This is a genomic window from Thioalkalivibrio sp. ALMg3, assembly GCF_000381225.1.
GTDB classification, from domain to species: domain Bacteria; phylum Pseudomonadota; class Gammaproteobacteria; order Ectothiorhodospirales; family Ectothiorhodospiraceae; genus Thioalkalivibrio; species Thioalkalivibrio versutus.
On sequence record NZ_KB906230.1, the window covers coordinates 1 to 57,384 of the forward strand.

The 57,384-nt window shown below is 67.1% G+C and carries 52 protein-coding genes and 1 pseudogene (1 of these 53 only partly in view); 32 read left to right on the forward strand and 21 right to left on the reverse strand.

Annotation, left to right across the window (positions count from 1 at the left end; all coding sequences use genetic code 11):
• From F622_RS0111020 to F622_RS0111130, 22 genes are all read left to right on the forward strand, one after another.
• Positions 1–465 (forward strand): NAD-dependent epimerase/dehydratase family protein (locus F622_RS0111020; protein ID WP_019571974.1); only part of this gene is annotated, 465 nt, incomplete at its 5' end.
• 173 nt (positions 466–638) lie between these two features.
• Positions 639–1,313 carry a type 1 glutamine amidotransferase domain-containing protein gene (locus tag F622_RS0111025; RefSeq protein WP_018168587.1) on the forward strand — a complete coding sequence of 225 codons (675 nt, stop codon included), beginning with the start codon at positions 639–641 and terminating at the stop codon, positions 1,311–1,313.
• Positions 1,314–1,402: 89 nt separating this feature from the next.
• Positions 1,403–2,155: a TetR/AcrR family transcriptional regulator gene (locus F622_RS0111030; protein WP_018168588.1), complete on the forward strand. Its 753-nt coding sequence runs from the start codon at positions 1,403–1,405 to the stop codon at positions 2,153–2,155.
• A gap of 81 nt (positions 2,156–2,236) precedes the next feature.
• A complete protein-coding gene (locus F622_RS0111035; protein ID WP_018168589.1) occupies positions 2,237–3,346 on the forward strand; it encodes an efflux RND transporter periplasmic adaptor subunit in 1,110 nt (369 codons plus the stop codon).
• A 15-nt stretch (positions 3,347–3,361) separates the two neighbouring features.
• The gene (locus F622_RS0111040) at positions 3,362–6,460 is read left to right on the forward strand and encodes an efflux RND transporter permease subunit (protein WP_018177019.1); all 3,099 of its coding nucleotides are present in this window, start codon (positions 3,362–3,364) and stop codon (positions 6,458–6,460) included.
• 317 nt (positions 6,461–6,777) lie between these two features.
• Entirely contained in the window at positions 6,778–8,202 is a 1,425-nt protein-coding gene (locus F622_RS0111045; RefSeq protein ID WP_018168591.1) for a form I ribulose bisphosphate carboxylase large subunit, read from the forward strand.
• A 68-nt stretch (positions 8,203–8,270) separates the two neighbouring features.
• Positions 8,271–8,603: a ribulose bisphosphate carboxylase small subunit gene (locus F622_RS0111050; protein ID WP_018168592.1), complete on the forward strand. Its 333-nt coding sequence runs from the start codon at positions 8,271–8,273 to the stop codon at positions 8,601–8,603.
• Positions 8,604–8,764: 161 nt separating this feature from the next.
• Positions 8,765–11,713, forward strand: a complete 2,949-nt coding sequence (locus tag F622_RS0111055; RefSeq protein WP_026331573.1) for a CsoS2 family carboxysome shell protein — start codon at positions 8,765–8,767, stop codon at positions 11,711–11,713.
• 165 nt (positions 11,714–11,878) lie between these two features.
• Positions 11,879–13,288 carry a carboxysome shell carbonic anhydrase gene (locus F622_RS0111065; RefSeq protein ID WP_019571976.1) on the forward strand — a complete coding sequence of 470 codons (1,410 nt, stop codon included), beginning with the start codon at positions 11,879–11,881 and terminating at the stop codon, positions 13,286–13,288.
• A 17-nt stretch (positions 13,289–13,305) separates the two neighbouring features.
• Positions 13,306–13,557 carry a carboxysome peptide A gene (locus tag F622_RS0111070; RefSeq protein WP_017940626.1) on the forward strand — a complete coding sequence of 84 codons (252 nt, stop codon included), beginning with the start codon at positions 13,306–13,308 and terminating at the stop codon, positions 13,555–13,557.
• Positions 13,558–13,561: 4 nt separating this feature from the next.
• A complete protein-coding gene (locus F622_RS0111075) occupies positions 13,562–13,894 on the forward strand; it encodes a carboxysome peptide B (protein ID WP_019571977.1) in 333 nt (110 codons plus the stop codon).
• 45 nt (positions 13,895–13,939) lie between these two features.
• A complete protein-coding gene (locus tag F622_RS0111080; RefSeq protein WP_012982275.1) occupies positions 13,940–14,239 on the forward strand; it encodes a BMC domain-containing protein in 300 nt (99 codons plus the stop codon).
• 31 nt (positions 14,240–14,270) lie between these two features.
• Complete coding sequence (locus F622_RS0111085) at positions 14,271–14,564, forward strand: BMC domain-containing protein (RefSeq protein WP_012982276.1); 294 nt, start codon at positions 14,271–14,273, stop codon at positions 14,562–14,564.
• Between the two features lie 66 nt (positions 14,565–14,630).
• Complete coding sequence (locus tag F622_RS0111090) at positions 14,631–14,945, forward strand: BMC domain-containing protein (RefSeq protein WP_026289304.1); 315 nt, start codon at positions 14,631–14,633, stop codon at positions 14,943–14,945.
• Between the two features lie 10 nt (positions 14,946–14,955).
• The gene (locus F622_RS0111095) at positions 14,956–15,378 is read left to right on the forward strand and encodes a bacterioferritin (protein ID WP_018168598.1); all 423 of its coding nucleotides are present in this window, start codon (positions 14,956–14,958) and stop codon (positions 15,376–15,378) included.
• 35 nt (positions 15,379–15,413) lie between these two features.
• Entirely contained in the window at positions 15,414–15,695 is a 282-nt protein-coding gene (locus F622_RS0111100; RefSeq protein ID WP_018168599.1) for a 4a-hydroxytetrahydrobiopterin dehydratase, read from the forward strand.
• Positions 15,696–15,754: 59 nt separating this feature from the next.
• The gene (parA, locus tag F622_RS0111105; RefSeq protein ID WP_018168600.1) at positions 15,755–16,390 is read left to right on the forward strand and encodes a ParA family partition ATPase; all 636 of its coding nucleotides are present in this window, start codon (positions 15,755–15,757) and stop codon (positions 16,388–16,390) included.
• Positions 16,387–16,779, forward strand: a complete 393-nt coding sequence (locus tag F622_RS0111110) for a hypothetical protein (protein ID WP_018168601.1) — start codon at positions 16,387–16,389, stop codon at positions 16,777–16,779. The genes parA and F622_RS0111110 overlap by 4 nt, the downstream gene beginning before the upstream one ends.
• Positions 16,780–16,840: 61 nt before the next feature.
• On the forward strand, positions 16,841–17,644 hold the full coding sequence (locus tag F622_RS0111115; protein WP_018144344.1) for a CbbQ/NirQ/NorQ/GpvN family protein: 804 nt from the start codon (positions 16,841–16,843) through the stop codon (positions 17,642–17,644).
• 18 nt (positions 17,645–17,662) lie between these two features.
• A complete protein-coding gene (locus F622_RS0111120) occupies positions 17,663–19,984 on the forward strand; it encodes a nitric oxide reductase activation protein NorD (RefSeq protein WP_018168602.1) in 2,322 nt (773 codons plus the stop codon).
• A gap of 74 nt (positions 19,985–20,058) precedes the next feature.
• A complete protein-coding gene (locus F622_RS0111125) occupies positions 20,059–21,036 on the forward strand; it encodes a LysR family transcriptional regulator (protein ID WP_018168603.1) in 978 nt (325 codons plus the stop codon).
• Between the two features lie 153 nt (positions 21,037–21,189).
• The gene (locus F622_RS0111130) at positions 21,190–21,756 is read left to right on the forward strand and encodes an SgcJ/EcaC family oxidoreductase (protein ID WP_018168604.1); all 567 of its coding nucleotides are present in this window, start codon (positions 21,190–21,192) and stop codon (positions 21,754–21,756) included.
• A 67-nt stretch (positions 21,757–21,823) separates the two neighbouring features.
• Here F622_RS0111130 and F622_RS0111135 read toward each other — a convergent pair whose 3' ends face one another.
• The 3 genes from F622_RS0111135 to treY are packed head-to-tail and all read right to left on the reverse strand — an operon-like array spanning position 21,824 to position 28,156.
• The gene (locus tag F622_RS0111135) at positions 21,824–23,647 is read right to left on the reverse strand and encodes a glycoside hydrolase family 15 protein (RefSeq protein ID WP_019571978.1); all 1,824 of its coding nucleotides are present in this window, start codon (positions 23,645–23,647) and stop codon (positions 21,824–21,826) included.
• A 4-nt stretch (positions 23,648–23,651) separates the two neighbouring features.
• Complete coding sequence (gene treZ, locus F622_RS0111140; RefSeq protein ID WP_019571979.1) at positions 23,652–25,436, reverse strand: malto-oligosyltrehalose trehalohydrolase; 1,785 nt, start codon at positions 25,434–25,436, stop codon at positions 23,652–23,654.
• The gene (treY, locus tag F622_RS0111145; protein ID WP_018168607.1) at positions 25,433–28,156 is read right to left on the reverse strand and encodes a malto-oligosyltrehalose synthase; all 2,724 of its coding nucleotides are present in this window, start codon (positions 28,154–28,156) and stop codon (positions 25,433–25,435) included. Before treY ends, treZ begins: the two co-directional genes overlap by 4 nt.
• A 211-nt stretch (positions 28,157–28,367) precedes the next feature.
• Here treY and F622_RS0111150 point away from each other — a divergent pair, with 211 nt between their 5' ends.
• Together F622_RS0111150 and F622_RS0111155 are read left to right on the forward strand one after the other, a co-directional pair.
• On the forward strand, positions 28,368–28,844 hold the full coding sequence (locus F622_RS0111150; protein WP_018168608.1) for a hypothetical protein: 477 nt from the start codon (positions 28,368–28,370) through the stop codon (positions 28,842–28,844).
• A 97-nt stretch (positions 28,845–28,941) separates the two neighbouring features.
• Entirely contained in the window at positions 28,942–29,256 is a 315-nt protein-coding gene (locus tag F622_RS0111155) for a hypothetical protein (RefSeq protein ID WP_018168609.1), read from the forward strand.
• Positions 29,257–29,586: 330 nt separating this feature from the next.
• On the opposite strand, the gene ettA is transcribed toward F622_RS0111155, so the two are convergent.
• Positions 29,587–31,254, reverse strand: coding sequence for an energy-dependent translational throttle protein EttA (gene ettA / locus F622_RS0111160; protein ID WP_018168610.1), 1,668 nt, complete (start codon positions 31,252–31,254; stop codon positions 29,587–29,589).
• Positions 31,255–31,621: 367 nt separating this feature from the next.
• On the opposite strand from ettA, the gene F622_RS0111165 reads away from it, so the two are divergent.
• Positions 31,622–32,269 carry a biliverdin-producing heme oxygenase gene (locus F622_RS0111165; protein ID WP_019563272.1) on the forward strand — a complete coding sequence of 216 codons (648 nt, stop codon included), beginning with the start codon at positions 31,622–31,624 and terminating at the stop codon, positions 32,267–32,269.
• 40 nt (positions 32,270–32,309) lie between these two features.
• Positions 32,310–34,337: a sensor domain-containing diguanylate cyclase gene (locus F622_RS0111170; protein WP_026331574.1), complete on the forward strand. Its 2,028-nt coding sequence runs from the start codon at positions 32,310–32,312 to the stop codon at positions 34,335–34,337.
• A 218-nt stretch (positions 34,338–34,555) separates the two neighbouring features.
• Here F622_RS0111170 and F622_RS0111175 read toward each other — a convergent pair whose 3' ends face one another.
• Positions 34,556–37,264 carry a cation-transporting P-type ATPase gene (locus F622_RS0111175; protein ID WP_019571981.1) on the reverse strand — a complete coding sequence of 903 codons (2,709 nt, stop codon included), beginning with the start codon at positions 37,262–37,264 and terminating at the stop codon, positions 34,556–34,558.
• 156 nt (positions 37,265–37,420) lie between these two features.
• Here F622_RS0111175 and F622_RS0111180 point away from each other — a divergent pair, with 156 nt between their 5' ends.
• Complete coding sequence (locus tag F622_RS0111180; RefSeq protein ID WP_019571982.1) at positions 37,421–38,323, forward strand: alpha/beta hydrolase; 903 nt, start codon at positions 37,421–37,423, stop codon at positions 38,321–38,323.
• Between the two features lie 88 nt (positions 38,324–38,411).
• Here F622_RS0111180 and F622_RS0111185 read toward each other — a convergent pair whose 3' ends face one another.
• The 15 genes from F622_RS0111185 to F622_RS0111255 all read right to left on the reverse strand — a co-directional run bounded on the left by F622_RS0111185 (position 38,412) and on the right by F622_RS0111255 (position 53,033).
• Positions 38,412–40,130 carry a complex I subunit 5 family protein gene (locus F622_RS0111185; protein WP_019571983.1) on the reverse strand — a complete coding sequence of 573 codons (1,719 nt, stop codon included), beginning with the start codon at positions 40,128–40,130 and terminating at the stop codon, positions 38,412–38,414.
• Entirely contained in the window at positions 40,127–41,647 is a 1,521-nt protein-coding gene (locus F622_RS0111190; RefSeq protein WP_019571984.1) for a complex I subunit 5 family protein, read from the reverse strand. The genes F622_RS0111185 and F622_RS0111190 overlap by 4 nt, the downstream gene beginning before the upstream one ends.
• The gene (locus tag F622_RS0111195) at positions 41,647–43,131 is read right to left on the reverse strand and encodes a complex I subunit 5 family protein (RefSeq protein ID WP_019571985.1); all 1,485 of its coding nucleotides are present in this window, start codon (positions 43,129–43,131) and stop codon (positions 41,647–41,649) included. The genes F622_RS0111190 and F622_RS0111195 overlap by 1 nt, the downstream gene beginning before the upstream one ends.
• A complete protein-coding gene (locus tag F622_RS0111200) occupies positions 43,128–43,550 on the reverse strand; it encodes a cation:proton antiporter subunit C (protein ID WP_018649842.1) in 423 nt (140 codons plus the stop codon). The genes F622_RS0111195 and F622_RS0111200 overlap by 4 nt, the downstream gene beginning before the upstream one ends.
• A complete protein-coding gene (locus F622_RS0111205) occupies positions 43,547–44,542 on the reverse strand; it encodes a hydrogenase subunit MbhD domain-containing protein (protein WP_019571986.1) in 996 nt (331 codons plus the stop codon). The genes F622_RS0111200 and F622_RS0111205 overlap by 4 nt, the downstream gene beginning before the upstream one ends.
• A complete protein-coding gene (locus F622_RS0111210) occupies positions 44,539–44,835 on the reverse strand; it encodes a monovalent cation/H(+) antiporter subunit G (RefSeq protein ID WP_019571987.1) in 297 nt (98 codons plus the stop codon). Before F622_RS0111210 ends, F622_RS0111205 begins: the two co-directional genes overlap by 4 nt.
• Positions 44,825–45,151, reverse strand: coding sequence for a monovalent cation/H+ antiporter complex subunit F (locus tag F622_RS0111215; protein ID WP_019571988.1), 327 nt, complete (start codon positions 45,149–45,151; stop codon positions 44,825–44,827). The genes F622_RS0111210 and F622_RS0111215 overlap by 11 nt, the downstream gene beginning before the upstream one ends.
• Entirely contained in the window at positions 45,148–45,711 is a 564-nt protein-coding gene (locus tag F622_RS0111220) for a Na+/H+ antiporter subunit E (RefSeq protein ID WP_019571989.1), read from the reverse strand. The genes F622_RS0111215 and F622_RS0111220 overlap by 4 nt, the downstream gene beginning before the upstream one ends.
• Positions 45,712–45,754: 43 nt before the next feature.
• Positions 45,755–46,324 (reverse strand): invasion associated locus B family protein, encoded by a 570-nt coding sequence (locus F622_RS0111225; RefSeq protein ID WP_019571990.1) that lies wholly within the window; start codon positions 46,322–46,324, stop codon positions 45,755–45,757.
• Positions 46,325–46,444: 120 nt separating this feature from the next.
• On the reverse strand, positions 46,445–47,950 hold the full coding sequence (locus tag F622_RS0111230) for a glycosyltransferase family 39 protein (protein ID WP_019571991.1): 1,506 nt from the start codon (positions 47,948–47,950) through the stop codon (positions 46,445–46,447).
• Positions 47,947–48,627 carry an HAD-IB family hydrolase gene (locus F622_RS0111235; RefSeq protein WP_019571992.1) on the reverse strand — a complete coding sequence of 227 codons (681 nt, stop codon included), beginning with the start codon at positions 48,625–48,627 and terminating at the stop codon, positions 47,947–47,949. The genes F622_RS0111230 and F622_RS0111235 overlap by 4 nt, the downstream gene beginning before the upstream one ends.
• Before the next feature lie 286 nt (positions 48,628–48,913).
• Entirely contained in the window at positions 48,914–49,666 is a 753-nt protein-coding gene (locus F622_RS0111240) for an SDR family oxidoreductase (RefSeq protein ID WP_019571993.1), read from the reverse strand.
• A 5-nt stretch (positions 49,667–49,671) separates the two neighbouring features.
• Entirely contained in the window at positions 49,672–50,970 is a 1,299-nt protein-coding gene (locus F622_RS0111245) for an FAD-binding oxidoreductase (RefSeq protein ID WP_019571994.1), read from the reverse strand.
• A 213-nt stretch (positions 50,971–51,183) separates the two neighbouring features.
• On the reverse strand, positions 51,184–52,158 hold the full coding sequence (locus F622_RS0111250) for a lysylphosphatidylglycerol synthase transmembrane domain-containing protein (RefSeq protein WP_019571995.1): 975 nt from the start codon (positions 52,156–52,158) through the stop codon (positions 51,184–51,186).
• Positions 52,155–53,033 (reverse strand): decaprenyl-phosphate phosphoribosyltransferase, encoded by an 879-nt coding sequence (locus F622_RS0111255; RefSeq protein ID WP_018177044.1) that lies wholly within the window; start codon positions 53,031–53,033, stop codon positions 52,155–52,157. Before F622_RS0111255 ends, F622_RS0111250 begins: the two co-directional genes overlap by 4 nt.
• Positions 53,034–53,156: 123 nt before the next feature.
• On the opposite strand from F622_RS0111255, the gene F622_RS0111260 reads away from it, so the two are divergent.
• The 4 genes from F622_RS0111260 to F622_RS0111275 are packed head-to-tail and all read left to right on the forward strand — an operon-like array spanning position 53,157 to position 56,056.
• Positions 53,157–53,663 (forward strand): hypothetical protein, encoded by a 507-nt coding sequence (locus tag F622_RS0111260; protein WP_018177045.1) that lies wholly within the window; start codon positions 53,157–53,159, stop codon positions 53,661–53,663.
• Positions 53,664–53,702: 39 nt separating this feature from the next.
• Complete coding sequence (locus tag F622_RS0111265) at positions 53,703–54,593, forward strand: EamA family transporter (RefSeq protein ID WP_018177046.1); 891 nt, start codon at positions 53,703–53,705, stop codon at positions 54,591–54,593.
• Between the two features lie 56 nt (positions 54,594–54,649).
• Positions 54,650–55,039 (forward strand): hypothetical protein, encoded by a 390-nt coding sequence (locus tag F622_RS0111270; RefSeq protein ID WP_018177047.1) that lies wholly within the window; start codon positions 54,650–54,652, stop codon positions 55,037–55,039.
• 33 nt (positions 55,040–55,072) lie between these two features.
• Positions 55,073–56,056, forward strand: coding sequence for an arsenic resistance protein (locus F622_RS0111275; RefSeq protein ID WP_019571996.1), 984 nt, complete (start codon positions 55,073–55,075; stop codon positions 56,054–56,056).
• Between the two features lie 241 nt (positions 56,057–56,297).
• Here the strand turns inward: F622_RS0111275 and fdxA are convergent, their stop codons facing one another.
• Positions 56,298–56,621: a ferredoxin FdxA gene (fdxA, locus tag F622_RS0111280; protein ID WP_018168634.1), complete on the reverse strand. Its 324-nt coding sequence runs from the start codon at positions 56,619–56,621 to the stop codon at positions 56,298–56,300.
• 166 nt (positions 56,622–56,787) lie between these two features.
• Between fdxA and F622_RS14305 the strand changes: the two are divergent.
• A pseudogene (locus F622_RS14305) lies at positions 56,788–57,384 on the forward strand (TolC family protein); it runs 32 nt beyond the window's last position.

Genomic DNA, 57,384 nt, shown 5'->3' on the forward strand with positions numbered 1-57,384 from the left:
GTCTACGGCCCCTGGGGCCGCCCGGACATGGCGCTGTTCATGTTCACCAAGAAGATCCTGGCGGGCGAGCCGATCGACGTCTTCAACTACGGCCACCACCGGCGCGACTTCACCTACATCGACGACATCGTCGAGGGCGTGATCCGCACCCTGGATCACGTGGCCCCGCGCAACCCCGACTGGAACGGGGCCGAGCCCGACTCGGCCACCAGCGCAGCCCCCTACCGCCTGTACAACATCGGCAACCACGAGCCGGTGGAGCTGATGCGCTACATCGAGGTGCTCGAAGAGTGCCTGGGCAAGAAGGCCGAGAAGAACCTCCTGCCGCTGCAGCCGGGGGATGTGCCGGACACCTATGCCGATGTCGAGGCCCTGCGTCAGGACGTGGGCTATGCCCCCGCGACCGCGGTGGAAGATGGCATCGCCCGCTTCGTCGAGTGGTATCGCGAGTACTACCGCGTCTGATGCCCAGCCCGCGGCTATCCGGCCGCGCGGTTCTTCGGGTCTCTCGTTTGCTTGATCCTTCCGCGTCTGTTTTTCGCCGTCAGACTCGCTGCTCGTTCACCCAAGCCTTGCACACCAGGAACCTGTAGCCGGCCGGCGAGTCCACCGGAGACATGGATGCAAGGAGACAAGGGATGAGCCAGACGATTCTGATGGTAGTAACCAGTCACGGCGAGATCGCTCCAGGCCAGGCGACGGGCGTATGGTTCGACGAGTTCGCCGAGCCTTATGATCGCTTTCGCAAGGCGGGTTTCGAGGTCAAGGTGGCCAGTCCGAAGGGCGGCCCCGTGCCGCTGGATCCGAAAAGCCTGGAGGCCAGTCATGCGGGCCCCGCGGCGGTGGCCGCGCAGGAGGCCCTGGATGACACCATCGCGCTGACTGAGCACACGAACCATGGGGCCTATGCCGCGATCTTCTTTCCCGGCGGTCACGGCACCATGTTCGATCTGCCGGACAACCCGCATGTCCAGCGGCTGGTCGCGGAATTCATGGACAACGACAAGGTGGTTGGCGCCGTCTGTCACGGGCCGGCCTGTCTGGTCGGTGCGATGCTGGCGGATGGCACTTCCGCGGTGAAGGGGCGCAAGGTGGCGGCCTTCACCAACAGCGAGGAGAAGGCGGTCCAGCTGGACACTGCGATGCCGTTCCTGCTGCAGGACAAGCTGCAGGAGCTCGGCGGCGAGGTGGATACCGCCGACGACTGGGCCGATCACGTGGTGGTGGACGGCAAGCTGGTGACCGGGCAAAACCCGCAGTCCAGCAAGAGTGTCGCCGACGCGATCGTGCGGCTGTTGCGCGAGACGGGCTGAATACTCGAATCGGGGGGCCGGGGCATGCTGTCCCCGGCCTTTTTCGGGACCTAACTCGAATCGGGTTCAAAAAACGTAGTGGGTTCGATATGCTGAGCGCCATGACTACCGGGGATCGCAAACGCCGCGAGCGCGAGACGCGCGAGGCGCTGTTCATCGAGCGGGCGCACGAGCGCATCCGCGAGGAGGGCCTGCTGGCCCTGCAGATGTCGAAGCTGGCGGCGGACTGCGAGTATGCGACCGGTACGCTGTACCAGCACTTCGAGTCGAAAGAGGATCTGCTGGCGGCGGTCGCGGCACGCACCACGCTGCAACGGGCGGCGCTTTTCCGGGCCATCCCCGAGCTCTCCCTGGGCACGCGCTCGCGCATGCTGGCGATCGTGCTGACCGACATCGATTTTGCCGCGCAAAACCCCGACTACTATCGCCTGACCCAGTACCTGGTGACCGAGGTGGTCTGGGCGAATGTGTCGGCTCCGCGCCGCATGGCATTGCTGGAGGCCGGGAAGCCGATCAGCGAGGCGGTGCATGCGGTGGTGGCCGAGGCGCGTGACCGCGGCGACCTGCCGCCGGCCCGCGAGATCTCCGAAGACGAGATGGGGCTGGGCCCCTGGGCGCTGAACGTGGGGATGCAGAGCCTTGCCAATGCGCAGGGGTTGCTGGATGCCTACGACATCCATCGGCCCTATGACCACCTCATCCGGCATTTCCATGCCCTGATGACCGGCTGGCGCTGGGAGCCGCGGCTGGATCCGGACGAGCCCACGGTGGTTCGGGCGGAGACGGCGCGCGTGCGTGCCGCCCTGCGCGATGCAGGTCTCTGCGACCCGGGCGCTGTTTAGAGTCCGGCGACGGGCGAGTCTGTTGAACTCATTTCATGATGCCGGTGGGAATGCCCCCGCCGGTGTCTCCAGGAGACCCTGATGAAGCGTTTTATCCTCATGCTGGTGGCGGTGGCCATCGTGCTCGGCGGTATTTTCGGCTTCAAGGCCTTTGTCGATCAGCAGATCGCAGAGTACTTCGAAGATATGCCGGAGCCCGTGGTGACCATCAACGCCGCAGAGGTGTCGACGGACTCCTGGACTCCGCAGGTGCGTGCGATCGGTAGCCTGGAGGCCGTGCAGGGCGCGACCCTGAGCTTCGAGGCGCAGGGCATTGTCCAGGCGATCCACTTCGAGAACGGGGCGCGGGTCGAGGCCGGCGATCCGCTGGTGGACCTGGATACCACCCTGGACGAGGCCGAGCTCGACAACCTGCGGGCCGGCGAGCGCCTGGCGCGCCGCGAGCTGGAGCGCGCCAGGGGCCTGATCGAGCGCAACGACATCTCGGATTCGGAATTTCAGCGCCGGGTCGCCGAGGCCGAGCAGGCCCAGGCCTCGGTGAAGGCGCAGGAGGCGCGCATCCGGCAGAAGAGCCTGCGCGCGCCGTTCGCGGGCGAGCTGGGTATCCGCGAGGTGAGCGTCGGGCAGTTCGTCGGGCCCGGGGATCCGATCGTGGTGCTGGAGGCGTTGCAGCCGCTGTATGTGAATTTCACCCTGCCGGAGCGCCGCCTGGGCGAGATCGCCCTGGGTCAGGACGTCCGTGTGGAGGTGGATGCCTTTGGCGAAGAGTTCACCGGCGAGGTCACGGCCATCGAGCCGCGGGTCCGCGCGGCCTCGCGCATGTTCCGCGTGCAGGCCCTGCTGGAAAACGAACAGGGTCGCCTGCGTGCGGGGCAGTTCGCCCGGGTGACGCTGGATCGCGGGGAGTCCGAGGAGGCGGTGGTCGCGCCGCAGACCGCGATCCGCTTTGCGCCCTGGGGGCAATCGGTATTCGTGATCGCGGAGGACGACGAAGGCCAGCTGCGGGTGGAACAACGCCTGATCGAGACCGGCGCGCGCCGCGGTGATCTGGTGCAGGTCCTTGACGGGCTGGAGCCGGGTGAGCGTATCGCGGCCAGTGGCCTGCTCAAGCTGCAAAACGACTCCCCGGTCGAGATCACCGAGGATGCCCAGCCCGATGCCGAGCGCGACCCGCGCCCGGCGAACCGCTAGAGCGGGGTCGCTGGCATGCGCTTTACCGATATCTTCATCCAGAAGCCGGTGCTCGCCACGGTGGTGAGTCTGTTCATCCTGTTGTTCGGGGTGCGCGCGGTATTTGACCTGAACGTGCGCCAGTTCCCCGAGGTGCAGAACGCGGTGGTGACCGTCAGCACCGCGTATATCGGCGCGGATGCCGATCTGGTGCAGGGCTTCATCACCACGCCGATGGAGCGCGAGGTGGCCGAGGCCGAGGGGATCGATTACCTCGTCTCCACCAGCCGCGCGGGGATCAGCATCGTCGAGGCCCATCTGGAGCTGGACTACGATCCCAACGTGGCCCTGACGCAGATCGCGGCCCAGGTGGACAAGATTCGCAGCGACCTGCCGGCGGAGGCCGAGGACTCGGTGGTGGATCTGTCCGTGGGGCAGGACGTGGCCGCAATGTACATGTCGTTCTACTCCGAACGGCTGTCCAACAACCAGACCACCGATTACCTGATCCGCGAGGTGCAGCCGGAACTGGCGACCATCAACGGCGTGCAGCGAGCCGAGATCCTGGGTGCCCAGAGCTTTGCGATGCGCGCCTGGCTGGATGCCGATCGCATGGCCGCCTTCGGTGTGACCGGGCGCGACGTGCGCGAGGCCCTGGAGCGCAACAATGTGCTGTCCGCCGTGGGCCAGACGCGGGGTTCCATGGTTGGGCTGGACCTGACGGCGGATACCGATCTGAGTCGTCCGGAGGAGTTCGAGCAGTTGATCCTGTTCGAGACCGACGGCGACCTGGTGCGCCTGGGCGACGTGGCCGAGGTGGAGCTGGGCTCGGAGAATTACGACACCTCGGTGCGCTTCAATGGCGAGGCGGCCACCTTCGTCGGTATCGAGATGGCGCCGGATGCCAACGCCCTGGACGTGATTGCCGAGGTCCGCGACGTATTCGACGAGCGCATCCTGCCGCGCCTGCCCTCGGGGCTGGAAGGCGAGATCGTCTACGACTCCACGGACTACATCCAGAGTGCGATCGACGAGGTGCTGGTGACCATCGGCCTGGCGCTGGGGATCGTGCTGGTGGTGATCTACCTGTTCCTCGGCTCGTTGCGCAGCGTGATTATCCCGGCCGTAGCGGTGCCGCTGTCGCTGGTCGGCACCTTCATGCTGATGCTGCTGATGGGGTTCTCGCTGAACCTGTTGACCCTGCTGGCGATGGTGCTGGCGATCGGCATCGTGGTGGATGACGCCATCATCATGCTGGAGAACATCTCCCGCCATATCGAGGAGGGGATGTCGCGCATGGACGCGGCGATCCAGGGGGCGCGCGAACTCGCCTGGCCGATCGTGGCGATGTCGACCACCCTGGTGGCGGTGTTCCTGCCGCTGGGCTTCATCGGCGGGCTGACCGGGACGCTCTTCATCGAGTTCGCGTTCACCCTGGCGGCGACCGTCGTGATCTCGGGCATTGTCGCGATCACGTTGTCGCCGATGATGTGCTCGAAGATCCTGCGCGATGGCGCCACCGAGAAGCGCGGACGGATCGAAGGCTGGCTGGATGCACGCTTCGACTCCCTCCAGCAACGCTATCGTCGGCGCCTGCATGGGGCGCTGAATGACCGCTTCACCATCGCGGTGTTCGGTGCCATCGTGCTGGTGTCGTGCTACTTCCTGTTCGTCACCTCGCAGAGCGAGCTGGAGCCGCCGGAGGACCAGGGCTTCGCGTTCTCCATCATGGAGGGCGACGCCTACATGGGCCTGGACTGGCTGGAACGCAACACCGAGTTGACCGACCGCTTCTTCGACGAAATCCCGGAGCTCGATAACATCTTTATCGTGAACGGTTTTGGCGGAGGCCCGGGCATCGCCGGTGCCGGCAACCAGGCCCTGGGCGGTTTCGTCCTCGCACCCTGGGATCAGCGTGATCGGGATACCGAGACCATCCTGCAGGAGGAGCTGCAGCCACGCCTGGACCGCATCCCGGCGCTGGAGGTGTTCGCGATCCAGCCGCCGCAGCTGCCCACTCCGGGCGACGGTGCACCGGTCAGTGTGGTCCTCGGCTCCACCGGTTCGTTCGAGGAGCTGGAGCAGTTCGCCAGCGAGATCATGCAGCGGGCGATGGCGACCGGGCGCTTCATCTTCATGGACTCCGATCTCGACTTCGATCAGCCGCAGGTGGATCTCAAGATCGACCGCGAACGCGCCGCCCAGCTCGGGATCGACATGGCCACGCTCAATGCCGATCTGGCAACCATGTTGTCTGGCGGGTTTGCCGGGCGCTTCGCGATGGAGAACCGCAGCTATCGCGTGATCCCCCAGGTGCAGCGCAGCGAGCGCCTGAATCCGGAGCAGCTGGAAGAGCTGTTCACGCGTACCCGCGACGGCGAGCCGATCCCGTTGTCCAGCATCGTGACACTGGAAGAAACGGTGACCCCGCGCTCGCTCAAGCGCTTCCAGCAGCTCAATGCCGTGACCCTGTCGGGCGTGCCGCGGCCGGGCGTGACCCTGGGCGAGGCCCTGGACATCGTCGACGAGATTGCCGCCGATGTGCTCCCACCGGATGTCAGCGTCGACTATGCCGGACAGTCGCGTCAGCTGAAGGCCGAGGGCAGTGAGCTGGTGGTCACCTTCTTCTTTGCCCTGTTGGTGATCTTCCTGGTCCTGGCTGCTCAGTTCGAGTCATTCCGCGACCCGTTGATCATTCTGACCACGGTGCCGATGTCGATCGCCGGGGCACTGATCTTCATCAGCCTTGGGGTGACTTCGCTGAATATCTATACCCAGGTGGGGCTGCTGACCCTGATCGGCCTGATCGCCAAGCACGGCATTCTGATCGTGGAGTTTGCCAACCAGCTGCAACGCCAGGGCCGGACGCTGCGCGAAGCCATCGAGGAGGCGTCTGCCCTGCGCCTGCGGCCGATCCTGATGACCACCACCGCGACCGTGGTGGCGATGGTGCCCTTGCTGATGGCCGCCGGGGCCGGTGCCGGCTCGCGTTTCGCGATGGGCCTGGTGATCGCGAGCGGCATGGCGATCGGGACACTGTTCACCCTGTTCGTGGTGCCCGCCATCTATCTCTACCTGGCGCGGGATCACCATGCCGCCGGTGACGGAGAGCCCGCCACTGCCGCCACGTCCTGATACCCGGGGTCGTTGCTGCGTGACGGGGCGTTCCCGGCGGCCCGTCACAGGGCCTGTGCGGCGGGTCGCGCCGAAGGCATGCAACGGCTACGGTCTTCGACTACAATCGACGTCCGCAATGGGTCGCGGTCGGCGTTTCGGCGCCTGACTGCATCCTTGCGAACCCGAACCCCTGCCGGTCAGCGGCCCTCCCGCTGCCCGGCTTTTATATAAACGATTGTCTATCGGTCGCATCTAGATTATTTATTTGTTATTAGTGATTGCCCTCCCTAATCTAGGCGACCATCACGATTAACCAACGCGTAGGAGAAGGCCACATGTCTGCCGCCAAGAAGTACTCCGCGGGCGTCAAGGATTACCGCGAAACATACTGGATGCCCGAATACACGCCGCTGGATACTGACCTGCTGGCGTGTTTCAAGATTACCCCGCAGCCCGGTATCGACCGCGAAGAAGCTGCCGCCGCTGTGGCAGCCGAGTCCTCCACCGGTACCTGGACCACGGTGTGGACCGACCTCCTGACCGACATGGATTACTACAAGGGTCGGGCGTACATGATCGAGGACGTCCCGGGTGACGACGAGTCCTTCTACGCGTTCATCGCCTACCCGATCGACCTGTTCGAAGAAGGCTCCATGGTGAACGTGTTCACCTCCCTGGTCGGTAACGTGTTCGGCTTCAAGGCCGTGCGTATGCTGCGCCTGGAAGACGTGCGCTTCCCGATCGCCTACGTGAAGACCTGTGGCGGTCCGCCCATGGGTATCCAGGTCGAGCGTGATCGCCTGAACAAGTACGGCCGCCCGATGCTGGGTTGCACCATCAAGCCGAAGCTGGGTCTGTCCGCGAAGAACTACGGCCGTGCCGTCTACGAGTGCCTGCGTGGCGGTCTCGACTTCACCAAGGACGACGAAAACGTCAACTCCCAGCCGTTCATGCGCTGGCGTGACCGCTTCGATTTCGTCCAGGAAGCGACCGAAAAGGCCGAAGCCGAGACCGGCGAGCGCAAGGGTCACTACCTGAACGTCACCGCGCCGACCCCGGAAGAAATGTACAAGCGTGCCGAGTACGCCAAGGAAATTGGCGCACCGATCATCATGCACGACTACATCACCGGCGGTTTCTGTGCCAACACCGGCCTGGCCAACTGGTGCCGCGACAACGGCATGCTGCTGCACATCCACCGTGCCATGCACGCGGTTATCGACCGTCATCCGAAGCACGGTATCCACTTCCGTGTGCTCGCCAAGATCCTGCGTCTGTCCGGCGGCGACCACCTCCACACCGGCACCGTGGTCGGCAAGCTGGAAGGCGACCGCGCCGCGACGCTTGGCTGGATCGATCTGCTGCGTGAATCCTTCATCCCGGAAGACCGCTCGCGCGGCATCTTCTTCGATCAGGACTGGGGTTCCATGCCGGGCGTGTTCGCCGTGGCCTCCGGTGGTATCCACGTCTGGCACATGCCGGCCCTGGTCTCCATCTTCGGCGACGACTCCGTGCTGCAGTTCGGTGGCGGCACCCTGGGCCACCCGTGGGGCAATGCTCCGGGCGCGACCGCCAACCGCGTGGCCGTCGAGGCCTGCGTCCAGGCGCGCAACGAGGGTCGCGAGATCGAGAAGGAAGGCAAGGAGATCCTGACCCAGGCCGCCCAGCACAGTCCCGAACTGAAGATCGCCATGGAAACGTGGAAGGAAATCAAGTTCGAGTTCGACACCACCGACAAGCTGGACGTCCAACACAAGTGATCGTCCGTGTGCGGGCGGCCTGAGTGGCTGCCCGCACCTTCAGAGAACAAGCGCATAGGATTAACGACATGTCCGATATTCAGAACTTCAAGCCGGTGCAGAAGTACGAGACCTTCTCCTACCTGCCCGAGATGAACGCCGATCAGGTTCGCCGTCAGATCGAATACGCCATTGCCCAGGGCTGGAATCCGGCGGTCGAGTACAGCGAAAAAGAACACGCCATGTCCAACTACTGGTACATGTGGAAGCTCCCGATGTTCGGCGAGCAGTCCGTCGAGACCGTGCTGAGCGAGATCGAGCAGTGCCGCCGTGCCAACCCCGGCATGATGGTTCGCTTCCTCGCCTACGATAACTACGCCCAGAGTCAGGGCACGGCCTTCGTGGTCGATCGCGGTCGCTAATTAGGGCCCGGTACCTGCCGGGTCCGCCTTCGGGCCCGGCAGTTCAGTAAAGCGTTATTTACCGTTGCTGCCGCCAACTGTAAGGAAGTGCCATGAGTAATCCGACATCTGCGTCTGAAGGTCTCTCGGGGCGTGAACGTGCCCTGGAACGGCGCAAAGCCATGTCTCGCAATGGCAAGGCTGCCGTGAAGTCGACCGACCAAACCAAAGGGAGCAGCCGCTCCGCTGGGGCTGCGCGAGATGCGCGCCAGGCGAAGGCGGACCCTGCCCCGGCACCCCAGGCGCGGGAGCCGGAGATGCACTCCAGTGAATCCTCGTCGCAGGTCTCCGTCGAGACCCGCGACACCACCCCCGAGCGCCGCCCGGAACCGGGCGCGCACACGGGTGTCTCGAATGGGCGCCAGGCCGCCCTTGAGCGCCGCCAGAAGATGGCGCGCCAGGGCAAGAAGGCTGTGGGCCGAACCAACACGCGTGCGCAGGCCGCGGGTGGCATGGCCCCCGCCGGCGCCGAACGTTCGCGCCAGCTGGAAGCCCTGGCCCAGTCGCAGAACGTCGAGGTCGATTGCTCGAACATGAGCGGTCGCGAGATCTGCCGCCTGCGGCGTCAGGCGCTTTCCACGGAAGGCAAGAAGGCCGTTGCGCCGGAACCGCGCCGTGGGGATCGCATCAAGGGATCGGAACCGGTGGCTGCCGCGACCCAGGAATCCAAGAAGGATTGCGGCTGCGGCTGCAAGGGCGAGAAGGCCGAGCGCGATGCGTCGGTAAACAGCGCCCCGAGCCGCGACGCCGCGGTGGTCGAAAGCGGCTTGGACCAGCTGTGCCACAAGGTCGAGTCCGGGGGCGAAGCCGCCGGTCCGCATCCGATGATCTCGGAGGTTCGCGCGATCTGCATGGCGCGCCGGGATGCCATGGCGCAGAGCGGCAAGAAGGCCCAGCGTCGGCGTTTTAACGGCGGTCAGGCCCGCGGCACCATGCCGCAGGAAGGCGCCTGGAAGGCCGCCAAGCGCCAAGGGATGTCCGCCCGCGAAGTCGCTCGGCAGCGCCGTGAAGAACTGTGCAAGCTGGGCCGTGGCTCCTCCGAGCCGGGGCGTCCCTGTGGCCGGCCACGCCCCGTCGAGGGCGATGTGCCGCCGAAGGTTGAAGAGGGCACCACGCTCGCCGGCAGCCACGTCAGTGGCACGCAAGTCGAGCGGAGCTCCGGCGTTACCGGCACCGAGGCGGGCAGCTGCTCGTCGGTCACCGGGACCGAATACCTTGGGGTGGAACATTACGAGCGTTACTGTGGCGTGTCCCCCGCAGGTAATCCGCCTAAGGTGGGCGCTTCGCACACGGCGCACGGCCAGTCCGTCAGTGGCACCGAAGTAGGGCGGTCGAACCGTGTGACCGGCGACGAGCGTGGGTCCTGCGAGACGATCACCGGCACCGAATATCTCAGTACCGAACAATACGAAGGCTTCTGCGGCACGCGTCCGCAGGCCGGGCCGGCCCGAACCAGCGTGATGGTCACCCGTCAAGGGGAAGGCGTATCGGGCACTTCGGTCGGGCGTAGCCCGAGCGTTACCGGCGACGAAGCCGGCTCTTGCCGCGATGTGACCGGTACTGAGTACCTGAACACCGCGGCCAGCGAGGTTCCCTGTAACACGGGAAAGTCGAACGGGGCGCCGGCGAAGGTTGGCGTAATGCATACGCTTCGCGGTCGTGAGCTGACCGGTTCCGAAGTCGGGCGCTCCGTGAACGTAACCGGCAACGAATATGGCAGCTGCAAACCGGTGACCGGGACCGAGTATCTCGGCACCGAGCAGTTCCAGGGCTTTTGCGGTACTCGCCCGGAGCCGGCCCCGGCCAAGGTCCAGGAGTCGCACACCATGGAAGACCAGAGCGTGACGGGTGTGGCCGTGGGGCGTAGCCGGCATGTAACTGGCGACGAGCGCGGCTCCTGTGCCTCGCTGACCGGTACGCCGTACTACAACAAGTCCGACTTTGGTGAACTGTGCGAGCGCCCGGACGCCGGGGGCGTCCCCAAGGTCGGTGTAATGCACACCCTGCGGGGTCGCGAGGTTTCCGGTACCCAGGTGGATCATTCGATCCACGTGACGGGTGACGAATATGGTGGTTGCAAGCCGATCACCGGCACGGAATATGCCGGCTCCGAGCACTATGACGCCTTTTGTGGCGGTCATCGCCCGGAAGCCAGCCCGGAGAAAGTGACTGTGGGCCGTACCTGGAATCAGCAAATTGTGTCCGGCTCGGCGATCGGGCGTTCCTCGCGCGTCACCGGTGACGAATATGGCGCCTGCAAGCCGGTGAGCGGCACGGCCTATATCGGTCCGGATCAGTACGACCAGTTCTGCGACACGCAGGATTCGAGTGCGGCCGGTACGCGGGTGGCCGAACGTCATTCCACGCCGGGGCATTCGGTGTCCGGCAGCCAGCCGGGTTACGACAAGCGCGTCACCGGTACCGAACGGGGCGCCTGTCAGGACGTGTCCGGTTCCCCGTATGTGGGCGGTAACGAATTTGCCAAGAGCTGCGCCAGTGCCGCGAGCAGTCTCCATCCGCGTCTGCGCCCGGAAGGGATGGGCATGCAGGCCGCGCCGGCCCAGCCAGTGGCGCAAGCCGCTTCTCGCCCGATGCCCAACGCCGGGTTCAGTGTGGACACCCCGGCGCGGGTCGCCGCAGAGCGTCGGGAGCGCGTGACGGGGACCGCCTACGGCAGTAGCGGGAGCGTGACCGGGTCCATCAACAAGGCGATGGGTCTGGTGTCCGGCACCGAAGAGTTCCGGTATGGCGCCAGCAAGCAAGCAGCGGTCGTCGAGCCTGTGGAAGAAGGCGAGAAGGTCGGTGCCAACCGGGTGACCGTGAACGGCAGCAGCAATGGCGTCTCCATTACCGGCGACGACTGGGGGCGCGGTGACCACGTGACCGGGACCGAGGGCCTCTCGACGCGCCGAAACCAGACGCAGAAGGGCAATCCGCGTGGTGAAGGCCGCAGCGCGTATATCAATCGGGAACTCGAGCGCAAGGAAGTGCCCCCGAGCAGGATCACGGGTTCCTCCGGGAACAGCGACGCCGGTTCTCTGGTGACGCTGTCCGGCGGGGCGCGCGGTTAAGGACAGGCGAGGACTCTGAAGAACGTCATGGTGCGTGGTCGCCGCAAAAACAGCTCCATGGGCTCGCGCTTCGCGAAGTCCCGGATTGCGGCTGCGCGCGCAGCGGCGCCGAGCACTGCGGTCCCGGTGTCCGCGGTGCCGGCCTGCAGCTCGTCGTCTCCGGACATGACGCGTGAACTGACCGCGGGGCATGCGTTGGCGGATGTCCCGATGAACGAACGGCTGCACGCCTTCGAGCAGGGGTTCCGCGAGCGCTTTGCGCAGCTGGTTCCGGTGCTCAAGGAAGTGCATGCGCTGCAGCACGAGCGCGACTTCGAGGCGCGGGCGCAGGCGATCGTCGAGGAGCGCCTGGGGTACCAGCTGCCGCAGAAGGCGCTGGAGGATGCCTGGATCAACGATCTGGATACGCGCGAACTGTATCTGCACGGGACGTTCGAGCTGTTCGATCAGGTGGTCAACGAATACTGGGCGGGACGGGATGACCTGGTGGCCGAAGCGGATAGCGCGATTGCGTATTTCCTCGACTGCGACTTCCACGAAGTGGACATCTCGCCCTGCTCGGACGGGCGCCTGCTGGGCCTGCGGCGCTTCATCCTGCGCCTGCCCGATCTCGCGGTACGGGTGAAGAGCTACGCCGGGGCGCAGTTCGACATCGAGGAAGATGTGCGTCACTGGACCAAGCGCGAACTGCTGCGCTTTCGTGAGGGCCGGCCGACCACGGCCGATGTCCCCAGTCGCTATCTGAAGATTGCGGCGTACCACTACAGTGGCGCGGATCCGTTGCACCAGGGCTGCGCGGCGCACGGCAACAGCGAGCGCGATGCGGCGGACGGTGCCTTGCACCAGCTGCGCGCGTTTCGTCAGGCCATCGAGAACACCTACTGCTGTGGGGCCTCGGTCGACACGCTGCTGATCGGGGTGGATACCGATACGGATGCGATCAAGATCCACATCCCGGACGCGGACACACGGATGAGCCTGTATCGCTTCGTGGAAAGCGCGGAGTTGTACCGGGCGACGCAGGGGCTGGACGAACAGACCGCATCGCTGCGGGTGTATCAGGCGATCCAGGACACGATTCACCAGCAGGGCTGGGGGCGCGGTAACGGCGCGCCGCATGAAGGGATGCTGCGCCTGATCTCGCGGCTGCTGCTGAGCAATATTTCGCAGCTGGATTATGTGGCGCGCTATCACGGAGGCCATTACGCCGATGTCGGCCACCGCGAGCGTGTGATTATCGTCGGCCAGGAAATCGAGGAGATGCAGGTTCGCAACTTCGCATACTTCGCTCACCTAGAGACGATGGAAGAGGGCGCCGAGGGGATGGATGTCGGCGTGAACAAGATTTTTCGCAAGCTGAATGTCGAGCGCGGCCTGCCAATTCCGGTGGTGGTGCATTACCGCTACGACCGCAAGGTGCCGGGATCGCGGGAGCGGGTCGAGGCGCGTTGTCGCCGAATTCGCAACACGATCATGGATCGCTATCGCGACCTGGCTGAAAAGGGCCTGATCGGCTGCCACATGGTGATCCGCGACAAACGCAGCGGAAGCCGTCTGGAACCACTGGCCGCCTGACGCACACGGGAACGGGAATGAAGATCTGCAAGGTTGAGAAGACGCTGGTTTCGACCAACCGCATCCGCGATCTGGGGCACCGGCCGTTGCTGGTGGTTCAGGAAAAGGCGGGTGGGCCGCGCACCGTGGCGGTCGATGCGGTCGGGTGCGTGCCCGGGGACTGGGTCATCGTAGTGGGCAGCTCGGCGGCGCGCGAAGCGGCCGGTGACAAGTCCTACCCGAGTGACGCGACGATCGTCGGGATCATTGATTACTGGGAGGAGCAGTAGCTCCATGGAAATCATGCAGGTGCAGGATGAGCTGGTGGTGACCCGTCGCGTCGACGGGTTGAGCACTATTTCCCTGCGCGTGCTGGTCGACCAGAAGGGTGCGCTGAGTGTGGCCGTGGATCCGGTCGGGGCGCATCCGGGTAACTGGGTATTCACCATCAGCGGGTCGGCCGCGCGGCTCGCGTTGGACGACAAAACTATCCAGACCGATCTCACGATCGGCGGCATCATCGACCACTGGGACGATGGTGGTAAGAAGACGGAAGGGTCGAAGGACGTGGCAGGACAAGACCAGACCGATGCACAGCGCTCTGCTGGTTCCCGCAAGGCGGCGTGAGCGTCATTTTTGTTTTAAAAAACCGTAAATCCAGGAGAGAAGACAATGGCAACTGAACGTTTTGGTGTGGCGCTGGGCATGATCGAGACCCGTGGTCTGGTACCGGCGATTGAAGCGGCCGATGCAATGACCAAGGCCTCCGAAGTGCGTCTGATCGGTCGCCAGTTCGTCGGTGGCGGCTACGTGACCGTGCTGGTCCGTGGCGAAACCGGTGCCGTGAACGCCGCTGTGCGTGCCGGTGCGGATTCCTGCGAGCGTGTCGGTGACGGCCTCGTGGCCGCGCACATCATCGCCCGCGTGCATTCCGAAGTGGAAAGCATCCTGCCCGAGCAGGTTGAAAAGTAAATCATCAGTAACGCTTGATAGGAGTTGAGTAATGGCTAGCGAAAACTTTGGTGTGGCCCTCGGCATGATCGAGACCCGTGGTCTGGTGCCGGCGATCGAGGCCGCGGACGCAATGACCAAGGCCTCCGAGGTGCGTCTGATCGGGCGTCAGTTCGTGGGTGGTGGTTACGTGACCGTCCTGGTCCGTGGCGAAACCGGTGCCGTGAACGCCGCTGTGCGTGCCGGTGCGGATTCCTGCGAGCGTGTCGGTGACGGCCTGGTGGCTGCGCACATCATTGCTCGCGTCCATTCCGAGGTGGAAAACATCCTCCCGGAAAAGCCGTAACTCACGGCGGCCGAACCCCGTCGGGCCCGGATCGGGCCCGACGGCTTTTTCATGAAGAGGTAGATGATGGCTAACGAAATTTCTGGTGTGGCCCTTGGCATGATCGAGACCCGTGGTCTGGTCCCGGCGATCGAAGCCGCGGATGCGATGACCAAGGCCGCCGAAGTGCGCCTGATCGGTCGTGAATTTGTCGGTGGCGGTTACGTGACCGTCCTGGTCCGTGGTGAAACCGGTGCCGTGAACGCCGCTGTGCGTGCGGGCGCGGATTCTTGCGAGCGTGTGGGTGACGGCCTGGTGGCTGCGCACATCATTGCTCGCGTGCATTCGGAAGTGGAAGGGATCCTGCCGACGGCACCGACTGCCGGCGGTTCGGCCAGCTGAGGCGACATCCATGTCCGATCCACGGATCGTGGGGTACCTGAACCGGGCGGTGGCACACGAGCTGTCGGCGGTGCAGCAATACCTGGCCCAGGCGCGGTTGACCGCGATGTGGGGGATGACTGACGTAAGCGACTGCCTGCGTCGGGACGCCCAGGAAGAGCTGGATCATGCGGATCGCTTCATGACTCGCATGTTCCACTACGGGGTGGCGCCGAACGGTAGCCAGCTGGCGCCGGTGCGGCTTGGTCGCTCCATGGCCGAGCTTTTGGCGCACTCGCGCGAGCTGGAGATGGAGGCGATTCGTCTGTACGACGAAGCAGCCGTCTATTGCCGGCGCGTCGGTGCGGTGGATGATGCGGCGCTGTTCGAGAGCATCCTTGAGGATGAACTGGAACACGTGCGCGAGATCGATGCCCAAGGCAGCACCGCGTGACGAGCGCGGACGCGGCAACACAAGCGGAGTAGGCAATGGCGGATACCGATCTCGTGGTTCCGGCCGGGTGGGAACCCGGCAAGGGGACCTCGGCGTCCATGAGCAAACAGTTCACGTTCGACCGCTACGGCATCACGCGGAAGTTTCTAGACCACGTGGCCGAGCTGTCGGAGCAGGATGGTTATCATCCGAACATCAGCTTCGGCACGACCTACGTGAACATCACGATCGACGCCCGTGATGGCGAACAGCTTGGGGAAGGCGACAAGGCCTTTGCCCTTGAAGTCGACCGCCTGGCCGATGCCACCACCGGCTGAGCCGGGGGATTCTTGATGGGCCGGGTTGAGCCCGGTCCCCTTCCGCAGGAGGCTGTTGCGTGGGTTCGAGGGTAATCGCGGTAGTCAATCAGAAGGGCGGCACTGGCAAGACCACCCTGACCATGAACCTGGCCGCGGGGCTGGCCCGGCGGGGCCGCACGCTGGTGGTCGACGCTGACCCTCAGGGTTCGGCCGGTCAATGGGCCCGCATGGCCTCCGAGGATCGTCCGTTTGCGGCGTCGGTGTTTGCGGTTGCCGGGCCCCTCGACCGCGAGTTGAAGGCCCTGCGCAAGGACTACGACCACATCGTGGTGGATTGCCCGCCGACGCTCGAGGGCGGGGCCGTCACCGGTGCCCTGGCGGCCGCGGACGAGGTCCTGATCCCGGTGCTTCCGTCGCCGGTGGATCTGTGGGGTAGCGTCCGTATGGGGCGCGGGCTCGAAGAGGCCAAGCTCAGGAATCCCGCCCTGCGCCCCTACATCGTGATTAATCAGCTCGAAGTCCGCAGTGCGCTGTCGCGTGCGATGAAACACGCACTGATGGAGATCGACATCCCCGCCCTGGAGCAGTCGCTCCGCCGGCGGGCCATATATCGGCGTTCTGCGCTGGAAGGCTGTTCCGTCTTTGATCTGGGCAAGCCGGGCGAGGCGGCGGCGGCGGAGATCGAAGCCATCATCGAGGAGGTGTCGCAATGAGCAATCTGCAAGACAAGCTGGCAGCCGGCGTGCGCAGTGCGCGCGAGGACCAGGACAAGGACAAGAGCCCGGACAACACGGCCACGGCCGACGCGCCGGCCGCGGCACAGAAGGACACGAGCCAGGAGCCGGCGAGCAGCAGCCCGCGGGCTGCCGCGAGTACCAAGGCGGCCGCCACCAAGAAGGCGGCGACCACGACCCGCAAGGCTCCGGCCCGCAAGGCGGCCACGGCGCGCAAGAAGCCGGCAGCGACGAGGAAGACGGGGACGACCGCCCAGTCGACCCAGGCCAAGGCAACCCCGGGCCGGAAAAAGCCGGCTGCAAAGAAGGAGCCGAAGGCGAACAAGGGCGGCAACGCGTTGCATCCGGATCGGGTTTGGCCTGACTGACGCCGATGCGTGCCGGTGGCCGGGGCTTGCGCCCCGGCCTTTCTGATTGAGGAGTCGAAACATGCAGGACGAACTACGCGATCACCTGATCACCGAGGAGCCTTACTATCAGTCCACGGCGGATGAGGTGGAGCTGTACGAGGCTGCCTATTCGGTGCGCATGCCGATGATGCTCAAGGGCCCCACGGGTTGCGGCAAGACGCGCTTTGTCGAGCACATGGCCTGGAAGCTGCGCAAGCCGCTGATTACCGTCTCGTGTAATGAGGACATGACCGCCTCGGATCTGGTGGGGCGCTATCTGCTGGATGCCAACGGCACGCGCTGGCAGGACGGCCCGCTGACCCAGGCGGCACGCCACGGGGCGATCTGCTACCTCGACGAGATCGTCGAGGCGCGCCAGGATACGACCGTCGTGATCCACCCGCTGACCGACAATCGTCGCATGCTCCCGCTGGAGAAGAAGGGCGAGATGGTCGAGGCGCATCCGGATTTTCAGGTGGTGATCTCGTACAACCCGGGCTATCAGAGCCTGATGAAGGATCTGAAGGAGTCGACCAAGCAGCGCTTCGGCGCGCTGGACTTCAACTACCCGGATCACGCAACCGAAACGCGGATTGTGGTCCACGAAGGCGGGGTCAACGAGGACATGGCCAGCAAGCTGGTCAGCGTCGCGGAGCGCGCGCGCAATCTGAAGGGCCACGGGCTGGACGAGGGGATCTCGACCCGCATGCTGGTGTACGCCGCGTCGCTGATTGCGAAGGGAGTCGCGCCGCTGGCCGCCTGCCGCATGGCCCTGGTGCGTCCGATCACGGACGATCCGGACATGCGCGACGCCCTCGACTCCGCCGTCACGACGTTCTTCTAGGCGCGTGCGCCGGACACGATGAGCATCCATCTGGAGGAATACCAGGACCTCCTCGAGGACCTCGGGGGGCAGGCCGCCGAGGTACTCGAGGCCTCGTGGCAGGAAGCGACGCGGGCCTTCAGTACGGGTGGTCTGAAGCGCTACTACCTGGAAGGCGCACGCAGCCTGCACTCCCTGGGGCGAGGTTCGGAGATGGTCGTGGCCTTCGTCCAGGAGGCGCCGGATCTGGCGCAGGAGCTGGGCGAGGATGCGGTCGGAGAGCTGGTGAGCTCGGCGATCAAGATGTACTCCAAGACGAGTGGGGCGGTCATTACCCTGCTGATCTCCACCAGCCCGATTGCGGCGCGACGCCTGGGCGACCTGCGCCTGTTCGGGGGATATCTGCGCCTGGTCGACAACCTGCTGGGGCAGGCGCCACGCGGCGTTCGGCCGATGCTGGAACGCCTCGACGAGTTGCTTTCGCAACTGACGCTGGGCGGGTTGCGCCGTTGGGCGACCTGGGGCGCGCAGGCCCACCGTACCGACCTCGAGGAACAGATCGCTTATTTTGGTCTGGAATCGCCCGAGTCCCGTTCAGTATTCCAGAAGGAGCGACGCGGCACGCTGTTCGTGGATGTGCAGCGGCGCATCAACCTCTACCTGCGTTCGCTCTGGGCGCGCGATTTCTTCATGCGGCCGACGAGTGGCGACTTCGAGTCGCGCGAGGGCTACAAGCCCTATATCGAGGGCTTCACGATCTTCCTGCCGGATGCCTTCGACGACTGGGAAGGCCTGACCGGGCTCGATCTCTACCGTGCGGCGGCGGCCCATGCCGCGGCCCATGTGGTCTACACGCGGGAAATGCAGCCAGAGGAGGCGCCGCGCGGCGTGACCGGCGTGCTGACCGAGTTGTTCGAGGATGCCCGCGTGGAGGCCCTGGCAAGCCAGGGTTTCCCGGGTTTGCGCAACCTCTGGACACCCCTGCATACCGCGACCCCGGACGACGGTGAAGCGCCGCAGGCCCTGCTGGCCCGCACCGCACGGGCCCTGCTGGACCCGGACTACCGCGACGACCATCCGTTCGTGACCAGGGCCCGTGCGGCGCTGGCCGAACGGACGGAGGATCTCGAGGCCCCCGGCCTGGCGCGCGCCCTGGCCGAGGCCCTGGCGCCGGAATTTCCGGAACAGGGCTACATGAACCCGCGGCAGGTCGCGCCGGATGTGCTCTACCGTGACGACAATCGCTACATGTGGGCGTTCGGGCGCGAGGAAGACGACTTCGAGACGCTGATGGCCAGCGGTTCGAACCAGGAACGCGTCTACGTGACCCCCATGGAGATGATCAACACCCTCGATGTCCCTGGCGCTGGGGACGATGCCCAGATGATCATGGTGCTGGCGACCGAATGGTTCCGGGACGGCGAAGAGGAAAGCATCAACCAGCAGGAGGGCAAGGAGCCGATCTCGCTGCCCTACCACTACCACGAGTGGGACTACCAGATGCAGCTGGAACGGCCGCACTGGGTCACCCTGCTGGAGCGGCGTCCGCAGAAGGGCGACGTGGCCGAGATCGACGCGATTAACGAAAAGCACAAGCCGCTGATCTCGCGCCTGAAGTTCCTGATCGAGGCGATGCAACCGCAGGGCGTCCAGCGCCTGCGCAAGCAGGCCGAGGGCGACGAGCTGGACTTGAACGCGCTGGTCGATGCACAGATCGATCTGCGCATGCGGCGGCAGCCCGACGAGCGCATCTACGTGCGCAATATCCGCCAGGTTCGCGATCTGTCGGTGCTGGTGCTGCTGGATCTGTCCGAGTCCACCAACGAGATGGTCCAGGGTACGGACACCAGTGTGGTTCAGCTGGCGCGCGAGGCTACCGCTCTGCTGGGCGGGGCAATCTCCAAGATTGGCGATCCCTTCGCCATCCACGGCTTTGCCTCGGATGGTCGCCACGATGTCGAGTACTACCGCTTCAAGGACTTCGGCGCCCCCTACGACGATCACGCCCGGGCACGACTGGCCGGGATGAAGGGGCAGCTTTCCACTCGCATGGGCGCGGCCGTTCGGCATGCCGGGCATCTGCTGCAGCAACAGGGGACGCAGAAGAAGCTGTTGCTGATCGTGACCGACGGCGAGCCGGCGGATACCGATGTGCGCGACCCGCAGTACCTGCGTCAGGACGCGAAGCGTGCGGTGGAAGAAGTGGGCAAGAACGGCGTCTACAGCTTCTGTATCAGCCTGGACCCGAACGCCGACGAGTACGTCGAACGGATCTTCGGGGCACAGCACTTCATGGTGCTGGATCGTATCGAACGGCTCCCGGAAAAGCTGCCGATGCTGTACGCCGGTCTCACCCGGTAGGGGTCACGGGTACTAGCATGGCCAGGAAAGGGACCGGCACGACACCGCAGAAGGAGTCCGGCCTTCCGCAGGTGATGCTGAAATCCGAACTGCCGGCGCACCTGATCCGGCACGCCACCCTGCGCCAGCTGCAGGTGTTCGAAGCGATCGTGCGCCTGGGTAGCTTTACCCGCGCGGCGGAAGAGCTCTACCTGACCCAGCCCACCGTCTCCATCCAGATCAAGAAGCTCTCCGGCGCCCTCGGCCTGCCGCTGTTCGAGTACGTTGGGCGCAAGGCCTTCCCCACCGAGGTCGGGCTGTTGCTGTACGACACCTGCCGCGAGATGCTCGGCGCGCTGACCAACCTGGAGATGAAGCTCGCGGAGATGCACGGGCTCAAGCGGGGGCGGCTGCGCCTGGCGGTGATCACCACCGCGCAGTACTTCGCGCCGACGATCCTCGGGCAGTTCGCCAAGCGCTATCCGGACATTGAACTGTCGCTGGAGGTCAGCAACTTCGACCGTGTGCTGCAGCGCCTGGCCAACAACGATGACGATCTGTACATCATTGGACACGTGCCCGAACGGCTGACCGACATCGCGGTGTATCCGTTCGCGCCGAACCCGCTGGTGGTGATGGCCAGCCGCGATCACCCGCTGGTCGGACAGCGCAACATCCCGATCGAACGCCTGGAACAGGAGACGTTCCTGATGCGCGAGCCGGGCTCCGGGATCCGCGAGGCAACCCTCAAGCTGTTCCAGGAGCACGGGATCAGCCCGACGGTGCGCATGGAGCTCGGCTCCAACGAGGCGATCAAGCAGGCGGTGATCGGCGGCCTGGGGATTGCGGTGCTGTCGTTGCACACCCTCAGCGCGGAGGGGGCGGGCGGGCCGGTAGCACTGCTGGATGTGGAGCACTTCCCGATTCACCGCCAGTGGCACATCGTTCACCCCAGGCAGAAGGTCCTGTCGGTGGTCGCGCAGACCTTTCTCGACTTCGCGATCCAGGACGAGGCGCGCGTGCGCGGCCAGGTCGAGGATCTCCTTGCGGCCTTCAAGGCCCAGGCGAGCTGACCACAAGCGGTCATTGCAAGCGCAGCGGCCCGATCTGCCGGGGGGCGCTGGCAGCGGCGGCATTCGGGGCGGGTCCGGAATGACAGGCCCGGGAGCGTACCTTACAATTCACGGATTACCCGGCCGCTAACGGCCGAACTCGGAGATCAGTCAGTGACCACGAGCAGCCGACCGCGTATCAGCGGCACCCAGTTCATCAACGCCGACCAGGCGCCGCGCGCGCGCCTGAGCCTGAGCGCCTCGCACCGCGACCAGCACCATCCGGTGACCGGGACCGGCGGTGATCCCCGGTTCGGCGCGATCGATACCCCGGCCAACGAGAGCTGCGTGGTCTGTGCGCCGGCGACCCGCCGACTGGCCGAGGAACTGTTCGAGGGCTGGAACGCGGCCCTGCAGACGGGTGACGCGCGCAAGGTCGCCGAGCGCTATGCCGAGGACGCTGTTCTGCTCCCGACCGTCTCCAACGTCCCGCGCACCACGCACGCCGAGATCCAGGACTACTTCGAGCACTTCCTGGAGAAGAAGCCCTTTGGGACGATCAACACCCGCAACGTGAAGCTTGGCTGCAACAAGCTCACCGATGCCGGCACCTACACCTTTCGCGTGACGGATGGCGGTGAGACCAAGGAAGTCCCCGCGCGCTACACCTTCGTCTACGAGAATCGCGACGGGGGATGGAAGATCGTCCATCACCACTCCTCGATGATGCCGACCGCCTGAAGAGGGTGTCTCCCCAGTCCGGAGGCCTTTCGGGCCTCGGGCACCGCTTAACGTGAGTTGACTGTTCTCAACGCTCCCGGCTTCGCTCCAGCGCCCGCGCGAGCTTGATGCCGCTCGAAATCAGGCCGACGTGGCTGAACGCCTGCGGGAAGTTGCCGAGGAAAGCGCCGCTAGCGGGGTCGATCTGTTCCGGGAGCAGACCCAGCGCATTGGTGCGGTCGCACAGGGAGTCGTACAGCGCCTGGGCCTCCTCCAGTCGACCCTGCCCGACCAGATTGTCGACCAGCCAGAAGCTGCACAGCACAAACGCACCCTCGTGCCCGGGCAGTCCGTCCGGGGATTCCTCCGGCAGATAGCGGTAGAGCAGGCCGTTGCCGGCACCCAGGCGCCGGACGACGGCCTCGGTAGTGGCCACCATCTTCGGGTGATCCGCGGGGATGACGCCGCGTCCGGGTAGTGCCAGCAGACTCGCGTCGATGCCGCCGCCGCCCAGATGTTCGGTCAGGCTCTGGAGTTCGGGGTCCCAGGCCTGTTCCAGGATCGCCTCGTGGATCTGCCGCGCCTCGGAACGCCAGAGCGCACTGTCGCCTTGCACGCCGTTGCTCTCGGCCAGCGCGGCCCCGCGCTCCAGCGCGACCGCGCACAGGGCGGCGGAGTAGGTAAACGGTCGTCCGGCTGTGCGGACCTCCCAGATCCCGTGGTCGGGGTTTTTCCATTCGGTCTTGGCGGACTGGACCAGGCGCCGCAGGCGCTGCCACAGGTGATCGTCCAGCGTGCCGCCCCAGCGTACCCAGCGCCAGGCGCAATCGAGGATCTCCCCGAACACGTCATGCTGGCGCTGTTCGACCGCGCCGTTCCCCCAGCGCACGGGCCCCGAACCACGGTAGCCCTCCAGTTCGGGATCGCTGCGCTCCGGTTGCGGGAGGTGGCCGTCCACGTCGTACAGCACCCGGGGCCAGCCCGCGCGATCGACGGCGTCCAGGGCCCAGCCGATAAACCCGGCGGCCTCGTGGGTCATGCCGATATCGCTCATCGCATACACCGAGAACGCCGCATCGCGGATCCACGCGTAGCGGTAATCCCAGTTGCGCGGGCCGCCGATCGCCTCCGGCAGGGAGGATGTCGGTGCCGCGATCATGGCCCCGGTCGCGGTGTAGTCCATCTGCTTGAGGGTGACAGCCGAGCGGCGGACGAGGTCCTCGCGAGGCCCTTCATAGCTGAAGTGCGTCATCCAGCGTCGCCAGACCAGCAGGGTGGCCTCGAGCAGGTCCTGCGGAGTGCGGGGCTGGAACCGATGCGTATGCGGCCCCCACCCGAGGAGCACGTGATGCTGCTCCCCGGCCTCCAGTTCATGCAGGCTGTCCGCGTCCTCCAGCGGCAGGGACGAGCTCAGGGCCAGTTCCAGGTCGGGCTGGCGGTGCAACGCCAGGCCCAGCCCGGCCCCGTGCGGATACAAATCCGCCCCGCCCCGGGGAGTAACGCGGACCCGCAGGTGTACCCGGCCCTCCAGCACCTCAATCCGGCGAAGCAGCTCATTCCGTCCGGCGGGTGCGTCCTCCGAGAGGTCTGCCCCTGCGCGCAGGGGCAGACAGTCGGTCACCCGGACGCGCCCCTCTGGTCCGGTCATCTCGGTGATCAGGACGGCGGTATCCGGAATATAGCGCTGGTGCGAGGTGACCAGGGGTTCCGGGGCCACGGTGAAGGCGCCGCCGCGTTGATGATCCAGCAGCGCGCAGAACAAGGGTTCGGAGTCAAAGCGGGGGACGCACATCCAGGGGATGGTCCCGTCGCGACCGACCAGGGCGGCAGTCGTGCAGTTCCCGATCAGGCCGTGCTCCTCGATCGGCAGGTAGCCGTCAATGCGGTTTACGGGGCGGTCGGATACGGTCACTGGATCACTCCTTTGACATGGACGGTTGGCCGGGCAGGCAGGAGGGGGCAGGCGCGTCCAGGATCACGACGGACTCGCCGGGCAGCTCCAGGGCGTCCGGACCCACCACGATACCTGTATCGGACTGGAGCAGGAGGTGCCCGGCCGCGACGCCCGGGCACGCCAGCCGTTGCGGGGCAGGGTGCAGGTTGCACACCACCCGCAGTCCCGACCGGTGCACGATCAACCAGCGTGCCGCCTCGTCGAAATGCGCCTCGATCGCCTCCAGACGGTCGTCGCCGAACGCCGAGTGGGCATGCCTCAGGGCGATCAGGGCCCGGTACCACTGCAAGATGTCGGCATGCGGCTCGCGTTCGAGCTCGTCCCAGTCCAGGCGGGATTGTTCGAAGGTCTCGATGGATTGCGGGTCCGGGACGTTGCCGGGATCGGTGCCCCGGCGGAAGGCCGCGAACTCGCGCTGGCGGCCTTCGGTCACCGCGCGCCCCAGGTCGGCGTCCGTGTGATCGGTGAAATACAAAAACGGCGTCGCGGCCGCCCATTCCTCCCCCTGGAACAGCATGGGCACAAAGGGACTGGTCATCACCAGGGCCGCTCCAATCTTCAGTAGTCCCGGCGAGACGCCTTCACTGATTCGGTCCCCCAGGGCCCGATTGCCAACCTGGTCGTGGTTTTGCAGGCAGCCGATGAAACGCCGGCCGGGCAGGTCGGAGGCCGGTCGCCCGTGGGTACGCCGGCGATAGTGGGAGTAGCGCCCGTCATAGACGAGGCCTCGCGTCAGCGCCCGGGCGACATCCGCGAGGCGTCCGAAGTCCGCGTAGTACCCGTCGGATTCCCTGGTCAGCAGGGCATGCAGTGCGTGATGGAAGTCCTCGTTCCACTGCGCGTCCAGCCCGTAGCCGCCGGCCTCTACCGGCCGCGCCACGCGCGGGTCGTTACGGTCGTTCTCCGCGATCACCACCAGATGCCGCCCGAGCGCCCGCCCCAGGCGCTGCACCTCGGCGGCGAGTTGCTCCAGGAAATGGGTGGCCGAGGTATCGACAATCGCGTGTACCGCGTCGATGCGCAGGCCGTCGAGGTGGTAGTCGCGCAGCCACATCAGGGCGTTGGAGATGAAGAAGCGGCGCACGCTATCGCTGTCGGGGCCGTCGAGGTTCACGGCGTCGCCCCACGGGGTTTGGTAGTGGTCGGTGAAATAGGGGCCGAACTGCGCCAGGTAGTTGCCATCCGGTCCGAGGTGGTTGTAGACCACGTCCAGCAGCACCGCGATGCCGCGGCGGTGGCAGGCATCCACCAGCCGTTTCAGGCCATCGGGGCCCCCGTAGGCGTGGTGCGGTGCGTACAGGTCGACCCCGTCGTAGCCCCAGCCGCGCTCGCCGGGGAATGCCGCCACCGGCATCAGCTCCAGGTGGGTGATGCCGAGGTCGACCAGGTGATCGAGGCGGTCGATCACGCCGTCGAAGCTGCCTTCCGGGGTAAAAGTGCCGACGTGGATCTCCTGGATCACCGCCGCAGCCAGCGGCGGCGCCTGCCAGCCGGCGTCGTTCCAGACGAAGCGGGAATGCTCCAGCCAGCGCGACGGGCCGTGCACGCCCTGCGGCTGCCAGGCGGAGCGCGGGTCGGGGAACGGGCCGTTGCCGTCGACGCGGAAGGCATAGTCGCTGCCGTGCACCACCCGCGAGGTCTGCAGCGACCACCAGCCGTCCGCGCGGCGGTCCATTGGCATGCGGCTGCCACCGCACTCCAGTTCGACCTGATGCGCCTCGGGGGCCCACACGCTAACGGTGGTCATGACGTGGCCTCCTCGCGTTCGAGCAGGGCCACCGGAAACGCATCGAGGATCTCCGCGACCGGGTAGTCGCCGCCTTGCAACGCCGCGCCGGACAGGCGGTTGTGCCAGGTGCCGGGTGGAACCGCAAGCCGGGTGCCGCCCCAGTCGCCCGCCAGCCCGAGTGTCAGGCGCGGCACCAGCACCAGCGCCCCTTCGCCGCGCAGGTAGGCGACCGCGTGCCCGGCGCGTTCGCCGCTGGCGCGCAGCGGGGTACAGGCCGCATCCGGGCGGAACCACTCCGGGTGGCGGCGGCGCAGGGCCAGGGCCTGGTGCACCACCCACTGCTTGGGCAGGCCCTCGTCGCCGCGGGCGTTGATCTGTGCCGGCGAGAGGTGCGCGAGTTCCTCCAGCAGGCGGGTCCGCGTGTCGAAGTCCACCGGGCGGCGGTTGTCCGGGTCGACCAGGCTCAGGTCCCACAGCTCGCTGCCCTGGTAGATGTCCGGGATGCCCGGTGCGGTGAGCTTGATCAGGGTCTGCGCCAGGCTGTTGGTGCGGCCGGGGCCGACCAGCGGCTGCAGGAACGACTCCAGCGATTCGCGAAACCCCGGGTCGTCCAGGGTGCCGGCCACGAAATCGCGTAGGGCCTGCTCGTAGTCCTCCTGCGGATGGGTCCAGCTGGTGTGCTGCTTGGCCTCGCGTGAGGCCTTTTCCATGTAGGCCGTCATGCGCTCGGCGTCGATCGGCCAGGCACCGAGCAGCGTCTGGTAGTACAGGTACTCGGTGGCCGGGTCCGGCCACCCGCCACTGCGGTGGCAGGCGTTGTGACGCATCCAGCGACGCACGCTCCTGGCCCAGGCCTCCGGCATCTCGGAGAGCAGCAGCAGGCGGGCGCGTACGTCCTCGCTGCGCTTGGTGTCATGGGTTGAGGTGGCCAGCATCGCCTCGGGGTGCAGCGCCCGGGCCCGGGCGCTGGCCTCGTGGAACTCGTCCACCGACAACCCGAAGCTTCCCGGGTCGCCGCCGACCTCGTTGAGTGCCGTCAGGCGGTGGAAGCGGTACAGCGCGGTATCCTCCACGCCCTTGGCCATCGCCGGGCCTGTCAGCTGCTGGAAGCGCAGGGCGAGCTCGGTCTCGCGCTCGCCCGGGATGCTTAGCAGGAGCAGGTTGCGCAGGAACTGCAGCAGCTCGCTGTCCAGCTCCGGGCGGCGCTCGGCGGCCTGCTGGATCGCGGTCTCCACGCAGCCGACGTCGGCCGCCGTCACGCCGCCTTCGCGTGGGGTGACATAGGTGCGGTAGACCGGGAAGCAGGCCGCCGCCTCCAGCAGGGCGAGGTACAGCTCGTGACGGGTGTAGTCGCGGTGGCGGCGGTGGCGTTCGCAGATATCCACGAACAGCGAGCTCAGGCGATTGAGTTCGCTGCCGAGCAGGTCCTTGAGTATCTGTCGCTTGGATTCGTAGATCAGTCCCGGGTAGTCGGCCTCCTCGCCGGTGAGCTCCGCGAACAGCCGTGTCAGCGGGGTCTCGCCGGCCGGGTCCGCGAACAGCCCCTGCACGCGGTTGAGGAAGTCGTAGCCGGTGGTGCCGGCGATTGGCCAGTCGTCCGGCAGCTGCTCGCCGGGCTCGAGGATCTTCTCGGCGACGATCCAGGTGTCCGGACAGGCGCGGTGCAACTGGCTGAAGTACTGCCGGGGGTCGCGCAGTCCGTCCGGGTGGTCGACCCGCAGGCCGTGCACCGAGCCTTCCGCCACCCAGCGGACCGGCAACGCATGCACGGCCTGGAAGACCTCCTCCTTCTCCTGCCGCAGCCCGGCCAGGTCGTTGATGTCGAAGAACCGCCGGTAGCCAAGGTCGCGGCCGGCGGTGCGCCACCAGGCCAGCCGGTAGTTCTGCTTCTCGATCAGCGCATCCAGGGCATCGGGGTCGGCGTTGATCCGCTCGACCTCGGTCGCGATCGCCTCGGCGGCCGCCGGGTTCTGGCGGGTCGTGTCGTCCAGAAGCTGGCGGATCACGTCCTGGTCGCGGTGGCGCCGTTGCACCGAATGGTGTGCGATCAGATGCGGCTGTGGCAGGCGTGCACAGGATTCCGCGAGAAAGCCCAGCAGTTCGATACCCGTGGCGCGACAGGCGCGGGCGAGCAGCTCGTTGAGAGAGGAGGGGTCCAGCGGGAAGCGGTGCTCGTAATAGGCGAGGTCGAACAGCCCGGCGCCATATTGCAGGCGGATCTCGCCGGCCTCGAGGACACGGCCGTAATGATCGCCCAGCACCGGGAGCAGGACCTTGTTTGGCCAGCGCTCCTCCGAGGACTCCCAGTCGACGTCGAAGTACGTCGCAAACGGGCTGGACGGGCCGTTCTCCAGCACATCCCACCACCACGGGTTCTGGTCCCCGGCCACCGCCATGTGATTGGGCACGATGTCCAGTACCAGGCCCATCCCGGCCGCCGCCAGCGCCGCGCACAGGCGCTGGCGTGCTGGCTCGCCGCCAAGCTCTTCGTTGACGCGCGAGGGGTCGACCACGTCATAGCCGTGGGTGCTGCCGCGCACCGCCTGCAGGATCGGCGAAAGATAGACATGCGAAACCCCCAGCCGCGCGAGATAGGGAACAATCGCGGCAGCGTCGTCCAGCGTGAACCCCGGGTGCAGCTGCAGGCGACAAGTCGCGATTCGCTCGGGTTGGGCCTGTCGTCTCTCGCGGCCGTCCGCGGACCCCGCGCTTCCTGTACTGCTGATGGATCCCTGCATCGCCCTCCGTCCCGAAGGCAGGCCGGCCGGGCAATCCGGCCGCTAACCCGAATATGGACCACATCCCGAACGAAGGGAATCCGCATCGCCGGCCAACGACCAGAAACTGGGGCACGGCCGTCGGGATGGACCGCATGGCAGGAGGCAGGAGCTTCGCGGGGTGATGGGGTAAGCTTCCGGCATACCCCCACCCATGCGAAGGAGCTTCCGTATGCGTCGAGCGCTGGTCCTGCCCGCCTGTCTGGTCTCGTTGTTTTCCGTTGCGCTGGTTTCCGGGAATGCCCACGCGGCCGGGGCCGCGACACTGGTCCTGGAGGGCGATGAGTACGTGCTGGAGATGGAGGTCTGTGATTTCTCGGGTGAGTCGGATGACCGCTACCAGACGCTGGTGGCGCGCGCGGATACGGATCGCGGCCCGCTGCGGGTATTCGCCTCGCGCAATGCGGTTGCGGGGATGCTGACGCACTCGGTGTCGCTGCAGTTTGGGGACTTTCGTGCGGGTGGCGAGGTGCTGGAGGCCAATCGGACCCGCATGGGCCAGCAGTGGATTAGTGCCGCCGGAGGTGCTGCCGAGCCGCTGATCCAGATCGACGGCAGCGAACTGCAGGCCGACGGCCGATTCGCGGATATGGAGATGACGGGGGAGCCGGTGGACGGGCGCCTGACCGCGACCTGCGATCGCCGGTAGGCTTGGCGGGCCAAGCGCAGCCGTTGCATTATTTTCGGGTGGTTGGGCGCGCACCCGCCTGACCACCTGACGTATCGAGTTTCAGGAGGCGGCCGGAATGATCAAGGAGTCGGACTGGAAGCGGTTCAGCCGGTTGAAGGAAACCGCGCTGGATCGTTACTGCGAACGAGCCCTGGCCGATTGTCGGGCGACGATGGAACAGGACGACCGGTCGAATCACGAACGCTTTCTGGACCTGTACGAGCAAATGCGCGCAGCGGACAAGCGGCTTGCGTTCATCTTCGATGGCCACGCCCGCTCGAAGGCGCTGGACCAGTTCACGTGCATGCGGCGCGAGGGGCTGATCGAGGATGCGGAGCTGGCAGCGTTTACCGAAGAATTTGTCGAGAACACCCGGCCGCGGGGCGGGTAGTCTCTGGCTGGGTCGGGCGCCCAACGCGCAGGCGTATGCGCTGTATGCGAAGCGTCTCGGACCACCGGGCCGCATGCGCCCGCGCGTCCTTCACACAGCAACGCTCTGACCCCGGCGCCTCGCAGGTGACTGGAGCCGGTACCCAGATCGTCCCACAAGCCGCTCGAGCCCGCTCGCCGTGGTGTTGGATTGGGCGGTGAGCTTCGAGCCGATTGCCTGCCCCCCTGGTTTGCCGTGGTGGCCCTTTGCGAGCCGGGACGCTTTCAAGGGTTCGCGTAGGTGAAGGGCAGAAACCAAAAGGCCCGGCGGGTGCCGGGCCTTCGGGGTGGATCAGGAGGCGAGTCGCTTGTACTTGACCCGGTGCGGCTGGTCGGCCGCGGCGCCCAGGCGCTTGTGGCGGTCTTCCTCGTACTCCTGGTAGTTGCCGTCGAAGAACACCACGTTGCCGTCTTCCTCGAACGCGAGGATATGCGTGGCGATGCGGTCGAGGAACCAGCGATCATGCGAGATCACGATCACGGAGCCGGGGAAGTCCAGCAGCGCCTCTTCCAGCGCGCGCAGGGTCTCCACGTCCAGGTCGTTGGTCGGTTCGTCGAGCAGCAGGAAGTTGCCGCCGCTTTGCAGCAGCTTGGCCAGGTGCACGCGGTTGCGCTCCCCACCGGAGAGATCCTTCATGCGCTTTTGCTGGTCGGTGCCCTTGAAGTTGAAGCGGCCGACGTAGGCGCGTGACGGCATCTGGAAGTTGCCGACCTGGATGATGTCCTGGCCGTTGGAGATCTCCTCCCAGACGGTCTTCTCGTCCTGCAGGGCATCGCGGCTCTGGTCGACATAGGCCAGCTGCACGGTTTCGCCCAGCTCGATGGTCCCTTCGTCCGGTTGTTCCTGGCCGGCGATCATGCGGAACAGGGTGGTCTTGCCCACGCCGTTCGGGCCGATCACACCGATCAGCGCACCGCGCGGAACGGAGAGAGACAGGCCCTGGTAGAGCACGCGATCGCCGAAGTGCTTGGACAGGTTGTCCACCTCCAGCACCTTGTCGCCCAGACGCGGGCCCGGCGGGATGTAGATCTCCTTGGTCTCGGAGCGCTTCTGGTAGTCGGTGGAGGCGATCTCCTCGAAGCGCTTCAGGCGGGCCTTGCTCTTGGCACCACGGCCCTTCGGGTTGGAGCGCACCCACTCCAGTTCGGACTCCATCGCCTTCACGCGGGCCGCCTCGGATTTTTCTTCCTGCTTCAGGCGCTTTTCCTTCTGTTCCAGCCACTGCGAGTAGTTGCCCTGGAACGGGATGCCCTGGCCACGGTCCAGCTCGAGGATCCAGCCGGCCACATTGTCGAGGAAGTAGCGGTCATGGGTCACCGCAACCACGGTGCCCTGGAACTCCTGCAGGAAGCGCTCCAGCCAGGCCACGGATTCGGCGTCCAGGTGGTTGGTCGGCTCATCGAGGATCAGCATGTCCGGGTTGGACAGCAACAGCCGGCACAGCGCCACACGGCGGCGTTCCCCCCCGGAGAGGTTCTTCACGTCGGCATCCCACGGCGGCAGGCGCAGGGCGTCGGCAGCCACCTCCAGCTTTCGCTCCAGGTTGTGGCCGTCGGCGGCCTCGATCTTCGCCTCCAGCTCGCCCTGCTTCGCGGCCAGGGCGTCGAAGTCGGCCTCCGGCTCGGCATAGGCGGCATACACCTGATCCAGCTCGGCCAGGGCTTCCTTGACCGGGGCCACGGCCTCTTCCACGTTGCCGCGGACATCCTTGTTCTCGTCGAGCTGCGGCTCCTGCGACAGGTAGCCGATGTGGATGCCCGGCTGCGGGCGCGCCTCGCCGACAATGTCGGTATCCACGCCTGCCATGATGCGCAGCAGGGTAGATTTGCCCGCGCCGTTGTAGCCCAGCACGCCAATCTTGGCGCCCGGGAAGAAATTCAGGTTGATGTCCTTGAGGATGTACTTCTTCGGCGGGACGATCTTGCCCACGCCGTTCATGGTGAAGATGTACTGCGCCATGGTGCTCCTGCGACGAATTCGGTTTGGATGAGGGGGCTGGCCACTCGTGGCCCGCGCTGGGTCGGCACTTTACCATCCCAAGGGGGTCAGGGGCGTGTCTCGCGGCCTGCCAGGGTTCCACCGCGGGCGGTCCCCGCAACTCCGCGATCCGGGTAGGTGTGTGTCGAATGAAGCGATCAAGCCGTTCAACGAGCGGGTGGGGGTCTGGCACGCCCTGGAAACTCGGGTCGTCCCATGAATCGGGGAGCGCAGCGGCCCTGCGACGGTGCCCCATGCGACTGCGTCCCCTTCCTGCCATCCGGGACTGGACCCGAAGGCATCAAGCCGGGGCTCGAGGAATATCGGCGCGAAAGCCCCAGTACTCGGAATGCTGGACGGCACAGGCTCGGCGCAAGCTGCTACCATTCATGCAATGAGAAGGTATCACCGGGGGCGCGCGCACCAGGCCTTGCGCAGGGGCACGGCGCCCGCGCACAAGGCGCTGGATCAGCACCGGTTGATGCAGCAGCTGACCGGTCGCGCGCTTACCCGCGAGCAGTACGCGGAATCGCTTGCGGCCATGCACCGACCGCATGCCCGACTGGAGTGGCGGGTTCATGCAAGCCGCCATCATGCGGAGTCGGGATTCGAGCTGTCACCACGTCTCGCGCGACTGGAAGCGGACCTGGTCGAGTTGGGCCAGCCCGTCCCCCCGGTCTCGCAGAGGCCGCCGGACCTTTCGGATGGACGTGCGGCCTGGTGGGGCCGGGTTTACGTATTGGAGGGATCGCGTCAGGGCAGTGCGGTGATTGCCCGGTGCATCCATTCCAGCCTGGGCGATACGGTGCCTTGCCGTTTTTTCGGCGAGGCCATCGTGCCCGACGACTTTGGTCGCTTGCTGGCAACGCTCGACCGCGAGCTGGAAGTCGATGATGCTCTCGAGCAGGCCGTAGCAGGCGCCCGAGAGGCGTTCGCCGACTACCAGGCCGAGCTGGATGCTTTCGACAGCAGGAAACGCACTGTCGAAATGCGATAAATTCATTGCCCGCTGTCACTCCGCGAAGGAGATGAAGGATATGGACGAGCCGGAACTGGTCGCCGCGCTCGAGGCTTGCGAGCGCGAGCCGGTGCATATCCCGGGAGCGATTCAGCCGCATGGTGCGCTGATTGCCATGGACGAGCAGCTCCAGGAGGTTCGCCAGGTTAGCGCCAACCTCGAATCCATCCTCGGTGTGCGGGTGGCGGATGCGTTCGCCATGACACCCGAGCGGCTGTTCACGCGCCGCTGGCTCGATCAGATCCGCACCCAGCTTGAGTCCCCGAACCGTTACGGTGCGATGATCGTGTCGCTGCGGATCCGCGGCCGGTCACAGCGGTTTCGTCTGCTCTCGTATCGCAGCGGTGCGCGAGTGGTGGCCGAACTCGAACCGATTTCCGGCAATCCCGAGCGCTGGCTGTTTGGCGCCATGGCCGACTGGCAGACGGAGCTGTCCGGTCATACGACCCGTGACGGGCTGCTGCGGGCGCTCACCGCCCTGGTGCGCGAACTGGCCGGCTACGATCGGGTGATGATCTATCGGTTCGACGAGGACTGGAACGGCAGCGTTGTCGCCGAAAGCCTGTCCGCCGGGGCCGATAGCTACCTCGGCCACCACTTTCCCGCCAGCGACATACCGGCCCAGGTGCGTCAGCTCTACAGCATCAAGCACGTGCGTGACATCCCGGATGCATCGGCCGCAGCCGTGCCGCTCGTCCCCGAAAGCGACCCGGCCGATGATTCCGCCCTGGACCTGTCGCACGGCATCCTGCGCGCGGTCGCGCCGATCCATGTCACCTATCTGGCCAACATGGGCGTGGTCGCCTCGATGTCGATTGCACTGCATCTGGATGGTCGGCTGTGGGGACTGCTGGCCTGCCACGCGGCTTCGCCCAACATTCTGTCGCCGGCGCTACGTGATGCCCTGCGCGCCATGGTGCAGACGGCCTGTTTCCAGCTGGAACTGATACAGGCCCGCGACGACGCCGTGCTGATTCAGCGCGCCAATGAAAGCCGCGACGTCCTGGTCGACGAGCGGGGTGAGTTTCCCGAGCCGGAAGAACTGCTGGAGCGACACGGCAAGGACTGGCTCCAGGTGTTCCGGGCGAGTGGTGCGGTGCTGGCCGCCGGCGATCAGAGCGCCGGCGTGGGCACTGTGCCGGATGCCGAGTCGATCAATGGCATTGTCGCCTGGTTGAACAAGCATCGCACCGGCGAACTGGCCTGGTCGTCAAGCGAGCTCGGCCGGACCGGGCTGGGCGCGTTCTGTCAGCCCGCCCGGGCCGCGGGCTTGCTGGCGGTACCTTTGCCGATCCGGAATGCACGTCACGCCTGGCTGCTGTTCTTCCGGTCGGAGAAGGCCGAAACCCGTATCTGGGCCGGCAACCCGGAAAAGACCATCGACCGGCAAAGCGGCCGATTGTCACCGCGCGAGAGTTTCGCTTCCTGGAAGGAAACCGTGCGCGGACAAAGTGCCCGCTGGCTCTCGGTCGAACTGCGTGCGGCGACCGACCTGGCCAGCGATCTGGCCGTGCTGATCGCGGCCGGCGAGATCAGTCAGCTCAATCAGCGTCTCGAGCGTCTGGCTACCCGTGACCATCTCACCGGCCTTTGGAATCGCTATCGCATGGAGGGGGCGATCGAACAGGAGGTTGCCGCGGCCGAACGCTACGGTCGACCTTGCGCGCTGGTCATGTTCGATATCGACCATTTCAAGCGTTTTAACGACACCTGGGGACACGATGCCGGCGACGAGGTTCTGGTGAGAATTGCAACGACTGTCTCGACCCAGATGCGCGACACCGATCTCGCGGGTCGCTGGGGGGGTGAAGAATTCCTCGTACTGGCCGCCAACACCGATCTCGAGGGTGCGGCGCGTCTGGCGGAACGGCTGCGCGCGGCGATCGCGGCCCTGGAGATCCGCGACTATGGCCATGTGACTGCCAGCTTCGGCGTGGCGGTATACCGGGAGGGCGATCAGAGCCGCGACATCGTCAAGCGCGCGGACCTCGCCCTGTATGCCGCCAAGGAGGGCGGACGCAACCGAGTCGAAGTCAGCGCCGACTGAATCCGAACCTAGAGGCATGTGGGCGTTGGCCTTGGCGGGTCGGATCATGCTCGATATCGAGAAGACGTGTACGAAACGGGGATGACGCGGGGTTTATTCGCGCTTGCAGCCGCGACGTTTTGCCGTCGAATGGCGCCCTCGGGAGTGAACCCATGCCAGGCGGGGCCGGGGCGGCAGGCCGACCCGATTGGGCCGCTGCGGCGTCTCGGGGGAGGCGTTTACTGGTGGGGGTTGAAACCACGCCGGCGCAGCAGCGTCTTTTCGAGTTCGACCAGAGTGAACAGGATCAGGCCGAAGGCGAGGATGCGGGCCCATTCCTCGAGGCCGATGGCGGTGGTGCCGAACAGCAGCTGCAGTGGCGGGGCGTAGGTAAAGAGGCTCTGCAGTACGATCAGGATCCCGATTGCGACCAGGGCCGGTCGGCTGGCGACGAGGCTTGCATGGCTGAGAGCAGGCGCCAGAAGAGAACGGCTGGTAAGCATGAAGAACAGCTGCCCCATCACCAGGGTGTTGATGGCCACCGTGCGGGCGAACTCGTGTTCCGCCCCCTGCTGCTCCAGCCACAGGAAGTGGCCAAAGGCGCCGGCGACCAGCAGGGTGGACACGAAACTGACGCGCCAGAGCAGGAAGCCGGACAAGATAGGCGAATTGGGCGGGCGAGGAGGGCGTTGCATGACGCCCGGCTCGGTAGGTTCGAAGGCCAGCGCCAAGCCGAGGGTAACTGCGCTGACCATGTTGACCCATAGCACCTGCACCGGAGTTAGCGGCAGGGTCAGACCCAGCAAAATGGCAGCGACGATCGTGAAGGCCAGCCCCCCGTTGCTGGGCAGCAGGAACATGATCGCCTTTTTCAGGTTGTCGTAGACAGTTCGGCCTTCTTCGACCGCATTGGCGATGGAGACGAAGTTGTCGTCGGCCAGTACCATTGCGGAGGCCTCGCGTGCGGCCTCGGTGCCCTTCAGCCCCATGGCCACACCAACATCGGCGCGTTTGAGTGCAGGGGAGTCGTTTACGCCGTCACCGGTCATGGCCACCACGTCGCCGTGGCTCTGAATCGCGCGCACGAGGCGTAGTTTGTGCTCCGGTGTGGTACGGGCGAATACGTCGACGCGCTGGACTATCGCCTTGAGGTCATCGTCCGAGGTGTTGTCCAGTTCGTGGCCGACCACCACACCGCCTTTGGTGTTGATGCCCAGTTCGTCGGCGATCGCCCGTGCGGTGACGCCGTGATCGCCGGTGATCATCTTCACGCGGATCCCGGCTCCCTGACAGTGAGCCACCGCTTCGATCGCCTCTTCACGCGGCGGGTCGATGATTCCGCAGACAGCGACCAGGGTGAGCCCCCCGTTCTCGATGTCGCCAAACTCGAGCTCTCGACGGAGCCCTTCCATGCGCCGGGTAGCGAGAGCGAGCAGGCGCTGACCACGGGCGGCGACATCATCCATCCACTGTTGCCAGTGTTCGGAGTCCAGCGGTTCATCCTCATCTTTAGTGCGCTGGTGGCTGCACAGGGACAGCACGCGTTCTGGCGCGCCCTTGAGGAAGAGGAAGGCGTGACCCTCATGATCGTGGTGCAGGGTGGCCATGAACTTGTAGGACGATTCGAACGGGATCACGTCGTCGCGCACAAATTCCTTGTTCACGAGCTTCGGGTCCAGCCCGCCCTTCATCGCCGCGGTGATCAGGGCCCCCTCGGTGGGGTCACCCTCCATGGTCCAGGCGTCGTCCTTCGGGTAGACCTCGGCATCGTTGCACAGGAGGATGCCGCGCAGGATCTCCGCGAGCAGCGGGTCGGATTCCGGATCGGCCTCCTGGCCGTCGCGGGTAATCCCGCCGTGCGGCTCGTAGCCCACCCCGGTCAGCTCGTACTCCGCCGCGGTGGTGACGATGCTCTTCACCGTCATCTCGTTGCGGGTCAGGGTGCCGGTCTTGTCCGAGCAGATGGTGGTGACCGAGCCGAGGGTCTCCACCGCGGGCAGGCGGCGGATAATCGCGTGGCGCGCGGCCATGCGCTGTACCCCGATCGCCAGGGTGATGGTCATGATCGCCGGCAGGCCCTCGGGGATCGCCGCGACTGCGAGGCTGACCGCCGCGAGGAAGGTCTCCACCAGGTCGTAGTCGCGCACCCAGAAGCCAAAGGCGAAGGTGGCCGCGGCCAGTATGCCGATCGCCACCGACAGCCAGCGGCCGAACTGCGCGATCTGGCGCAGCAGCGGCGTCGTCAGGGTCTCCACCTCGCCGATCATGGTGGAGATGCGGCCGATCTCGGTATCGGCCCCGGTGCCGATCACCACGCCGCGCCCCTGGCCGAAGGCGACCAGGGTGCCGGAGTAGGCCATGCACCGCCGATCGCCCAGGTCGGCCTCGGCCTGCACCGGGTCGGTCTGCTTGTCGCTGGCGACCGATTCGCCGGTCAGCGCAGCCTCGTCGATGCGCATGTTGTGCGCGCCAGTCAGGCGCAGGTCCGCCGGGACGCGATCCCCCGCCTGCAGATAGACGATGTCGCCGGGGACCAGCTCTTCCGCCGGGATGCTGCGGCGCTGGACGTCGCGCAGCACCTGGGCGCGGGGCGAGAGCATCTGGCGGATGGCGTCCAGGGCCTTCTCGGCCTTGCCTTCCTGGATGTAGCCGATGATGGCGTTGATCAGCACCACCCCGAGGATCACGCCGGTATCCAGCCAGTGCCCGAGAAACGCCGTGCCGACGGCCGCGGCGATCAGCACATAGATCAACACGTTGTGGAACTGCAGCAGGAAGCGCTTCAGCGGGCCAGTACGCGCGGTCTCCGGCAGACGGTTGGGGCCTACCTGCTGCAGCCGTTCCTGCGCATCGCTGGATGCGAGCCCGCGATCACTCGCCTCCAGGTGCCGGAGCACCGCGTCGGTCTTCAGTGCGTGCCAGTCGCGTGACGGGTCGCGATCGCTCATGCGTCTCCCGGGGAGGTGATGGCCAGGCAGTCGGTCCGGATGGTCCTATCATGCGCCGAGGCGCCGGCGCTGTCAGGCCGGTCTTCGGTCGCGTGGTGGAATTTTCCCAACACGAACGAGTCTATTTCCGGACCAACAGTCACAGGAGGAATGCCCATGTCCCGCTGGATTGCACTGACCGCCGTCGCGTTCGCCGGAATGTTTACCACCTCGGCGATGGCCGCGGAGAAGGTCACGCTGGAGCACGAGGACCGGACGCTGATCGGTCACATGAAGGAAGGCATGGGCGCGAGCCCCTCCGACGGCGTGGTCCTGATGCTGCACGGTACCCTGGCGCACGGGCGCATGGAGGTGATGGCGGCGGTGCAGGATCTGCTGGCCGACCACGGGCTGAACTCGCTGTCGATCAACCTGAGCTACGGCATCGAAGCGCGCGAGGGCATGTTCGAGTGCGACGCCCCGGTGCGCCACGGGGTCGATGATCATCTGCAGGAGGTCAGCCTGTGGCACGAGTGGCTGCAGGACGAGGGCTATGGCCCCGTCACCCTGTTCGGCCACTCGCGTGGCGGCAACCAGATCGCCCGTTACCTCACCGAGCACGACCCGGACGGTATTCGCGCCCTGGTGCTGGTGGCCGCATCCACCTATGACGAGGACGAGGCCGCGGCCGAGTTCGAGGAGGACAGCGGCCTGCCGCTGCAGGTCATGCTGGATCGTGCCCGCGAGCTGCAGCGCATGAATCAGGAAGAGACCCTGATGGAGGACGTGCGCTTCCTCTACTGCGAGGAACTGGACGTGACCCCGCGCGCCTTCCTTGGCTACTACGAGCCGACCCGCCAGAACGACACCCCCACGGTGATCCGCGGGATGCAGATCCCGACCCTGGTGATCGTCGGCTCCGAGGATGACGTGGTGCCGGACCTGCCGCAGAAGATCGAGGCGGTGAAGGACAGCGGCGACATCACCCTGATGACCGTGGACGGTGCCGATCACTTCTTCCGCGACTTCTTCGCGGATGACGTGGCCGATTTCACCGCGGACTTCATCGATCAGAACTGATCGGTAAGCCCTCAAGAACAAGTCGGCGCTAGTGCAAGGCCGGCCCGGGAATTCCCCGGGCCGGCCTTTTTCGTGCCCGTGTTAGGGGCTATCCGACCAGCAACGTCAGGTAGAGCCCGAGCATCGCGGCGGAGAACAGCAGCCCGATGGTCTCCCATCGCGTCAGGACGCGTTCGGCGTCTTCCAGACGCTGGCGCAGTTTCAGGCGCAGTAGCCGCAGGCGTGCCGGCATCCGGTGCGGCCGGGGTGGTCGCAGGGCCAGGCTTCGGTGGGTACGGCGGGCGGCACTCCAGGCGGCATCGGCCAGCACGGCCAGATCGCCCTCCGGCACGCGTGGGGTCTCGCGGTCACGGATCAGCCGGTAGGCGATGCCGGCGAGGACGAGCCCCAGGGCGATCGGCCACAGCAGGGCCAGGCCATACAGATCCCGTGGCTCGACGGGCAGGCCGCCGGGCCCGACGACCAGGACCCCGAACGGGAGCAACAACCCCGTCAGTGCAAGCGCGCCCCAGGCCCACCACCGGTGCCGGTCAAGTCCGTTGGCGGGTGCCCGCAGCCCGGCCTGCCAGCACCACAGGAAACGCAGCAGCAGTACGGTGGTGCCCGCTGCGGCGAGGGTCAGCAGCAACTCCGTATGCGCCAGCCAGCCGGGCAGCGCGTCGGGGGCCAGCGGGCCCTTTAGCGTGTTCTTGGCCAGCGCGCCGCTGGTGAACGGCAACCCGGCCAGCGCCAGGGCCGGCAACAGGGTGAACAGGACAAACGCGGCCCGGGCCAGGGGGGTGCCCGGGCACTGGCTCTGCATTCCGGCCGTCAGGAACAGCGCGCCCTTGGCCAGTCCGTGATGCACGGCATACAGCGTGACGGCCGCGAGCAGCCAGCCGCGCGCCTCCGGCAGCAACAGGGCCAGGCCGATGCCGACCGTCATCAGCCCCATCTGCGAGATGCTGGAATAGGCGAGGATGGTCTTCGGTCGCACCTGCAGGACGCCCACCAGCACCCCGAGGAAGGCCGCTGCCAGGCCCAGCAGGACCAGGGTCTCGCCCAGCACTGCATGCCCGGCGGCATCGATCGGCAACAGCCGCATCCAGCCCAGCAGCCCGGCCTTGATCATCGCCCCGGACAGCACAGCGCTGGCGGGCACCGGGGCCGCCGGATGGGCCAGGGGCAGCCAGAAGTGCAGCGGCAGCATCCCGGCCTTGATGCCCAGGCCCAGCACCAGCAGCACCAGCGCCCAGCCGTCGGGGCGTGCCGCCGCCACCGCCGCCAGGCCGGACTGCCCCGCCGAATGCACGGCGAGGACCAGCCCCGCGAAGAGCAGTACCTCGCCCAGCACCGCAAGGATCAGGTACACCCGCCCGGCCCGCCACGCCTCCGGCTTCCCGGAGTGGACCACCAGCCCGTAGGCGGAGAGGCTCATCAGAGCAAAGAACAGGTAGAAGGCGAGCGCGTCCTGGGCCAGGATCAGCCCCAGGTTGCCGGCCAGCGCGAGCAGCCAGAACACGTAGAAACGGTGGCGACGCGGGTCGTCGCGGCGTTCGGACAGGGCGAACAGCCCGGCGGCCAGCCACAGGCCCGCGGTCAGGGCCAGGAACGCCCGGCCGGTCGGATCGAGCGCCAGGTGGGTGCCCATCAGCAGGCTGTCGAAGGTCGCCTCGAGCCCAGTCGGGGCCAGTGCGGCGAGCAGCAGCCCGGGCAGGGCGGTCCAGGGCACCATGCGGTTTAGCCGTGCCCGTCCCGGGCGCAGTCCGACGAACACCGCGAGTACCAGCGGCAGCAGCGGGACCGCGAGTAGCAGGGCGCCGTTCACAGCCCGAACCCCGGCAGTGAATAGTCACGCCGCACGATCAGGCTGACCCAGCCCAGGGGGCTCAGCCCCAGCCCGGCGAACAGGCCGACCAGCAGGCCCAGCGCGGCGGTGAAGACCACCGGGAACAGCAGCATCCAGTGGGTCTCGAAGCGGGTGGGCCCGGCATGTGCCCGCAGCGGCTCTTCCCACGGCTCGCGGCGCTCCCCGAGCCAGCCGCGAATGACCGGCGGCAGGAAATAGGCCGCGTTCAGCAGGCTGCTGAGCACGAGCACGCCGAGCACCCAGGGCATGCCGGACTCCAGCGCCCCCAGCCCGAGGTGCCACTTGGTCACGAACCCCGCGAGCGGTGGCAGGCCGATCATGCCCAGCGCCCCGAGGGTGAAGGCGAGCATGGTCAGCGGCATGCGCCGGCCGACCCCGTTGAGCTCGCTGATGCGGTGGATGCCGAGGGTCTCGGCGAAGTTGCCGGCACAGAAGAACAGGGTGATCTTGGTGATGCCCTGGTGCACCAGATGCACCAGCCCGCCGATGATGCCCAGCGGCCCGGCCAGCGCCACGCCCAGGATGATGTAGGAGACCTGGCTGATGGTCGAGAAGGCCAGCCGCTGCTTCAGATCGTCGGCGCGCAGGGCCTGGATGGAGCCGTAGATGATCGTGATGGCCGCGACCACCAGCAGGCCCGCAGTCAGGCCCAGTTCGATCGCCAGTTCGGCCCCGTAGACGTCGTTGACGACGCGGATGATGCCGAAGGCGCCGGCCTTGACCACGGCCACGGCGTGCAGCAGCGCGCTCACCGGCGCCGGCGCGACCATTGCGATGGGCAGCCACGAATGCAGCGGCACCAGCGCGGCCTTCACCCCGAAGCCGATCATCAGGAGTACGAACAGGACCTGCAGGGTGATCGTGTGGGTATCCGCCAGGCCGTCCAGATAGCCGCCCGGGGTAAAGCCCTCGGCCCCGGCCAGGATCGTGAGCCAGACAATCGCCGTGAACAGCACCAGCCCGCTGGTCAGCGTGTAGGCGAGATAGAGCCGTCCGGCCCGCAGCGCGGCCGGCGTACCTCGATGGACCACCAGTGGCCAGGTCGCGAGTGTCAGAATCTCGTAGAAGATGAGGAAGGTGATCAGGTTGCCGGACAGGGCAATGCCGACCGTCGCACTGACGCACAAGGAGAAAAACCCGAAGAAGCGACTGCGCCGGGGCGAACCCTCCAGGTAGCCGATCGCGTAGACGGTGGTCACGAACCACAGCACGGCCGAAAGACTGGCGAACAGGAGCGACAGCGCATCGGCCGCGAGCACCAGGTCGATGCCCGGCATCAGTGGCAGGCTGAAGCGGTATTCGTCGCCGCGCAGCACCCCGGCCAGCAGGACCCCGACCAGTGCCAGTTTGGTGCCGGCGCCACCCAGGTTCAGCGCGGTACGCAGGCCCTGGCGATGCTCGGGCAGGAAAAAGATCGCGATCCCCGGCCCGAGGGAGCTGAACAGGATCGCGAGCAGCAGCCAGCCGCCGTCCATCAGGGGGCCCCCGGCGTCAGCGCGAGCGTGTTGAGGGTCAGCGTCCCGGCCAGCCCGGCGAGCGCCGCGACGGTCGCCAGGCCCAGCGGTACCCAGTCCATCCACGGCGAGACCGCCTCGCCGGCGTCTTCGTGTCCGCGGTGAAAGGCCGGGGCCACCATCCGCAATATGTAGGCCGCCGCGAGCAGGCCGCCGCCGGCGATCGCCAGCACCCACAGCACGCCGATCACGCTGCCGGCCAGTACTGTGCCCAGACCGGCCTCCAGCAGCAGGTACTTGGCGATGAAGCCGCCAGTGAACGGCAGCCCCATCAGGCTGACGCCGGCCAGCCCCAGGGCGAAGACCGTGCGCGGCCGCGCCCGCAGTACATCGCCGAGATCGGCCAGCCGATCATGCCCGGCGGCGTGCTGCAGCGTGCCCGCCGCCAGGAAGACCGAGGCCTTGGCCAGCGCGTGGACGACCGCGAAGAACACCACCACCCGCCAGGCACCCGGATCCACCAGCATCAGCGGGAAGGCGATCAGCAGATAACCGAACTGGGCGACGGTGGAATAGGCCACAATCGATTTGAGGCGCCCGGCGCGCAGGGCCTGCAGCGAGCCCCAGACCAGCGCCGCCACGCCCAGTAGCCCGACGAGGATGCCGAAGGCCGGGGTGGCCAGCGGGGCGAACACGCCCATCCACAGACGCAGGATCAGATAGAACGACCCGGTGACCACCAGCCCTGAGAGCACCGCGCTGACCGGCGCCGGGGCCGACCCGTGGGCCGGCGCCAGCCAGACATGCAGCGGGAACAGCGCGGCCTTGAGCATGAGCCCGGCGGTCATCAGTACGGCAGCCATGCGTTCTGTGGGGCCCGCTTCGGTGCGGGCCTCCAGCAGCACCAGATCGAGGACCCCGTGCTCCCCGAACAGCAGCACCACCCCCATCAGGAAGCTGAGCGAGCCGAGGATGTTGACCAGCAGATAGCGCACTGCGCCGGAGACCGCGGCGGCCGTTCCGGTGAAGGCGACCAGCGCCACCGCGGACAGCGAGACCACCTCCAGCGTGATGTACAGGTTGAAGGCATCGCCGGAGAGAAACAGCATGTTCAGGCCGGCCCACAGCCAGAGCCACAAGGGCCAGAATTGGCGCCGCTCGATCCGATCATGCACATAGCCCAGGCTGTAGAGGCTGGTCGCAAGCCCCACGACGGCCGTCAGCACCAGCAGGGTCATGGACAGTCCGTCCAGATGCAGCATCAGGCCCAGCGGGGCCTCCCAGCCCCCCAGTGCCACCCGTGTGGCCGCGGCGTCCGGATCCGGCCCGGCGTTCAGGAACAGCGCACTCAGACCGAGCACCCAGGCTGTGATGGCGAGCGCCCCCAGCAGGCCGACGCGATGGGCCTGGCGCGGCCAGGCCGTCGCCAATACGGCCACTACCAGCGACAGCGCGACCAGCCCGGCGATCGCCGCCGGGAGCCACTCGGCATTTGCCGGGGTCACGAGGGCCGATCCTCGTCCGAGGCGGCGGGGCCGCCGTCGGCGTGATGTTCGCCGCGCGAGATGTCTTCCACCGGGGCGTCGTCGTCCGGTGGCCCGGGGAGCATCACTGCATGGCCCGTCAGCCGCGTCAGGTGCACCACCAAAGCCAGGGCGAAGGCGGTCGCGCTGACCGCGACCACGATGCCGGTCAGGGTCAGGGCCTGTGCCACCGGGTCCGGCGGGCCCTCGCCGCGGGCGGCCACACCCAGCAGCACCATGAACACGCCCGAGCCCATGATGTTCAGGGCCAGGATGCGTAGGACCAGATGGTGCCGGCGGATCAGCCCGTACAGCCCCAGGGCGAACAGGATGGCCCCAGCGGTGGGGTACAACAGGCCCGGTGCCAGCGTGTGGGCCAGTGTTTCGGCCAGGCCGTTCATGCGTCGTCCCCGGCCGGGCGCCCGGCCACGAACAGGGCCACCAGGGCCAGTGCGATGGACAGCGTCGCCGCGATCTCGATCAGGAGGATTAGCGGGTAGGCCCAGGCGTCCGCATAGCCGAGAAAGCCGTGTCCGGCCACGAGGCCGTACAGCCCCACCAGCAGGAACAGGGCGACGCCGGCGGTCAGGCCCAGGCGCAGTGGCACCCCCGGCGCCATTGGCAGCTGGTGCGGTCGCGCCAGGACCAGCAGGATCCCGGCCGCGCCGAGGATGGCCCCGGCCTGGAAGGCCCCGCCGGGGGCGTGGCTCCCGGCCCACAGCACGTACACCCCGGTGACGATCGCGACCGGGACCAGCAGGCGCAGGGTGCCGGGCAGGATCGGGCCCGGGGCCGGACGCGCCGGGATCAGGTCATGTCGCCCCAGCGACCACGCGCCCAGCAGTGCGATCAGGACAATCGCCAGCTCGAGGAAGGTGTCGTAGGCGCGGAAGTTCAGCAGCACCGCGGTGATCGGGTGATCGACGCCCGAGACGTCCATGTGCGCATCCACTACCGGCTCCAGCCCGGTGGACTGCGGCTGGTGCCACAGCGCGGTGACCAGCAGGCCGCCGACCACCAGGGCAAAGGTCAAAGCGGGCAGGAAGGTCCGGCGTTCGGGCGGCGGGTCGTGCAGCGCCCGCAGCAGGGCATGCGGCCCGGTGGGGTCGGGCGGGGGCGTATGCGGGCGGCCACTGCGACGTTCCGCCATGATGCTGCGCAGGCGTTCCAGCGTGACCAGAAGCAGGGCACCGGTGATGCCCGCGCCGATCGCGGCCTCGGCGAGCGCGATGTCCGGGGCCTCCAGCCGCACCCAGGCCAGCGCCAGCAGCAATCCGAATGTAATGAACAGCACCACGGCCCGGAACAGGTCGGTACTCGCCAGGCAGCGCCAGGCCACCCCGACGATGCCGGCCAGCAGGACCAGATCGAAGAGGACCAGCAGCCCGTTCATCGATCCGACTCGAACTCCCCGTGGGTCCAGGTTCGTTGCGCCACCATGTGCGCGGCGGTGGTCCCCGCGGCCAGGACCAGAAGCCAGATCAGCAGCAGCTTGAGGATGTCCGCCGGACCGCTGGCCTGGAACATCAGTCCGAGTACCACCAGCCCGAGCCCGACGTTGTCGGCCTTGGTCAACGCATGCAGGCGCGAGTAGACGTCGGGGAAGCGCAGCAGCCCGGCGGTGCCGGCGGCAAAGAACACAAGCCCGGCCAGGACCAGGACCACGGTCAGGGTATTAGCGATCATCGTTCGACTCCCTTGATTCCGTGGACTCGGGATGCTGGCGGTGGGTCGGGGTATCCGGCGGTTCCGGCAGGCCGTGCTGGCGGACGAAGGCCACGGCCGCGACCACCGCCAGCAGCGCAAAGACCAGCGCCACATCCACCAGGGCGGATTCCTCCAGCGTCATCGACAGCAACAGCAGGATCGTCACCCCGGTGGTGCCGAATAGTTGCGCGGCCAGCATCCGGTCCCCGGAACCCGGCCCGCGCAGTACCCGAACGAGACCCAGCAGGATGGTGCCCAGCAGGAACAGCGCCGCGGCCAGGTAGAAGACGCTCACGAGGTTTGCCCGTTGCGTTTGTCGCGGTGGTCACGCGGGTCGCGGAAGGCGGCCCGGATGCGTCTTTCCAGAGCGATCAGCGCCGCCCGGGTGTCGGCGTCGCGATCCAGCACATGCAGGGTCAACAACCGGCCCTCCAGCCGAATGCTGAGCGTGCCGGGCAACAGGCTAATGACCGCCATGAACAGGGTCAGCGGTGGCCCATGGGCCAGTTCGGTTCGGTAGGTGACGAACGCCGGCTGGATTGGCAGGCGCGGATCCAGGGCGCGGCGCGCGACATCCAGGCCGCCCAGAAACGAGTTGCGAAGAAAAAAGCCCAGCAGGCCGGGCAGGGCGCGCAGGCGTAACGGGAGCGGCCGGCCGGTCGGCAGCAGCAGGCTGGCGCTACCGGCCAGAACGATCGCCAGCAGGGCCAGCGGTTCCAGCAGGGCCTCGTGGCCCGCGAGTACCCACCACAGCAGCGCGGCCGCGGCCGCAGTCCCGATCGCCCGCCTGCCACGTGACCGCGCGCGTCCCGGGAAGCCGGGGCTCGGTTGCGAGGAGCGAGACGCGGGCGTCATCGAGTCGCTGACTGGCGGAGGTGCCGCGGTGATCCTGGCGCTCTTATCTCAGCTCGTTGCTGGCGTCGGTGAACCCCATCAAGGACACGTCAAAGACGAACGGTTGCTCCTGGTGCAGGGCGCGGAAGGCCACGGTCAGGGCCTGCCCGCCTCGGAGCGCGCTCATCTGCTGGCTGTTCAGTTCGCGTCCGGCGACACAGCCCTGCTGTACGCAGGTCACGTAGCCGGCGTCCATTTCCTCGCCCGCGTCATCGACCTGCATGCGGATACCGGGGCGCAGATCCACGCCCAGCGGCACCAGCACCTCGATCACATGCTGGTCACCTTCACGGCGGATGGTGGCCTGCAGAAACAGTCCCTGCGCCTGTTCGTCCTGAATCTGCAGGGTCTGCTGCATCTGGCAGCGCTCGCCGTTCGGGGTGTCGATGCAGGCGACCTCCCAGTCCTGGTAGACGGTGGTTTCCGGCTCCTGCTGCACGGGCTGCTGCGGTTGGCCGGGTTGTCCCATGTCCTGCGCCGCCCCCGGGGCGGCGAGGCCCGCGAGCAGCAAGGCAAGCAGGGCGATGGAGGGACCGCGGCGGACGCGGCGAACACACTGGATGGCCGTATGCATGAGTCGAGGTATCTCCGGTATTGAAATGACGCCCCTACTCTAGCGCGCCGCACAAGTCGGTGCCTCGAACCGGCTTCGGTTTCGGGGACGCGGTAGGCGCATTTCCCTCCCGTCCGTGGGTCAGCGGGTGTAGCGCTCGACGAAGTCGCAGCGGCCCTCGGGCAGCCAGTCCGGGAGGTCGTAGTAGCGCGCGAGCACGGGTTCCAGGACGCGATCGTGGTAGGCAGCGTAGTCGAAGCCGCGGCCCTCGGCGAGGGTCCAGGCGACGCCGCGGATGGTGACTTCGCGTATGCGCACCTCGTCGAAGAAGGGCTCCACCTGCGCCGGATCCAGCTCGCCGCGGGTGGGGACGTAGAGCAGGTTGGCACCGTCCAGCGCGCGGAAGTCGGTGAGCAGGTCGTCCTGGCGCCCGTAGTGCGAGCCGGGGCCGAACACCCCGACCTCGCGGCCGGCGTAGTAGCCCAGTACCGCCGAGCGCGAGTAGCTGCGGGTGAAGACGTGCCAGTCCGTGTCGTATTCGCCCACCACCCCGGCCACCGATTCCGGGGCCAGGTAGAACACGGCGTCGGCGTAGCGGTCCTGGCCCTTCAGCCATTCCACCGGCATCAGCGCGAGGGTCAGGATCGCGACGGCGTGCAGCATCGCGAGGGCCCCGGAGAGCCAGACGCCGAGCGTCAGCGAGCGTCGGGCCAGGAACAGCGCGGGCAGCAGCAGGAAGGGCGCGAAGGCGGCGAGCCAGTGCAGCCCGATGCTCTTGAACGGGGCGAGCAGGGCAAACAGGATCAGCGGGATCAGCCCGGCGGAGAGGAACACGCCCAGCTGGTGCTCGCGGATGCCGGCGGCCAGGGCGCGCCACTGGCGGGCGTAGAACCACAGCAGCCAGGGCGTGAACAGGTAGACGAGCAGGATCGCGTAGGTGAGCCAGTTGCCCGGGTCGAAGCCGCCGTCGCCATGCCGATTCACGACGTTGAACATCACGTTGTACCAGCAGTTGTCCCAGTTCCAGTACAGATTGAGGGCGACCGCCGGCACCACGCCGAGGATGATCAGCAAGAGGCCGCGCCAGTGTTGCCGCGCGAACAGCAGGATGTGCAGCCCCAGCGCGATGCCCAGGAGCACCGCGAAGTACTTGGACAGGAACGCCAGCCCCAGGGCCAGCCCGGCGAGCAGGAAATAGGCCGCGCGCCCGGTGCGCAGCGCCAGCCAGGCGAGGCCGGTGGCGAGCAGGGCGAACAGGATCAGCGGGGTGTCCGTCGCGGTGATGACCGCGATGAAGAACAGCGGCATGAACAGCGCCAGCAGCGAGACCAGGCGCGCCCGGACCGGATCGGTATGTCGCCACCAGAGAAAGACCGCAAGCGCCGGGGCCATGGAGGCGAAGATGCCCAGGGCGCGGATCGCCAGCGGATTGTCCGACAGCGGCAGGATGGCGCCGAGCCACCAGCCGATCATCGGCGGGTGGTCGTAATAGCCCAGATCCGGGTTATGGCCCCAGATGAGGAAATAGGCCTCGTCGCCGGTGATCGGCAGCGCCCATGCCATGCCGATCTTGACCAGCAGGACGGCCAGCAGGATCGCGCCGTAGTGGCGCGCGAGCCACGGCCACGCGGTGGGTGTCGGTCTCACTCGGGGGCACCCTCCAGGGCGGGTCCGTGGGCGCGCCGGAAGCGGCCCCGACGCAGCCGGTAGCCGCTGCGGGCCAGCTCCAGCATTGGCTGGTCGGCGTCGCTGTCGCCGTAGGCCGCGACCAGGTCCACCGGCTCCTCCGGGGGCAGGGTCGCCAGCCAGGCGGCGATGGCGGCCGGCTTGGCCGCGCCCCGGCAGTTGGTACCGTCGAGGCGCCCGGTCACGCGTTCGCTGTCATCGACCGCCAGGCGCGAGCTGACTACGCCGGCAAGGCCGTGGCGCTCGGCCCAGGGCTGCAGCCAGAGATCCAGCGAGGCGGACACCAGCACGCAGTCATGGCCCGCGGCCTGGTGGGCCTGGAGCGCGCGCATGCCCGCCGGGCGCAGCAGCCGGTCCAGGCGGCCCTCGGCGAACTCGCGGCCCTTTGCCTGCAGGTGGGCGAGGGTCTCGCCGGCCAGCATGCGGGTTAGCACGGCCTCCTTCGCATCCTGGTTGGAGAGGCGCTTCAGCGCCAGGCCGGTCAGGGCGGGGAGGCAGTCCGGCAGCCGGCGCAGGAATTCCACTGTCCCCAGCGCGTGGCGCAGGAAGGGGAACAGGCTGTCGCGCCGGGTCAGGGTGCCATCAAAATCGAACAGCACGATCTGCCGCGCGGGGCCGGGCCGGGTGGGGGCGGACATGGCTAGGGAAACACTGATCCATGTACACGCTCGCGCTCGAGTCGCTTTTGCGTGCGAACAAGGCGCGGTGACTGCCGTGCAGTCATTCTGCACAAGGGAACCGCAATGCCGTTCCCACGCAAAAGCGGCCGAGCCCCTGCATTCAATCGCTTGTGGGGTTGGCACCCCAGGTTCCCCGATCCTGCGTTGCGGCCCTTGCCGGTAGAACCACTACCGGCTGCGCACCGCGCCTGGTCTCGGCAAACCTGGGGTTCCAACGCGAGTGTGTACATGGATCAGTGTTTCCCTAGAGCTTGAGGCGCTTGAACAGGTATTCGGGGATCAGGCGGATGATGGTCATGATGACCCACCACTTGCCGGGCAGGTAGGCCACGTCGCGGCCACGGTGCATGGCGCGGATGATGCCCCGGGCGACCGTTTCCGGTTCGGCCCACAGGGCGCCGGCGCGGTTGAAGCCCTCGGTCATCGGGGTGCGCACGAAGCCGGGCTTGAGCGTGACCACGTCCACACCGCTGAAGAACAGCCGGTTGCGCAGGCCCTGCAGGTAGATCGCGAGCATGCCCTTCGCCGTGCCATAGGCGTAGTTGCTCTGGCGCCCGCGGTCGCCGGCGACCGAGCCGATGGCGGCGATCACGCCCCGGCCGCGGGCCTCGAAGTCCGGCGCGATGCGGGCGAGCAGGGCGATGGCGCTGGTGCCGTTGACGTGGATCGCCTCGAGGGTCCCGTCCACCGAGGCGTTGCAGGCGGCCTGGTCGGGCAGGGTGCCCCAGGCCAGCAGCACGCTGTCCACCTCGCCCAGGGCCTCCTGCGCCTGTTGCCAGATGGCGGCGTGGCCGTCGACGTCGGCCAGATCCGCCGTGGCGCCGAGGATGCGGGCGCCGTCCGGGTCGTCGCCACGCACCCGCAGGTCGGCCAGCAGGGCCTCCAGCGCCTCGCCGTCGCGGGCCACGCAGAACAGCCGGGCACCGGTATCCACCAACTCCCGCGCCGTCGCGGAGGCAATGGCCGAGGTGGCACCAAAGAGGACAACGTTCTTCATTGGGTTCATGCAGTCACCCTGCGCCAGAAGCCGGAGGAGAATTCGGGGTCCACATACTCGGCGAAGGCCTCCCAGCGGGGGAACCCCTGGCGGAAGACGTCGGCCGGCATGCGTGCGTCCTTCGCAGGGTACAGGGCACCGCCGGCCTCCTGCACGATCGCGTCCAGGCGCGCGAACAGGCGTTCGGTGTCGCGGCCCTTTTCCGGGAAGTCCAGCGCGAGCGTGGCACCCGGGCGCGGGAAGGACAGCAGGCCCGGCGCGGCGCGGTCGCCGAAGGTCTTGAGCACCGCGAGGAACGACCCCTGGCCACTGGCGGCGATGGCATCCAGCAGGGCCTGCACGCCGTCCTTTGAAGCCGCCGGCGGCAGCACGCACTGGTACTGGTAGAACCCGTCGTGACCGTAGATCCGGTTCCAGTGCCGGATCGCGTCCAGCGGGAACAGCCAGGGCAGGTGATGGACCGCGCGCGGGGTCGCGTGCACCGGCTGGCGGTAGTAGAGGTGGTTGAACGCGCGCAGGGTCAGGCGGTTGACCAGCGACACCGGCGGGTCCAGCGGGATGCTGCGGCGGTGTTCGTGCCAGGCGTCCTTGCGCGGCGCGGTGGTGGCATGGCGCCCGCCGCTGTAGATGCCGCGACCGACCCGGCCGCCCGCTCCCGGGTTCAGGCAGTCGATCCAGGCCACGGTGTAGGGCCACTCGCGCTCGGACTGGGCATTCAGCTCCCAGAATGCGTCCAGCGAGTCGAAGCGCTGCGACCAGGCGCGCATCCAGGCGCTGCGGATCGGGGCCAGTTGCAGGGTCACGGTCTCGATCAGGCCGGTCAGGCCCAGGCCGCCGACGGTCGCGGCGAACCAGTCGGGTGTGTTCTCGGGGGTGACCTCCAGCACCTGGCCATCGGAACGACGCAGGGTCAGGGCGCGTACATGGTCGCCGAAGCTGCCGGCCTGGTGGTGGTTCTTGCCGTGCACGTCATTGGCGACCGCACCCCCCAGGGTAACGAAGCGCGTGCCGGGCACCACCGGCGGGAACCAGCCGCGCGGCACGGCGAAGCGCAGCAGCGCATCCAGCGATACCCCGGCCTCGGCCGTCATCCGTCCCGTGGCCGCGTCGAAGGCCACGAAGCGATCCAGCCCCGGCGTGTGCAGCAGCGAGGCCTGGGGATTCAGGCAGACGTCGCCATAGCTGCGCCCCAGCCCGTGGGCGAGCAGCGGGCGCGGCACGTCGGGCAATGCCCGCCCGCGGCGACCGAGCGCGACCTCGGCCGCATGTTCCACCCGAGGGATGCGGTTCCAGCTGGCGGTCATGCCCTGGGCTCCACGCGCCCAATGTCCCCGTCATTGCGAGGCCCCGCAGGGGCCGCGGCACAAAAGCGCGTAGCGCGTTGAACGGCCGCAGGCCGGCCCGACGGGCGAGCGCAGCGAGTTATCGCCGTCTCCTGCCCCCAACGCCCGGAACAGCTTCGGGAGATTGCCACGGCCCCTGCGGGGCCTCGCAATGACGGGATTGGCATGGCGAGCCTAGCCATGGTGCGGGTCCGGGAGTTCGCGGCCGCGGGCCTCGGGGTTGGTGCCCAGCGCGATCAGGCCGAGGATCACCGCGAACCACAGCGTGGTGAAGCGGATCAGCATGGTCGCCGCGACCGCATCGGCCGGTGGCATGTCGGCCCATAGCAGCAGGGCGATCATCACCGCCTCGGTGCCGCCGAGCCCCCCCGGCAGGAAGCTCAGCGCGCCCGCCAGCATGGCCAGGGCGAACACGAACGCGGCAAAGGCGAACGTGGCCTCGAAGCCCATGGCGTTGAGGATCCACCAGAAGGCCAGGGCCTCCGCGCTCCAGGCGATCACGCTGAGCACGGTGGCGCCGGCCAGCAGGGCGGGCCGGTGGCAGCGCCGCGCCTGCAGCAGGACGGTAACCAGATGGTGCAGGGTGCGCCACAGACGCTGGCCCGGGCGGTCGCTCACGGTTTGCAGCCACGCCAGCGGCCGGCGCCAGGCGAGCACCACCAGCGCGGCCAGGATGCAGGCGGCACCGATCAGGATCAGCCAGGTGCCCTGGGCGACCAGGGTTAGTCCCAGCATGGACAGCAGCACCACCGCGATCAGGTCGGACAGGCGTTCGGAGACGAACGCCGCGAAGCTGTCGGGGTAGGGTACGTGGCGGCGTTTCAGCAGCACCCCGCGCAGGGCCTCCCCGGCCTTTCCGGGGGTGGTGGTCAGGGCAAAGCCGGCCACGTAGATGTGCAGGCTGGCGCGGGCCGGGACGGCATGGCCCAGGGTGCGCAGGTACAGCTGCCAGCGGGCAAAGCGCAGGCTGTAGTTCACCAGTGACAGCGCCAGGGCCAGCAGCAGTCCGCCGAAGCCCACCAGCTTGAGGGCGCGCCAGACCTCGTCCGCCCCGGCCCACAGGGCGACCCCGAGATACAGGGCGACGGCCACGATGATCGAGAACATCACGGCGCGCAGGCGCCAGCCGGAGAGCCGTACCGCGCTCATGCGAGCACGGCGATGGTGACCCCCAGCCACACCGCAACAGTGGCCAGCAGGTGGGGGTCGGTGACCAGGTCGCGCGAGGTGTCGTTGCCGCCGCCGCGGGCGTGCAGCAGGAACAGGTAGCGGAAGATGCCGTAGATCACGAACGGCAGGGTGTAGATCAGCCCGTCGGTGCCGTGCAGGGCCATGGTCTCCGCGCTGACGGTGTACAGGCCATAGGCGAGTACCGTGCAGGCGGCGCTGATGGAGGTGAACTGATCGAGCAGGCTGAGGCTGTAGTCGTCGAGCACGCGCCGCGGCCGATCGGTGTTGCCGCGGCGTTCGATGGTGTCGTCGGCCAGCTCCGCGCGGCGCTTGGCGAAGCCGAGAAACAGCGTCAGCATCAGGCCGCACAGCAGCAGCCACTGCGAGGGTTCGATGCCCAGGCCCAGGGTGCCGGCGAGGATGCGCAGCATGAAGCCGGCCGCGATGCTGAATACATCAAGGATCACGATGTGCTTCAGCGACCAGGAATAGGCGACGTTCAGCACCAGGTAGGTCAGGATCAGCGCGATGACCCAGGTGCTGACCATCGCCGCGAGGACCAGCGCGAGGACCGCCGCCGTTGCGAAGATTGCCCAGGCGGTGGGGACGCTGATCGCACCGCTGGCGATGGGGCGGTCGCGCTTGGTCGGATGCTGGCGGTCGGCCTCGACATCGACGATGTCGTTCAGCACGTACACGGCGCTGGCGATCGCGCAGAAGGCGAGGAAGGCGAGACTGGCCGCCAGCACCGTGCCGGGTTCGCCCCACTCGTGCGCGAACACCACGCCGAGGAACACGAACCCGTTCTTGATGTACTGGTGCGGGCGCAGCAGTTTGATCAGCGAATACAGCATGCAGGCGTCGGTCGTGAAGGTCGTTGCAGTCTACTGACGCACTCGATGCGTTACCATCGGCGGCGCTGAAGCGCGCCCGTGCTGCGCGCTCGATTCCATGTTTCGATTCGCAGGAGAACTGTCATGTCCCGTATCGCCCGATCCTTTCTGCCCGCCGTCCTGCTGGCCGCGGCCGGGCTTGTTGCCGGTTGCATGTCCGGCGGTGGCCCGGAGCCCGAGTTCGCCGAAGGCCAGCCCTTTCCCGAGCGCACCCTGAACGACCAGCACGGTAATCCGGTGGAGCTGCCGGGCAATGCCCGCGTGATCCTGAAGACCGTGGAGGCCGCGCCGGCCGGTATCGCCAATGCGGTTCTGAGTGGCATGACCGCCGAAGAACGCGAGGGCATCGTCTACATCGCCGACATCCACGAGATGCCGCCGCAGCCGATGCAGAACGTGGTGCTGCCGCGGATGCAGGCGCGTGACTATTCCATCGTGGTGACCTCCAGCGAGGCCGATGCCGGCTTCCTGCCGCATCAGCGCGAGCAGGCGACCGTGATCCTGCTGGACACCGAGGGTGTGGTGACCGGCGTCGGCCATGCCGGTAGCGAAGAGGCCCTGAAGGACATGCTCGACGGCGCGCACGAGTAAGCCCGCGCATGATGGGTTCGAACCGCGGCAGGGTCTGAGTTGGCGTTCTTTCTGGGCCTGCTGACGGCCCTGGGGTTTGGCGCCGGCGATTTCTTCGGCGGGCTGGCCTCGCGACGCATTCCGGCGCTGGTGGTGGCCTGCTATTCGCAGATCCTTGCGACCGCAGCCCTGTTGGTGATCGCCCTTCCGCTGGCGGGTCTGCCTGGAGCGCAGGCCCTGATCTGGGGTGGGGCCGCGGGGCTTGCCCTGGCGCTGGGCCTGCTGGCGTATTACCACGGCCTGGCCCAGGGTTCGATGGGGCTGGTCGCTGCGGTGACCGGGGTGATCTCGGCGCTGGTGCCGCTGCTGGTCGGACTCGCGCTGGGTGAACAGCCGGGGCTGCTGGCGTTGCTCGGGATCGCCGCGATCGTGATCGCGATCGGGATGATTTCTGGCGGGGCGCGCAAGGCGAGTCCGCGCAACCTGGATGAACCGGTACGTGGCCTGATGGCGCTGGCGAGGGGGGAGCATCCGGTTCGTGGCCTGCTCGACGCGGCGATCGCGGGGGCCTGCTTCGGTCTGATATTCGTGTTCCTCAACGAGGCCGAGGCCGGCTCGCCGCTGTGGCCGGTGGTCGCGACCTCGGCAGTGGGTGCCCTGGCCCTTCTGGTGGTGATGCTGATCCGCCGTCCGCAGCTGGGGATGAGCCGCTCGACCCTGGTGTTGCTGTCGCTGGCAGGTCTGTTACAGGCGGCGGCGACCGTAGCCTTCGTGGTCGCGGTGCGCATGGGCCTGTTGTCGATCATCGCGGTGGCCGGGGCGCTGTCCCCGGCGCCGACGGCGCTGATGGCGCGATTGTTCCAGGCCGAGCGCATGTCACGGGTGCAACTGGCCGGGTTCTTCTTTGCCCTTGTCGGTATCCTGCTCATCGTGCTGGGCGGGCCCGGATAGGCATCGGGCGAGTCTGATAAGTTGGTCCCCGTCATTCACGCCACAGGAGGTGCGAAGTGTCCGAAGATCCGAAACCGGAAGTTGTGCGCAGCAACGTGAGCGAGCCCACGCTCGGCCCGCGCAAGGATGGCACGATGGTCACCGTGGTATACGTGCTTTATCTGGTGAGCTTCCTGACCGCGCTGACCGCCATCGCCGGCCTGATCATCGCCTATATCAAGCGCGGCGAGGCCGATGCCGTCAGCGTCTCCCACTTCACCTACCAGATCCGCACGTTCTGGATCGGGCTGTTATTTGCCGTGCTCGGGGTCATCACGACGCCGATCGGCATTGGCTTCGTGATCTTCCTCGCCCTGGTGATCTGGCTGCTGGTGCGCTGCATCAAGGGCCTGCTGGCCAACAACGACAACCGCGCTATCGAGCAACCCGAAACCTGGCTCTGGTAAACGCCTTGTGTCGTGCCCGAGCCGCGTTCGCGGATGCGTGAGCGGCTGGAGCAGTATCAGGTCCTGATCTACCTGGTGACCATCGCCCTGGGGCTTTTCCTGGGAGTGTCCGCGCCGGGGGCCAGCGAGTGGCTGGATGTGGTGCTCTGGCCCGTACTCGGGGTGCTGCTGTACGCCACATTTACGCAGACGCCGCTGATCCACCTGGGTGAGGGGTTCCGCGAGCCGCGTTTGCTGCTGGCCGCGGTGATCGGCAATTTCGTGGTGATCCCGCCGCTGGTCTGGGCGATCCTCCAGGTGGCGCCGGGCGATCCGGCGATCCTGCTGGGGATCGCCCTCGTGCTGCTGGTGCCCTGCACCGACTGGTTCATCACCTTTACCCATCTCGGCGGCGGCGATACCCGCCGGGCCATCGCCTTCTCCCCCATTTCGCTCCTGCTGCAGCTGGCGCTGCTGCCGCTTTATCTGTGGCTGTTCTTTGGCGGTGAGTTCACCCTGGCGCTGGCTGGCGAGGACGTGCTGAAGGCCTTCGCGGGGTTGATCCTGGTCCCGCTGATCCTTGCCTATCTCACCGAACGCTGGGCCAACGACGACCCCGGCCGCGGACACCTGATCTCGGGCCTGGCCTGGCTGCCGGTCCCGTTGCTGGCCGTGGTGGTGTTCATCATCGCGGCCTCGCAGGTCAACACGGTGCTCGACGGGGCCGACATGCTGCTGCCGCTGCTACTGATCTTTGCCGGTTTCCTGGTGGTCGCGGCCCTGCTGGCGCGGGCCCTGGCCCAGGTGTTCGGCCTGCCGATAGCCGAAGGGCGGGTGCTCGCCTTCAGCCTCGGGTCGCGCAACTCCTTCGTGGTCCTGCCCATCGTGCTCGCCCTGCCGCAGGGGCTGGAACTCGCCGTGGTCGTGGTGGTGTTCCAGTCCCTGGTCGAGCTGGTCGGCATGGTGGTGTACTTGTGGTGGATTCCAGGCCACTTGTTCCCTGATCGCCCTGATCGCCCTGATCGCCCTGCTGCCTGAGGCGGCGCTTCCGAGCCCTGGATCGTCGTCGGGTCTTCCCGTACTGGGTCGATCATCAATGGCCTGCAGGGCAGCCTGCGGGAGGATGCTGCCGTCAGCGGAGGCGGCCGCGCATCGAGCACTTCCTGGCGCGGGTGCGTAGCAGGGCGGGTGGGCGTTGCGCGGGGCCAGTGGAGGAGCCGCTCCCCGGGTGGTGGCGCAGCTCCAGGCTGGCGGCTGGCTGGGACCGGTCTTGCCGGGGTTAGCGTTCCAGGTACTGGAGTTTGCCTTCCACGCCGTCCCAATCCTCGGCGTCGGCCGGCGGGTCCTTGCGCGCGGTGATGACCGGCCAGGTGCGGGCGAGTTCGGCGTTCAGTTCGATGAACTGCAGCTGGTCTTCGGGGACGTCGTCCTCCGGCACGATGGCTTCGGCCGGGCATTCCGGCTCGCACAGGGTGCAGTCGATGCATTCGTCGGGGTCGATGGCCAGGAAGTTCGGTCCTTCATGGAAGCAGTCGACCGGGCAGACCTCGACGCAATCGGTGTACTTGCACTTGATGCAGTTATCGAGAACGATGAAAGCCATGCTTGTCTCCCTTTGAATTCAGTCAGTTGACCGGGATTTTTGAGGCCCGGTCATGGTCGCGGCGGCACGTGTCCCTGGCCCTGCCGACAGGATATGGCGGCATTGTAACGCCTCCACCACCGGAGTCGTGAATCCCGGGCGCGGGCCGGCGTCATTTCGGGATCCGATGGGCTGCAACAGCCTTTACGGGATGGGTCGGTGGCGTCCCCGTGTGGCCCTCGTGCTGGCGGGCTGTGCGGTGGGGCCGGACTGCGAGCGCCCGGAGGTCGCCCTCCCGGAGGCGTGGCCGGGGGCGGTTGGCGAGCAGATGGACAAGGACTCCGCCGATGCCGAGTTCTGGTGGGAGAGGTTCGAGGACCCGCGGCTCGACCGCCTAGTGCGCGACGCCCTGGAGAACGACCTCGACGCTGGGATCGCCGCGGCCCGTGTGGTGCAGGCGCGGGCCGAATGGTTGCCGAGCCTGAATCTGGCGGCCCTGTTTGGGCAGGAGGCGAGCGGGTGGAGGCACGCCAGCGCGAGATGCGTGCCCGGATCGAGGTCCTTGACCTGGCGGAGCGGCGCTATCTCGGCGGCTTCGTGGGCTATCTGGAGGTGCTGGACGCGCGTCGCGCCCTGCTGGATGCGAGCCTGACCCTGACCGAGGCCTCGCGCGATCGGCTGGCGGCCACCGCGACGCTATTCCGTGCGCTGGGTGGCGGCTGGGACAGCGCGGCGATCCCGTCGGATGTGCTGGAAGATGGTGATCCGGACGATGCCGAGGAAG

Bases quoted from the DNA above. Each gene is read 5' to 3' on its own strand.
- F622_RS0111025 (WP_018168587.1), top strand. From the start codon at position 639: ATGAGCCAGACGATTCTGATGGTAGTAACCAGTCACGGCGAGATCGCT.
- F622_RS0111030 (WP_018168588.1), top strand. From the start codon at position 1,403: ATGCTGAGCGCCATGACTACCGGGGATCGCAAACGCCGCGAGCGCGAG.
- F622_RS0111035 (WP_018168589.1), top strand. From the start codon at position 2,237: ATGAAGCGTTTTATCCTCATGCTGGTGGCGGTGGCCATCGTGCTCGGC.
- F622_RS0111040 (WP_018177019.1), top strand. From the start codon at position 3,362: ATGCGCTTTACCGATATCTTCATCCAGAAGCCGGTGCTCGCCACGGTG.
- F622_RS0111045 (WP_018168591.1), top strand. From the start codon at position 6,778: ATGTCTGCCGCCAAGAAGTACTCCGCGGGCGTCAAGGATTACCGCGAA.
- F622_RS0111050 (WP_018168592.1), top strand. From the start codon at position 8,271: ATGTCCGATATTCAGAACTTCAAGCCGGTGCAGAAGTACGAGACCTTC.
- F622_RS0111055 (WP_026331573.1), top strand. From the start codon at position 8,765: ATGTCTCGCAATGGCAAGGCTGCCGTGAAGTCGACCGACCAAACCAAA.
- F622_RS0111065 (WP_019571976.1), top strand. From the start codon at position 11,879: ATGACGCGTGAACTGACCGCGGGGCATGCGTTGGCGGATGTCCCGATG.
- F622_RS0111070 (WP_017940626.1), top strand. From the start codon at position 13,306: ATGAAGATCTGCAAGGTTGAGAAGACGCTGGTTTCGACCAACCGCATC.
- F622_RS0111075 (WP_019571977.1), top strand. From the start codon at position 13,562: ATGGAAATCATGCAGGTGCAGGATGAGCTGGTGGTGACCCGTCGCGTC.
- F622_RS0111080 (WP_012982275.1), top strand. From the start codon at position 13,940: ATGGCAACTGAACGTTTTGGTGTGGCGCTGGGCATGATCGAGACCCGT.
- F622_RS0111085 (WP_012982276.1), top strand. From the start codon at position 14,271: ATGGCTAGCGAAAACTTTGGTGTGGCCCTCGGCATGATCGAGACCCGT.
- F622_RS0111090 (WP_026289304.1), top strand. From the start codon at position 14,631: ATGGCTAACGAAATTTCTGGTGTGGCCCTTGGCATGATCGAGACCCGT.
- F622_RS0111095 (WP_018168598.1), top strand. From the start codon at position 14,956: ATGTCCGATCCACGGATCGTGGGGTACCTGAACCGGGCGGTGGCACAC.
- F622_RS0111100 (WP_018168599.1), top strand. From the start codon at position 15,414: ATGGCGGATACCGATCTCGTGGTTCCGGCCGGGTGGGAACCCGGCAAG.
- F622_RS0111110 (WP_018168601.1), top strand. From the start codon at position 16,387: ATGAGCAATCTGCAAGACAAGCTGGCAGCCGGCGTGCGCAGTGCGCGC.
- F622_RS0111115 (WP_018144344.1), top strand. From the start codon at position 16,841: ATGCAGGACGAACTACGCGATCACCTGATCACCGAGGAGCCTTACTAT.
- F622_RS0111120 (WP_018168602.1), top strand. From the start codon at position 17,663: ATGAGCATCCATCTGGAGGAATACCAGGACCTCCTCGAGGACCTCGGG.
- F622_RS0111125 (WP_018168603.1), top strand. From the start codon at position 20,059: ATGCTGAAATCCGAACTGCCGGCGCACCTGATCCGGCACGCCACCCTG.
- treZ (WP_019571979.1), bottom strand. From the start codon at position 25,436: ATGACCACCGTTAGCGTGTGGGCCCCCGAGGCGCATCAGGTCGAACTG.
- treY (WP_018168607.1), bottom strand. From the start codon at position 28,156: ATGCAGGGATCCATCAGCAGTACAGGAAGCGCGGGGTCCGCGGACGGC.
- F622_RS0111150 (WP_018168608.1), top strand. From the start codon at position 28,368: ATGCGTCGAGCGCTGGTCCTGCCCGCCTGTCTGGTCTCGTTGTTTTCC.
- F622_RS0111155 (WP_018168609.1), top strand. From the start codon at position 28,942: ATGATCAAGGAGTCGGACTGGAAGCGGTTCAGCCGGTTGAAGGAAACC.
- ettA (WP_018168610.1), bottom strand. From the start codon at position 31,254: ATGGCGCAGTACATCTTCACCATGAACGGCGTGGGCAAGATCGTCCCG.
- F622_RS0111165 (WP_019563272.1), top strand. From the start codon at position 31,622: ATGCTGGACGGCACAGGCTCGGCGCAAGCTGCTACCATTCATGCAATG.
- F622_RS0111170 (WP_026331574.1), top strand. From the start codon at position 32,310: ATGGACGAGCCGGAACTGGTCGCCGCGCTCGAGGCTTGCGAGCGCGAG.
- F622_RS0111175 (WP_019571981.1), bottom strand. From the start codon at position 37,264: ATGAGCGATCGCGACCCGTCACGCGACTGGCACGCACTGAAGACCGAC.
- F622_RS0111180 (WP_019571982.1), top strand. From the start codon at position 37,421: ATGTCCCGCTGGATTGCACTGACCGCCGTCGCGTTCGCCGGAATGTTT.
- F622_RS0111190 (WP_019571984.1), bottom strand. From the start codon at position 41,647: ATGGACGGCGGCTGGCTGCTGCTCGCGATCCTGTTCAGCTCCCTCGGG.
- F622_RS0111200 (WP_018649842.1), bottom strand. From the start codon at position 43,550: ATGAACGGCCTGGCCGAAACACTGGCCCACACGCTGGCACCGGGCCTG.
- F622_RS0111205 (WP_019571986.1), bottom strand. From the start codon at position 44,542: ATGAACGGGCTGCTGGTCCTCTTCGATCTGGTCCTGCTGGCCGGCATC.
- F622_RS0111210 (WP_019571987.1), bottom strand. From the start codon at position 44,835: ATGATCGCTAATACCCTGACCGTGGTCCTGGTCCTGGCCGGGCTTGTG.
- F622_RS0111220 (WP_019571989.1), bottom strand. From the start codon at position 45,711: ATGACGCCCGCGTCTCGCTCCTCGCAACCGAGCCCCGGCTTCCCGGGA.
- F622_RS0111225 (WP_019571990.1), bottom strand. From the start codon at position 46,324: ATGCATACGGCCATCCAGTGTGTTCGCCGCGTCCGCCGCGGTCCCTCC.
- F622_RS0111235 (WP_019571992.1), bottom strand. From the start codon at position 48,627: ATGTCCGCCCCCACCCGGCCCGGCCCCGCGCGGCAGATCGTGCTGTTC.
- F622_RS0111240 (WP_019571993.1), bottom strand. From the start codon at position 49,666: ATGAAGAACGTTGTCCTCTTTGGTGCCACCTCGGCCATTGCCTCCGCG.
- F622_RS0111245 (WP_019571994.1), bottom strand. From the start codon at position 50,970: ATGACCGCCAGCTGGAACCGCATCCCTCGGGTGGAACATGCGGCCGAG.
- F622_RS0111250 (WP_019571995.1), bottom strand. From the start codon at position 52,158: ATGAGCGCGGTACGGCTCTCCGGCTGGCGCCTGCGCGCCGTGATGTTC.
- F622_RS0111255 (WP_018177044.1), bottom strand. From the start codon at position 53,033: ATGCTGTATTCGCTGATCAAACTGCTGCGCCCGCACCAGTACATCAAG.
- F622_RS0111260 (WP_018177045.1), top strand. From the start codon at position 53,157: ATGTCCCGTATCGCCCGATCCTTTCTGCCCGCCGTCCTGCTGGCCGCG.
- F622_RS0111275 (WP_019571996.1), top strand. From the start codon at position 55,073: ATGCGTGAGCGGCTGGAGCAGTATCAGGTCCTGATCTACCTGGTGACC.
- fdxA (WP_018168634.1), bottom strand. From the start codon at position 56,621: ATGGCTTTCATCGTTCTCGATAACTGCATCAAGTGCAAGTACACCGAT.